The organism is Caenispirillum bisanense (assembly GCF_039523075.1).
Classification (GTDB): Bacteria; Pseudomonadota; Alphaproteobacteria; order Rhodospirillales; family Rhodospirillaceae; genus Caenispirillum; species Caenispirillum bisanense.
In genome coordinates, this window is the sequence record NZ_BAAAEP010000031.1 from 1,489 (window position 1) to 45,860 (window position 44,372).

The following is a 44,372-nucleotide window of genomic DNA, read 5'->3' on the forward strand; positions in this document are numbered from 1 at the left end:
CCCTCCCCGGGCGTCGGGCCGGTCCCGGCGCCGGTCGTCACCTGGGCGGTGCGCGCCTGCGGCACCGCCTGCTTGATCATGGAGTCGATATTGTCGGTGATCTCCTGCCACAGGTCGGCCTCGGCCTCGGTAGTCACCGCGGTGGTGGAGGCGTTGGTGCCGGCGCTGCTGCCCTCGCCCACTGCCGAGAACACGTCGGTGGACGACGAGATGGAACTGGCGGTAGTCCGCCGCAGGGACAGCGCATCCACCCGATAGCTGTCGAGGTAAGGCTCGTCCAGTTCCACCCGCAGACGGTTGTCCTTGAACTCGTAGCGCAGGCCGGCGAGGTCGGCCAGGCGGTCGATGACGTCGGCCACCGGGCGGTCGCGGGCGGTGATGATGACGCCGCCTTCGATGCGCGGGTCCAGTTCCAGGTCGATGTCGGCGCGGCGGGCGATCTCGATCAGCAGGTCGCGCACCGAGGTCGGCTCGGTCGCCTGCACGCTGACGCGGCGGCTGTCGGCCAGCGACGGCGGCTGCGGCGCCGCCAGGATCGGCTGCAGGTCGGGGATCGGCGGTTCTTCCAGCGTGCGCACGTCGGGCGCCGGGCGGCGGGCCTTCAGCGCCTCGTAGTCTTCCTTGGTCAGGCCGCCGGCGCTGTCGTGGGCGCCGCCGCACGACGCCACCACCAGCGTCAGCCCGGCCACCCCCATCAGCACCGACCGTCGCGCGACGGCAGCAAGCACACGCACACCCATACCCATTCCCCTCACCACGGTCGCAGCCGCCGGCCGCGACTCCCGACAAGACCTCTCATTCCCCCAGCGTGCCGAGCGTATTGCCCGGCAGCAGCAGGCACACGAACAGGGCGCCGATCAGCGCCGGACCGAAGGGGAACTCCGCCCCCCGGCCGCTGGCCCGCCACAGCAGGCCGGTGGTCACCCCCGCCACCCCGGCGATGAGCGGAAAGGCCACCCATTGTTCCGGCTGCAGCAGCAGGCCCGCCACCGCCAGGAACTTCACGTCGCCGCGGCCGAGCCCTTCGCGCCCGGTCATCAGCTTGAAGCCGTACAACAGCGCCAGCCCGGCGGCATAGCCCGCCCCCGCCCCCAGCAGCGCCGGCAGCAGGGTCGCGTCCAGCAGCCAGCGATAGGCCAGGGCGAAGGGCGCCACGGCGATGTGCAGCTTGTCCGGCAGGATGCCGAATTCCAGGTCGATGACGGCGGCGGTGATCAGCAACGTCGCCACCACCATCAGCAGCCCCGCCGTCAGCCACGATCCTTCCGCCCAGGCGATGAGCACGAAGGCGGCCGCTGCCGCCACCTCGGTCAGCGGATAGCGCCACGACACGCCGGCGCCGCAATGACGGCAGCGGCCGCGGTTGGCCGCCCAGCTGAGAAGCGGCACCAGGTCCAGCGGCGCCAGCGCCCGGCCGCACTGCGGGCAGGCCGAGCGCGCCGCCACCATGGGCAGGCCGCGCGGCAGGCGATAGGACACGGCGCTGGCGAAGGAGCCGGCGACGAGCCCGAGCAGGGCGGCAAGGGCGAGGTCGATCATTCCCATCGCCAGCTTCCGTCGGGCATGCGGCGGCCGACCAGCGAGCCGTCCTCGCGCCGGGCATTGACCGTCACCACCGCACTGCCGCCGGTCACCGTCTGCGCGACTGGCGGGGCGGGGCTGGCGGCGGATGAGGGCGCCACGGCCACCGGCTTGGGCGTGGGCACCGGCACCGCCGATCCGCTGGCCGGCGGCGCGGCGGCAGGAGCAGGAGCATGCGCAGGAGCAGGTACGACAGCCGGTGCGGGTGCCGGCAGCGACGACGGCACCACCGGCGGCACGGCCGGGGCCGGCTCGGCAGCGGCCTCGATGGCAGGCTCGGCGGCGGCCTCGACGGCAGGCTCGGCCGGGGCCGCCACCGGGGCCACGGCGGCCGGTGCGGCGACGGCGGGAGCAACGGGCTCCGCCGGCGCAGCGGCGGGAGCGGCGACGGCCGGCGCCGCCGGGGCGACAGGAGCGGGAGCCGGGGCGGCGACAGCGGGGGCCGGGGCAGGCTCGGCGGTCAGCAGGTCGAGGGCGCGGCGCGGCAGGTCCGGGTTGAGCACCAGGATGCCGGCCACCACCGCCGCCTCGACGGCGATGCTGGCCCACAGCAGGCGACGCCCCCAGCCTCGGCGGGGGCGGCGCAGCGGCACGTCGCCGACGATGGCGCGGCTGTCGGCCACCGCCTTGGCGACGTGGGCCTCGGTCACCGGCATGGCGTTCTCACCGAAGGCGATCATCAGCGCCTTGTCGGCCAGGATGTTCACCACCCGCGGCACGCCCCGGCTGGCGCGCGCCAGCAGGTCGAGCGCCGGCGGCGTCAGCACCGGGAATTCCACCCCCGGCAGGCGCGAGCAGCGCAGCCGGTGCTGCACGTAGGCGCCGACCTCCGGCTCGCTCAGCGGCTGGGTGTTGAAGGCGAAGACGATGCGCTGGTTGATCTGCCGCAGGTCCGGCCGCGCCAGCAGGGCGTCCAGCTCCGGCTGGCCGAACAGCACGATCTGCAGCAGCTTGGCGGTTTCCGTCTCCAGGTTGGACAGCAGGCGGATGGTCTCCAGCCCGGCCGGGCCGAGGGCCTGGGCCTCGTCCACCACCACCACGCAGGTGCGGCCCTCGGCATGGGCGGCCACCAGGAACTGGTTGAGGCGGTGCATCAGCTCCGCCCGGTTGCCGCCGCCGTCCAGCCCGAACTCGATGCACAGCGCCGCCAGCAGCCATTCCCCGTCGGCCTGCGGGGCGTTGAGGTAGGCGACGCCGCCGCGGGTGTCCGGGTTGTCCATCAACGCCCGCAGCAGCAGCCGGCAGAGCATGGTCTTGCCGGTGCCGACATCGCCGACCACCTTCAGGATGCCGCCGCGCTTGGCGGTCGCGTATTGCAGCGACTGCAGGATGTGGGTGTTGTTGGCGGTGGGGAAATACTGCTCGGTGTTCGGCGTCAGGCCGAAGGGGTGGACCGCCAGGGCGAAGTGGGCGAGGTACGGCATGGTCAGCGCCCCGCCCGCAGGAAGGCCAGCCGCTCCTGGATGGGGCGCGGGTCCATGCCGGCGGCGGCACCGCCGGCGATCAGCCGCAGCACGTGCTCGTAGGCCTGCGCCGCCTCGGCATGGCGGCCGGCGCGGTCGCTGACCACCGCCAGGTTGTAGTGATAGAGCGCGTTGTCCGGCGACAGGGCGATGGCCCGCCGCAGCGCCGCCGCGGCGCGGTCGACGTCGCCCAGGCGGGCGTGCAGCATGCCCAGCTGCGCCGGCACCGGGCTGAAATCGGGCGCCTGCGCCTGCAGCGCCTCCAGCCGACGGATGGCGTCGCGCGGGGAACTGTCGCCGATCAGGGCGATCATGTTGGTCAGCGCCTCGCGGTGATCGGGCTGGCGGGCGAGCACCTGCTCGTAGGCGGCGCGCGCCTCGTCCAGCCGCCGCAGCTTGTGCAGCGCCGCCGCCTGACCGGCCAGGGCGGCCACGTTGTCAGGCTCGCGCGCCGCCACCGCGGCATAGCTTTCCAGCGCCGAGGCATGGTTGCCGCGCACCAGCGCCGTATAGGCCTCGGCAAGGCTCGCCTGGGTTTCCATGGGGATGGTGGCGACGGTGACGCCATCGGCGCCGGTGGAGCCGGCATCGCGACCCACCACCGCCGGAGCGCTCACCTGCAGGCCGTCCACCGCCGCCTGCCGGATGCCGAAGGCGTCTTCCACCGTCACCCGGTCCGGCCGCGCGACCACCACCACCGGCGGCGTCACCGCCGGCACGGCCGGTTCCGCCGAGGCCGGCGCCGCACCGCGGCGGGCGGCCCCCAGCTGCATCAGCAGGGCAATGTCGTCGTCGGGATCGACCGCGTCGGGCTCCTGGGGCGCCTGGGCCACGGCCGGCGGAGCGGCCGCGACCACCGGCGCCGGATCGGCGGCGGGTGCCGCCGCATCGTCCGCAGCAGGCGCCGCGGCAAGGCTGTCGGCAGCGGCAGGCGCGTCGGCAGCGGGAGCCTCGGCAGCGGCAGGGGCCTCGGCCACGGCTTCCGGCACCGCCGGCTGCGGCGCCGGGTCGGCAGGGGCCACGACCGGCGCGACCGGCGTCACCGGGGCGACCGGCGCCACCATGGCATCGGCCAGCATGCGTTCGATGTCGTCGGAATAGAGCACCAGGCCGGCCAGCACCACCGCCGTCGCCGCCAGGAACAGCAGCCCGACGATGCGGACGACGGTGCGGCCGCGACCGCCGGCGGCCGGAGCCGCGGGCATGTCGTCCCACCCTGCCGCCGCGCTCCCCGTGCCGGCGGCCGTATCCTGCGCTGCGGCGTTCTGGCGCGCCGCCTTTTCAAGCGCCTTGAACAGTACGCTCATCCACCACTTCCGACCCGCGGGGCCCGGCAGGCCCCTCTCTTCCCCTCACCCGCCCCCGGCGTGCCGCTGAGACACACCGAAAGCGCCCGATGCCGTCGGCGGACGCAGAGTATCAGCCACAGATGACGATTCGGTAAAGGCACAACCCCGTCTGCCGCCGCCATGGCACCAGCAGGATCAAAACCTTACGCAGCCTATGGGAGGGGCCAAGGGAATGCAACTAGGGCATAAGTCAGAACCAGGGTGTTCTTGCACTGCAACAAACGAGCGCCTGCACAAGCGCGGCTTGAATCAAATGAAACGGGTTTCACTCGAACGAAACACGAGCTTTTCAGTCGCCTTTGGATCGGCTACCATCCGCCCGAAAACAAGGTTTCGACGCGAAATGCCGGCCGCGGGGAGGCTGCGACCGGATCACGCGCCGACGCAAACCGTTTCCTTTTGCCCTTTGAACGGGAGGCATTTGATGAAGAAGCTGTTTACCGCCACTGCCGTTGCCGCTCTGGCCGTGGGTGTTTCCGCCGGCGCCGCCCAGGCCGGCCCGACGTTCGATTCGGTCAAGAGCCGCGGTCAGGTGGTGTGCGGTGTTCACACCGGTCTCGCCGGTTTCGGCGCCCCCGATGCCCAGGGCAAGTTCAAGGGCCTGGACATCGACATCTGCCGCGCCGTGGCCGCCGCCGTGTTCGGCGATTCGGAGAAGGTGAAGTACGTCGCCCTGTCCGCCCAGCAGCGCCTTGCCGCCCTGCAGGCTGGTGAAGTCGACATCCTGTCGCGCAACACCACCTGGACGCTCACCCGCGACACCGCCAACGGCCTGAACTTCGCCGCCGTCAACTATTACGACGGCCAGGGCTTCATGGTTCCGAAGTCGCTCGGCGTGAAATCGGCGAAGGAACTGGACGGCGCCACCGTCTGCGTGCAGACCGGCACCACCACCGAGCTGAACATGGCCGACTACTTCCGCGCCAACGGCATGAAGCTCAACCCGCTGACCATCGAGGCCTTTGAAGAGGTCAACGCCGCCTACGCCTCCGGCCGCTGCGACGCCATCACCTCCGACGCCTCCCAGCTGGCCGCCATCCGCGCCAATGACCTGCCGAACCCCGACGATCACGTCATCCTGCCGGAGCTGATCTCCAAGGAGCCGCTGACCCCGGCCGTGCGCCATGGCGACGACCAGTGGTTCGACGTGGTGAAGTGGGCGTTCTACGCCATGGTCGAGGCCGAGGAACTGGGCATCACCTCCGAGAACGTCGACGAGATGAAGGCCAGCGAAAACCCCAACATCAAGCGCCTGCTGGGCGTGACGCCGGGCATGGGTGACGCCCTCGGCCTGCCCAACGAATGGGCCTACAACGTCATCAAGCAGGTCGGCAACTACGGCCAGTCGTTCGAGCGCAACGTCGGCAAGGACAGCCCCCTGAAGCTGGAGCGCGGCCTGAACGCGCTGTGGACCGACGGCGGCCTGATGTACGCCCCGCCGGCCCGTTAACAAGCCAGTAAAACCGCGGTCGCCGGCACCCCCTCTGCGGATGGGGGCCGGCGATCGCCCTTTGTACGGGTCGTGAAGGTTCATGGCTGAACAGAAATCCTCGCGCGGGACGGGCAGCTCCGCGGGCGGACGCAGTGGGTCGTTCCTCAACGATACGCGCGTCCGGGCCGTGCTGTACCAGGTCCTGACCATCGGCGTGGTGGTCGCGATCGGCGGCTATCTCGTCCACAACACCCTCACCAACCTGTCGGCGCGCGACATCGCCACGGGCTTCGGCTTCCTGGAGCGCGAGGCGGGCTTCGACATCTCGGAATCGGTGATCGAGTATTCGCCCGCCGACACCTACGGCCGGGTCATCCTGGCCGGCCTGATGAACACGCTGAAGGTCAGCGTCATCGGCATCGTGCTGGCGACCGTGCTCGGCACCATCATCGGCATCGCCCGGCTGTCGAACAACTGGCTGCTGGCCAAGCTGGCGAGCATCTACGTCGAGGGCCTGCGCAACATTCCCCTGCTGCTGCAGCTGTTCTTCTGGTACGCGCTGATCCAGACGTCGCTGCCGCATCCGCGTGATGCGCTGGAGCCGATCGAGGGCGTGTTCCTGTCCAACCGCGGCTTCCGCTATCCCTTCCCGGTGTGGGAAACGGGCTGGACGCTGGGCGTGGTGGGCCTCGGGCTCGCCGCCGTGGCGACGTGGTGGCTCAACCGCCGCGCCAACCGCATCCAGGGCGACACCGGCCGCCGCCCCAACGTGCTGCTGCCGGCGCTCGGGCTGTTCATCGCCCTGCCGGTCGCCCTGTGGGCCGTGGGCGGCGCGCCGACCGCCATCGACGTGCCGGAACTGAGCGGCTTCAACTTCCGCGGCGGCGCCCTGCTGACGCCGGAATTCGCCGCCCTGCTGTTTGGCCTGACCCTCTATACCGCCGCCTTCATCGCCGAGATCGTGCGCGGCGGCATCCTGGCGGTGCCCTTCGGCCAGACCGAGGCGGCCGTCGCCATCGGCCTGCGGCGCGGGCTGGTGATGCGCCTCGTGCTGCTGCCGCAGGCGCTGCGGGTGATCATTCCGCCGCTGACCAGCCAGTACCTGAACCTGACCAAGAACAGCTCGCTCGCCATCGCCATCGGCTACCCCGATCTGGTGGCCACCGCCAACACCACCATCAACCAGACCGGCCAGGCGGTTGAAGGCGTGGCGATCATCATGGCGGTGTACCTGACCGTGAGCCTGTCCATCTCCGCCTTCATGAACTGGTACAACGGCCATATCGCCCTGCGGGGAGGACGCAAGTGATGCGCACCGACGACCGCGACATCCGCAACCCCGCCTATACCCACACCGAGGAACCGGACGAGCCCACCGCGGGCCATCCGCCCACCCGGTCGTGGGATCTGCTGGGCTGGAGCCGCAAGCACCTGTTCAGCTCCGTCCCCAACACCATTGCCACGCTGCTGTGCCTCTACCTGCTGTGGCTGATCATCCCGCCGTTCATCGACTGGGCGTTCCTCAGCGCCGTGTGGTCGTCGGACACCTCTGACGCCTGCAAGGTGGAAGGCGCCGGCGCCTGCTGGGCCTTCGTGGAACAGAAGCACCGCTTCATCCTGTTCGGCCTCTACCCGTTCGACGAACAGTGGCGGCCCATGGTGGCGGTGGTGCTGTTCATCGCCCTCATCGCCGCCTCGTGCTGGCCCGGGCTGTGGAACAAGGGCCTGCTGGTCCTGTGGGCCGCCGGCCTGACCGCCTGCGGCATCCTGATGTGGGGCGGGGTGTTCGGCCTGACCTATGTCGACAACACCCAGTGGGGCGGCGTGCCGCTGACGCTGGTGCTGTCGGTGGTGGGCATCGCCGCCGCCTTCCCGCTGGCGGTGCTGCTGGCCCTCGGCCGCCGTTCCGACCTGCCGGCGATCAAGACCGTCTGCGTCACCTTCATCGAGCTGATCCGCGGCGTGCCGCTGATTTCGGTGCTGTTCATGGCCTCCATCATGTTCCCGCTGTTCATGCCGGAGGGAGTGACCATCGACAAGCTGCTGCGCGCCGTTGCCGGCATCACGCTGTTCACGTCGGCCTATCTGGCCGAGGCGATCCGCGGCGGCCTGCAATCGCTGCCGCAGGGACAGTATGAAGCCGCCGACAGCCTCGGCCTCAGCTATTGGCAGAAGACGCGGCTGATCATCCTGCCGCAGGCGCTGCGGATGGTGATTCCGCCCCTGGTCAACCAGTTCATCTCCACCTTCAAGGACACCTCGCTGGTCATCATCATCGGTCTGTACGACCTGCTGACCACCGCGAAGACCTCGCTGGCGGACCCGAACTGGCGCCAGTTCTATGCGGAGAGCTACATCTTCGCCGCCACCCTGTACTTCTGCTTCGCCTTCTTCATGTCGCGCTACAGCCAGTATCTGGAGCGCCGCCTGAACACGGGAACCCGTCGATGACCAACGGCACCGAACCGACCCAAACCGCCGCCTCCGAACCCACCGACACCGCGCGCGCCACGCCCGCCGTCGGCACCGAGGTGGTGATCAAGCTGCAGGGCGTGAACAAGTGGTACGGCCAGTTCCACGTCCTGCGCGACATCAACCTGAACGTCCGCAAGGGCGAGCGGGTGGTGGTCTGCGGCCCCTCGGGCTCCGGCAAGTCCACCATGATCCGCTGCATCAACCGGCTGGAAGAGCACCAGAAGGGCGACATCATCGTCAACGGGGTGACGCTGACCAACGACGTCAAGGCCATCGAGGCCATCCGCAAGGACGTCGGCATGGTGTTCCAGAGCTTCAACCTGTTCCCCCACCTGACGGTGCTGGAGAACCTGATCCTCGGCCCCATCTGGGTGAAGAAGACGCCCCGCAAGGAAGCCATCGACACGGCCATGTACTACCTCGGCCGCGTCAAGATCCCCGAGCAGGCCAACAAGTACCCCGGCCAGCTGTCGGGCGGCCAGCAGCAGCGCGTCGCCATCGCCCGCAGCTTGTGCATGAAGCCGTCGATCATGCTGTTCGACGAACCGACCTCCGCCCTTGACCCCGAGATGATCAAGGAAGTGCTCGACGTCATGACCGAGCTGGCGCAGGAAGGCATGACCATGGTCTGCGTCACCCACGAGATGGGCTTTGCCCGCTCGGTGGCCGATACGGTGGTGTTCATGGCCGACGGCCAGATCGTCGAGATGAACACGCCGAAGGAACTGTTCGCCAACCCGCAGGAAGAGCGGACGCGCCAGTTCCTCAGCCAGATCATCCAGCACCACTGACCGCTGACCGTCGCCCGGCGCACGCCAGACAGGGGCCGCCTCCGCACGGGGGCGGCCCCTTTTCCTTGCCGCCGGGCCGGGGGCGGCGGCGGCGCTTGCCGAACCGGCCGCCGCATGCCATCTATCGAACAGACGAGAGCACGAGGTCTGCCATGGGCGGCAACAAGCGCATGCACCCCAACCCCCGCATGGTCGCCACGCTGGACGCAGCGCGCGATGCCGGCCTGCTCGATGGCGAGAAGGACACCCCGGTCACCGCCCGCCTCTCCCGCGCCCTGGTGGAAGCCGCCCGCGACCACACCCACGCCACCACCGACGAGGAACTGCTGGAATACGCACTGGCGAAGGTGGTGGTGGAGGATGATGATTTCGGCGACTTCCTGATCAGCCAGCGCGGCACCGTTGATCCCGCCGTGGACCTGGAAATCTGACGGGGCGGCGGTGGGAGCCTTCGACGGCGAGCGGACCCTGCGGTGGCTGAAGCCGCACAAGTGGACGGCGACGCTGCAGCGCCGCCCTGACGCCGCCCTCAGCTTCGCGGACGACGCCCCGCCGACCGGGGAGGCGCTGCTGCTCGACACCTGCGTCTACGCCGACATCCTGCAGAACACCGCCCCGCCCTCCCTCGACCGCCACCTGGGCGGCCGGCAGATCCAGCACTCGACCGTCACCCTGGCGGAGCTGACGCATCTTCTCGGGCGCCTGCAACCGGACCATCCGTCCACACCGGAAACCCGGCGCCGGCTGCTGATGCAGATGGAGCACATCCCGGCCCGCCGCCTGCACGCCCCCGATGCCGCCGTCATGGGGGCGGCGGGGGTGCTGGCCGGCATGCTGTTCCGTACCCAGGGCTATGCCAAGGGCCAGGAATACCGGGTGCTGCACGATGCCGTGCTGTTCCTGCAGGCGCGGCAGCAGGGGTGGACGGTGCTGACCCGCAACGTCGGCGACTTCGACCTGCTGCAGCAGATGGTGCCCGACGGCCGGGTGCTGTTCTACCGCCCCACCGCCGCCGCCTGATCAGCCGGCCTCCACCAGATCCTCCAGCAGCGCCGCCGCCAGGCGGTGACCGCTGAGGAACGCCAGTTCGATGCGCGGGCCGAGGCACCAGTCGCCGCACAAGGCCAGCCCGAGGGCCTCGTCATGCAGGAAGGCGGCGCCCGCCGGCTGCTCCACCAGGGCGTACCGCCAGCGGTGGGCGGCCAGATGCACCACCGTCTCGGCCACCCCGGTCAGCCCCAGGAAATGGTCGAGCAGACGCGGCGCCACGCTGTCGGCCGCATCCTCCAGATGACGCCGCGACCACTCGGGCGTCGCGTGCAGCACCCAGCAGTCGGCGCCGTTCGGGCGGCCGGGGCGGCCGCTGGTGCGGGCGGCCATGGCGAGCACCGGGTCGGCCTCCAGGCGGGCGGCGTCGAAGGGCAGCGGCAATGGCTCGGGCCAGGCCACCAGCGCCGCCCAGCAGGGGGCGTAACGCACCGTCGCCAGGGCGGGAAACAGGGCTGCCCGCGGCCCCAGCAGCTCCGCCACCTGCGGGGCCGGTACCGCCAGCACGACGCGCCGGAACGGGCCATGGGCACCGCCGTCGGCGTCGGTCAGCTGCCAGCCGCCGCCGGGTGCCGGCCCCAGGCCGGTGATGCGGGTGCCGGCGCGAACCGTCAGGCCGGCCGCCAGGTCGCGCACCAGCCCGCTCATTCCCGGCGTCCCCACCCAACGCGGTTCGCCGGCGGTGACGCGGGTGACGCCCTCCTCCGCCAGCATGGCCCAGGCCGCCGGCCAGTCGGCGGCATGGCCATGGGCGGCGGCATTGCTGAGGGCGGCAAGGAACTCCGGCGCCCGGGCGGTGGCGTACTGGGCGCCGTGGTCGAAGGCGAGGTCGCCGGTGCGGCGGGTGGCAAGGCGGCCGCCGATGCCGCGGCCCTTGTCGAATACCGCCACCGGCAGGCCCTCGTCCGCCAGCCGGCGGGCACAGGCAAGGCCGGCCATGCCGGCGCCGATGATGGCGATGGAATTGGAAGGGGTCACAGGCGCGGCTCCGGTCAGTGGCGCGACGGCGCAAGCCGCCGCTCACCCTCAGGGTGGGGGCGCCGGCGCCATTGTGCAATGCACAATCGCCTCAGACCATCAGCGGATCACTCGACTCGCAGGCGCGCCGCCAGATCCTTCAGCACGTCCAGGGCCGGCTCCTTGCGCGGCCACACCAGGTCGACGCCATCGTCGGCATGGCGGGGCAGCACGTGGACATGCACATGCGGCACCGTCTGCCAGCCGGCCGGGCGATTGGCCTGCAGCACCGTCACCCCGGCCGGCGAGAACGCCTCCTGCACCGCCTTCGCCACCTTGTGGACGGTGCGGAACAGGGCGGCGGTCTCGTCCTCAGTCATGTCGAGCAGAGTTTCCGCCGGCCGCTTCAGGGCCACCAGCACATGGCCGGGGTTGACCTGTCCGGCGTCCATGAAGGCGAAGGTCAGGTCGTCCTCGTAGACCTTGGCGCAGGGCAGTTCGCCCTCGATCAGGCGGGTGAAGATGGTGCGGGTCATGGCGGCGGATGTCTCCTCGGTCATTGCGGGCGGCGGGCGACGAGGCGGGTGACGCGGGCGCTGCCGCGATGCAGCGGCCCTTCGTCCAGGTCCGTCTCCACCTCGTCAAGGTGCAGGATGTCGGCGCCGCGGAAATCGTCGGCGAGGATGGCGGCGTCGTAGAGCATCTCGCGCACCGGCGGCCCGCCGGAGCCGCGGCCCAGCTGGTCGGGGTGGAACACCTCCATCAGCAGCAGGCCGCCGGGCTTGAGGGCGCCGTACATGGCGTGGTGCATGGACCGCCGCAGATCGGGCCCGAAATGGATGAAGATGGCGGCGACCGCATCGAAGGCGGCCACCGGCCAGACCCAGTCGGTCAGGTCGGCCACCTGGGCGTGGATGGTGACGCGGCGGTCGAGCGCCAGCTTGAGCGCCTTCTGCACCGCCACCGGCGAGCCGTCGACGGTGCTGACGCGCATGCCCTGCTCGGCCAGCCAGACGCCGTTGCGGCCCTCGCCATCGGCCACCGCCAGCACCTCCATCCCCGGCGTCAGGCGATGGCGCTGCGATACCAGGAAGGCGTTGGGCTCGGTGCCGTAGACATAGTCGCGGCCGGCAAACTTGTCGTCCCAGAAGGCGGACATCATACCCTCGTGCGGCGGTAGGTGATGCGGGGGCCACAGCATGGCCCGCGGTGCGGCAGAAGTGCAACAGCCCTGTCATCTTTTTGCGGCGCAGCGAAATCTGGGGTTGATACTGCATAGGTAAATGATTATGAGTCGCCTGCGCCTTTCGAGGTAGCACGGGTGCGGCGGATCCTGACTTTCAACATCGGGTCCGGCCGGCGGACGCAGCGGGGGCTGGCGGCCGGCGGCGCGATCCACAGGTGGTGATCGTCCATGTCTGCCAGTCTGTCCGCCCTTGGGGCTTCCTACGCCAGTCAGGTCTTTACCGTCGCCCGCCTTGCCGCCCGCGCCTTCGAACGCCGGGTCGGCCGTTTCGGCCTGACCGGGGAACAGGCCATGGTGCTGAGCGCGGTGCTGGAACACGCCAGCCTGCTGCCGGATGCCCTGCCCGCCCCGGCCGGATCGCTGCCGCCCGACGCGCGCCTTGCCGCCATCCGCCAGCTGATCGCCGCCGGGCTGGTGGAGCTGACCGCCGCCGGGCACCTGACCGCCGCGCCCGCCGCCGAGCCGCTGCGCCCGGCCCTGGCGGCCGCCATGGACCGCATCGACACCGTCGCCACCGAGGGGCTCGACCCCATGGCGCGGCAGGCCGCCCTTTACCTGCTGACGCGGCTGGCCGACAACCTCGCCCGCGACGTCCAGGCCGACGCCTGCCCCGCCTGAACCGCCCCGCCCGCCCCGCCCCGCACCCCGCCCCGGATGGCGAAAAGTTTAGGTGCAGGCGGGCCGGCGGAGGGATACAGTTCCTCCCCGCGCCGGCCATGCAGATGGACCGGCGGGGCAGCCGCCGCGGCGGCATCGGGGGACGACATCATCATGAGCCATTCGCGGCCCTGGGCGCGGCGCATCCTGCATTGGGGAAGCGTGGCCTTTGCCCTCGGCCTGCTCGCCGCCGCCCTGTCGGTGGTGCACGAGGCCCTGCGCAGCGTCACCCTGGCCGATGTGCTGGCCGCCGCCCACCGGGTGCCTGCCGCTGCCGTGTGGCTCGGCGTCGGCTTCGCCATTGCCAGCCATGCCTGCCTGTGCGTGGTCGACATGATGGCCATGCGCTACGTCGGCGCCCGCCAGCCGTGGCCGCGCATCTTCGCCGCCAGTTTCGTCAGCCAGGCCATCAGCCACAACGTCGGCTTCGGGGCCGTCACCGGCGGCGCCATCCGCTATCGTATGTATTCACATGATGGCGTGGGGGCCGGCGCGGTCGCCCGCATCATGGTGTTCACCGGCGGCAGCTTCGGGCTGGGCGCCCTGCTGTGGATGCTGGTGGCGGTGATCGGCAGCCCACGCCAGGCGGCCACCATCACCGGCCTGCCGGTGGAGATGATGCACCTGCTGGCGCTGGCCGGCATCACCGTGGTCGCCGCTGCCGCCCTGTGGACCTTCGCCGTCCGCCGCAGCCTGCCGCTGCCGGGCCTGCGGCTGGCGCCGCCGCGGCGCTGGATGCTGCCGCTGCAGGGCCTGCTGGCCATGGGCGACATCGCCTGCGCCGGGCTGGTGCTCTACACCTTCCTGCCGGACCACAGCGGGCTCAACCTCGGCCTCTACCTCGGGCTTTACACCACCGCGCTGATGGCCGGCATCGCCAGCCACGTGCCGGGCGGCCTCGGCGTGTTCGAGGGCGCCATCCTGGTCATGTTGCCGGGCGTGGCGCCGGAGTCGGTGATCGGCGCCGCCCTGCTCTACCGCCTGACATACAATCTGGTGCCGCTGGCGCTGGCCGGGCTGATGATGGCGGCGTTCGAGCTGCACCATCGTCACCGCCAGCGCCGTCGCCCGCCGAGCCCGGCCGCCGCCACCACCGCCACCGCCGCCGGGCGGGAAATGGCCGAAGACCTCGCCGCCTGAGGCGGGCCCCGGCCGGCGCCGTCAGTTCAGTTCGGCGCCGCCCATTTCGGTGCGCAGCTTCTGGCGCAGCACGTCGATGGCCACCATCTGGTCGCCGGCCTTGAAGTGCCAGAAGGTCCAGCCGTTGCACGACGGCGCGTTCTGCACGGCGGCGCCGACCTTGTGGATGGAGCCCTTGTGGTCCTCGGCGATGATGGTGCCGTCGGCCTTCACCCGCGCCACCGCCCGCCCGCGCGGGTCATAGAGCACGTCGCCGGCCTTCAGCAGGCCGCGTTCCACGATGTTGCCGAACGGCACCCGCGGCTCGCTGCGCTTGGAGGGGGTGGCGAGCAGCGACAGGTCCTTAACTTCCTCCACCGCCGCGATGCGGACGCGGGCGGCGTCGATATAGGTCTTGTCACGCTCGATGCCGATCCACTTGCGGCCCAGCTTCTTGGCCACGGCGCCGGTGGTGCCGGTGCCGAAGAAGGGGTCGAGCACCACGTCGCCCGGCTTGGTCGACGACAGCAGCACGCGGTAGAGCAGCGCCTCCGGCTTCTGGGTCGGGTGGACCTTCTGGCCGTCGCCGTCCTTCAGCCGCTCCGACCCCGTGCACAGCGGCAGGGTCCAGTCGGAGCGCATCTGCAGGCCCTCGTTCAGTTCCTTCAGGGCGTCGTAGTTGAAGGTGTACTTGCTGTCTTCGTGCTTGGAGACCCACAGCAGCGTCTCGTGCGCATTGGTGAAGCGACGGCCGCGGAAGTTGGGCATGGGGTTGGTCTTGCGCCACACCACGTCGTTCAGCATCCAGAAGCCCATGTCCTGCAGCATGGCGCCGACGCGATAGATGTTGTGGTAGCTGCCGATGACCCACAGCGTGCCGTCGTCCTTCAGCACCCGCCGCGCCGCCGTCAGCCAGCGGCGGCTGAACTCGTCATAGGCCTGAAAGCTGGCGAACTTGTCCCAGTCGTTGTCGACGCCGTCGACGCGGGAGTTGTCCGGCCGGTGCAGGTCGCCGCCGAGCTGAAGGTTGTACGGCGGGTCGGCGAAGATCATGTCCACCGACTTTTCCGGCAGGCTTTCCAGGATGGCGATGCAGTCGCCTTCGTAGATGCGGTTGGTCTTCAGGGTGCTGGTCATGGCTGTCGTGTCCTCTGTGCTGACACGACTGTTCGCGCAAGCTGCGACTCGGGTCAAGAATCGCCTTGACTCAGCACCTTAGCCGGAGTCGCGAAGATGGTGGTTGAAGTGCGACTCGGCAGCAGGCTTGCCACATCATCTTGTGATGGCGGGAGTCGCCGGACTCCACGATCTTGGGAATGTGTCAGTTCTGCCACAGTGTGTGCAAATCGCACTGGGCGACCAGATCGCGCACCGGCGCGAACGACCGGCGGTGGTGCGGAGTCACCCCGAACTCGCGCATCGCGGCACGGTGCTCGGCGGTACCGTAGCCGGCGTTGCGCTCCCAGCCGTAGTGCGGAAACTCCGCCGCCAGGGCCCGCATCAGGCGGTCGCGCGTCACCTTGGCGACGATGGAGGCGGCGGCGATGGACAGGCTGAGGCCGTCGCCGCCCACCACCGTGCGCACGGCGCAGCCGAGGCTGAGGCGCGGCGGCTGGTTGCCGTCCACCAGCGCCACGTCGACGGCACAGCCGAGCGCGGAGCAGGCGCGATCCATGGCCATGTGGGTGGCGCGCAGGATGTTGTGGGTGTCGATCTCCGCCACCGAGGCCTCGCCGACACCGATGCGGGCGGCGCCGTCGCAGTCGTGCAGCAGGGCGAACAGGGCCTCGCGGCGCTTGTCGGTCAGCTGCTTGCTGTCGTTCAGCCCCTCGGTCAGGGCGGCCGGCAGGCGGTCACGGTCGAGGATGACGGCGGCCGCCACCACCGGCCCGGCCAGCGGCCCCCGCCCGGCTTCGTCGATGCCGCAGACGACCCCGGTCTCGGCCCATTCGAGCATCCAGTCAGGCATCGCGGGTCGGCTTGTCCTCGGGCACGGGGGTGGAGGGATCGCCGTCGTCGTAGTCGCTCGACGCCTCCGATGCAAGCTGTTCCGCCGCCAGCGGCTCGCCGTCGGCGTGGTCGATGTCGGCATCGGGCTCGGGCGCCGCCGGCGCCACCACCGGCCGGGCCGGCGGCGGCAGCGGCGGCGCTTCGCCGCGCAGGCGGGACAGGGCGAAGCGCGATGCCCACCGCACCTGCCGCGCCTCGTGCCCGTAGAGCGTGTCGAGCAGGTCGCCAAGGCCGCTGAACCGGCTGCGGCCGACCGTGCCCAGGCGCCGCATGGTCGCCAGCCACAGCGGCGAGAACATGAGGCTGAGCACCGTCACCGCCACCACGAACTGCTCCTCCTGCCGGTCGAGCATGCCGAGCGACCGGCCCTGGCTGGCCAGCAGGAAGGAGAACTCGCCGATCTGCGCCAGCGCCACGCCGGCCAGGAAGGCCTGCGGCCAGGGCGTGCGCAGCAGCCGCAGGGCGGCGAGGTTCAGCGCCGTCTTGAACACCGTCACCCACAGCAGCACCACCAGCACGGCGCCCAGGTTGTCCCACACGAAGCTGAGGTCGAGCAGCAGGCCGACCGACAGGAAGAACACCATCAGCAGCAGCGCCTGGATGGGCTGCGCCGCATGTTCCATGCGGTCACGGATGGACGAGTTGCCGAGCACCAGCCCGGCCAGGAAGGCGCCGTAGCCGGCCGACAGGCCGATCAGGCCGCTCGCCGCCGCGCCGCCGAAGCACAGGGCGAAGGCGGCCAGCGGCGCCAGGTCGGAATGGGCGGCGATGGTATCGGCGAAGGGCAGCTTCACCTCGCGCCGCAGCAGCAGCCAGATGAGGCCGACCAGGATCAGCACGGCGGCGGCGATGCGGGCGCCGTCCATCACCGTCACCTGCTCCGGCCGGTTGAGCATGGACAGCGCCAGCATCATGGGCACCACCGCCATGTCCTGGGCGATGAGGATGCCGACGGTCAGGCGGCCGGCGGGAGTTTCCATCTCGCCGGTCTGCTGCAGCAGCTTGATGACCACCGCCGTCGACGACAGCGCCACCGCAAACCCCAGCAGCACCGAGGTGCCGAGGCTCCAGCCCGCCAGTTCGTGCATCACCAGCATGACGCCGACGCTGCCGCCCACCTGCAGCAGGGTGGTGACCAGGGCCGGCTTCCACACCGCCATGAACTTCCGCACCGAAAGCTCAAGGCCGATGATGAACAGCAGCATCAGCACGCCCAGCTCGGCCAGCAGGGCGATGTTGTCGCGGTCGCGCACCAGCCCCAGCACCGACGGCCCGAGGATCACGCCGGCGACGATGTAGCCGACGATGGCCGGTTGCCGCAGCCGGTGCAGAATGAGGCCGCAGCCCATGGCGATCAGGGCGGTGATGGCGATGGCGGTGACGTCGGTGTGGGCGTGGGCAGCGTCCATGGGCGGGCCGGCGGCTGATCGAAAGGGGTGGCCGGGGTCGGCCGGGGCAGGAGTGTGCTCCCGCCGTCGCCGGCCTGTCCAGCACCGACCGGCGCCGCCACGGAATGGTCGCAGGCCTGCCTTGTTTCGATCACCTTCGCGGGTAGAATGACCGCGTGTTCACAGAGGATTGATGCCATGCGACGCGCGATAGCGGCGATGTTCCTGGTGACCGGCCTCGGCGCCTGCACCACCCTCGGCGCCCTCACCGGTGGCGGCGGCAGCGAGTCGGCAGCCAGCGCGACGGCCGCCACGGCCGCCGCCGCGGCGCCGGTGGAGCCCTCCGCCGCCGCCCAGACCAGCCACTACGTGCTGCCGGAGACCGAGCGCCTGCGCATCGTCCGCCTGGAGGCGGCAGCCCTGCCCGACGGCCGCACGGTGGAGCAGATCGACCTCGGCCGCGGCTTCATGGTGATCGAAAGCCTGCCCGGCGACGCCGCCTTCAAGCCGTTCCCGCACGACGCCTTCCTGCCCGCCGCCGATGCGGTCATCGCCCGCAACAGCGACGGCTCCCTCCACCGCAGCAGCGACGGCTATGCCGACGGCATCAACTGGGCGCTCTACCAGGGCACCAGCGTCTGCCTGTTCGCCCAGGGCGCCTTCGGCCCCGACACCCCCAACGGCAAGCAGCACGCCTTCCGCCTGCTGCTGTGCGACGCCTACGACGCCAACCCCGGCTTCGTGCGGGATGAGGGGCTGACCTTCCTGCGCGGCGTGCAGCCGCGATAAGACCTTACTAAGATTAAGGTCTAATAGACAGCCCCCCGCCCGGCATGCACAGTCTGTCCCCCGTGTCGCATGCCGGGAACAGGGGGATAGGGGATGCCGGTGCGGTGGGGGAAGGACGAGGGACTGACCGCCTTGCGCGAGCCGACGGCGGCGCCGCCGCGGCAGCCGCTGGCTCGCTTTCTGGAGGACTGCCACCGGCGGTTCGGCCGCGACACCTCCGGGCGGGTGGCGGACTACATCCCGGAACTGTCCAAGGCTGATCCGGCCCGCTTCGGCATCGCCCTCGCCACCATCGACGGCCACGTGCACGAGGTCGGCGACACCGGCGTGCCGTTCACCATCCAGTCGGTCTCCAAGGCCTTCGTCTTCGCGCTGGCGCTCGAACTGGGTGGGCCGGAGCTGGTGGAGGCGACCATCGGCGTCGAGCCCTCGGGCGAGGCCTTCAATTCCATCCGCCTGCGGGCGGACAACCGCCCCTTCAACCCCATGGTCAACGCCGGCGCCATGGCCTGCTCCGGCCTTGTGCATCGGCTTGATCCCGACGGCGCGTTCGAGCGCATCCGCGACCTGCTCGGCCGCTTCGCCGGGCGGCGGCTGGAGGTCGATGACACCGTGTTCCGGTCGGAACGCGACACCGGCGACCGCAACCGGGCCATCGCCTGGCTGCTGCGCAACCACGGCATCCTGAAAGGCGACGTGGACGCGGCGCTCGACGTCTACTTCCGCCAGTGCGCCCTGCTGGTCACCGCGCGCGACCTTGCCGTGATGGGTGCCACCCTGGCCGCCAACGGCGTCAACCCGGTCACCGGCGAGGCGGTGGTCGCACCGGCTACGGTCGCCCGCACCCTGTCGGTGATGGTCAGCGCCGGCATGTACGACTACGCCGGCGAATGGATCTACCGGGTCGGCCTGCCCGCCAAGAGCGGCGTCGGCGGCGGCATCGTCGCCACCCTGCCGGCCCAGTTCGGCCTCGGCACCTTCTCGCCGCCCCTGGATGCCCAAGGCAACAGCGTGCGCGGCCTGAAGGTGTGCGAGCACCTGTCGGCCCACTTCGGCCTTCACCTGCTGCAGCGCACCGGCGACGTGACCAGCAGCATCGCCGCCGACTACGACCTGCGGCAGGTGGCGTCCCGCCGCAACCGCCACCAGACCGAACGCGACATCCTCGACCGCCACGGCGGCGTGGTGCGGGTGATGGAACTGGCCGGCGCCCTCAATTTCGCCGCCTGCGACTACATCGCCCGCAGCGTCGCGGCCGGCGGCCCGCGCGAGCTGGTGGTGTTCGACCTGCGCCGGGTCGGCCGCCTGGGCGCCGGTGCGCCTGCACTGCTGGCGGCGCTGTTCCGCGACCTCACCGCCGCCGGCACGCGGGTGGTTCTGTCCGGCCTCGACGCCGAAGGCCAGCCGGCCGCCACCCTGGCCGCCGCTCTCACCGGCGACGCCGATACCGCCTCCGCCCTGCGCCGCCACGCCACCCTGGATGAGGCGGTGGAATGGGCGGAAGATCAGGTGGTGTTCCTTTACGGCGGCTTCGGCCGGGTGATGGAAAGCGTGCCGCTCGCCGACCAGAGCCTGATGCAGGGCCTGTCCGCCGACGATCTCGCCCGGATCGCCAGGCTGGTGCAGCCGCACGCCATCCGCACCGGCGAGCGCATCATCGCAGCCGGCGAGCCCGCCGACAGCGTGTTCTTCCTGCAGACCGGCATGGTCAGCATCCGCCTGCCGGACGGCCCGCGTCTGGCGACCCTGGGTGCCGGCACCTGCTTCGGGGAATTGGCGCTGCTGACACCGGGCAGTCCGCGCACCGCCGACGTGTGGGCCGACACGCCGGTGACCTGCCTGCGTCTCGACCTCGCCGACTACGACCGGCTGCGCCGCGACCGTCCCACGGCCGGCGAAACCATCCTGCGCAACCTTGCCGCCCTGCTCGCCGACCGCCTGCGGCAGGCCAACGCCAAGATCGCCGCCCTGTCCGACCGCTGAGGCCTACAGCAGCGCCAGCTGGTCGCCGGCGCGCGGCGGCGGGCGGAACTGGGTGCAGTCCAGCGCCAGGTCGCGCGGCTCCATGCCGAAGCGGCGGGCGGCGATGCGGAAGCGGGCGCCGATCATCTCGGCGATGGGGCCGCTGCCGGTCATGCGCTTGCCCCACGCCGACTGGTAGAGCACGCCGTCGCGCGCCTGGCGGATCAGCGACAGCACCCGCTCCGCCCGGTCGGGCCGGTGGGTGCGCAGCCATTCCTCGAACAGGTCGCGGATCTCCAGCGGCAGGCGCAGGAAGATCCACCCCGCCGCATCGGCGCCGGCCAGGGCCGCCTGCTCCAGGATGCGCTCCAGCTCGTGGTCGGTCAGGGCGGGGATCACCGGCGCCACCATCACCGCCGTCGGGATGCCGGCATCGACCAGCGCCTTCATGGCGGTCAGCCGCGCCCCCGGCGTCGCCGCCCGCGGCTCCAGCACCTTCTGCAGACCGCGATCCAGGGTGGTGACCGATATCGCCACCCGCACCAGCCGCTTCGCCGCCATGGGCGCCAGGATGTCGATGTCGCGCGCCACCAGGGCCGACTTGGTGACGATGGTGACCGGGTGGTTGTAGTCGCGCAGCACCTCCAGCACGCCGCGCATGATGCGCCGCTCGCGCTCGATGGGCTGGTAGGGGTCGGTGTTGGTGCCGATGGCGATGGGGGCGCAGCGGTAGGACTTGCGCCGCAGCTCCGCCTCCAGCAGGGCCGGGGCGTCGGGCTTTTCGAACAGCCGGCTCTCGAAGTCGAGCCCCGGCGACAGGCCCAGGTAGGCGTGGGAGGGCCGGGCGAAGCAGTAGACGCAGCCGTGCTCGCAGCCGCGATAGGGATTGATGGAGCGGTCGAAGGGAATGTCGGGCGAGGTGTTGCGTGCCAGGATGGAGCGGCTGGCGTCGCGCTGCACGGTGGTGCGCAGGGGCGGCAGGTCGTCCCAGTCGTCCAGGTCCTCCGACTCCGCCCCCTCGGCCCGCTCGGGCGGGGCCTGTTCCCAGCCGTCGGGCTCGCGCTCGCGGGTGAAGCGCTCGTAGCGGCCGACGGCATTGGTCACGGCACCGCGGCGGGGCGTCGGCTGGTCCGGGGTGGTGGTCATGGCAGGGCTCTCGGCTGGCTGCGGAAGACGCCCATTGTGCCGTGAAATGAGAACAAAACAAGATCATTTCATATGACGGGGGACACCCTGCAAGGGGTGTGGATAATCCTTCCTGCAACAAAGGAGGGAGATCCCACCATGACCGTTCGTTTGTTCCGGGCAGCGGCACCGCTGCTCGCCCTGGTGCTGGCCGCCTGTGCGGCGGCGCCGCAGGCCCAGGCCCCGGCCGCCGTCGCCTCCCCCGCCCCGCTGGTCGGCCTGACCCCGGCGGAGCGCTGGCAGGCCGCCATCCAGGATGCCGCCGTTCCCACCGACGCCAAGCGCGCCAACGACCTCATCGCCCTGCTGCCGGCGACGCCCGGCCTCAGCTGGCGCAACCAGAACACCGAGGTCAAGATGGTCGCCTGGATGTCGCAGGCGACCTACGACAACTACTACTCCGGCGATCCCAACAAGACCACGCCGCCGGGCAGCCCGGTGGTGTGGGTGACCGCCGCGCCCCAGGTGCAGCAGTTCTGCCAGAACCTGCCGCAGCAGGGGCGCAGCCAGCGCATCAAGGAACACCTGGGCCTGTCCATCGACCGCGCCTACGACGTGTTCGTCGAGATGTGGGTGCCGGTGGCCGGGCTCATCCGCCCCTGCCCCGACCAGGAGGTGACCGATACCAGCTGCGATGTCGGCCCCGGCCCCACCGTCACCGATGCCCCGTGGTGGGCCAACCTCTACCGCACCTCCTACCTGGTGGCGGGCGCCCCGTGGACGCGACTTGGCTATACCTACGACTGGGCGGAGGGCGTCGCCAGCCGCAAGGGGGCCAGCGAGTTCATGATCAAGCCCTCGACCGCCTACGAAATCGCCGGCCACTACACCACCGACGTCTACTGCACCGCCGCCCAGTGACGGCGGCGCTGGCGGCGGCGGGCGGCGGCGGGTTAGGCTGAGGCCGACCCGCCGCCGCAGCCCGTCCGCCATGACCGCGCCCCGCCTGTCCATCGTCATCCCCACCCTGAACGCCGCCGCCACCCTGCCCGATACCCTGGCGGCGCTGGCCGAGGCCGGCGCGGCGGCGGAGATCATCGTGGCCGACGGCGGCTCCACCGATGCCACCCCGGCGCTGGCGCCGCGACTGGTGACCGCGCCGCGCGGGCGCGGGCCGCAGTTGCAGGCGGGGGCTGCCGCTGCCAAAGGCGACTGGCTGCTTATCCTGCACGCCGACAGCGTCCCCGCCCCCGGCTGGTGGGCGGCGGCGCAGCGGCACATGGCGGAGCATCCCGACAGCGCCGCCGCCTTCACCCTGCGCTTCGCCAGCCCCGACCGCCGCGCCCGCCGGATCGAGCGGCTGGTGGCGTGGCGCTGCCGGCTGCTCGCCCTGCCCTATGGCGACCAGGGCCTGCTGCTGCCGCGGGCGCTGTACGACCGCCTCGGCGGCTACCGCCCGCTGCCGTTGATGGAGGACGTCGATCTGGTGCGCCGCATCGCCCGCCGCCGGCTGCGGCTGCTCGATACGGTCGTCACCACCTCGGCGGTGCGTTACGAGCGCGACGGCTGGCTGCGGCGGCCGCTGCGCAACCTCGCCTGCCTGGGGCTGTGGATGCTGGGCGTGCCGGCGGCGCGGCTGGTGCGCTTCTACGGCGGGAGGCGGCCATGAGCCGGCGGCGGCCGACCGTCATCGTCATGGCCAAGCAGCCGGTGCTCGGGCGGGTGAAGACGCGGCTGGCGGCGGGCATCGGCCCGGTGGCGGCCACCGCCTTCTACCGCACCACCCTGGCGCGGACGCTGCGGGTGCTGGGCGCCGACCGGCGCTGGCGGCTGGTGGTGGCGGTGACGCCCGACCGCTGGCGGCCGCAGCCGCCCCACGGCCGTGCCGCCCTGCCCCAGGGCCGGGGCGACCTCGGCAGCCGCATGCGGCGCTGCCTCCATGCCGCCCTGCCCGGCCCCGCGGTGCTGATCGGCGCCGACATTCCCGAGGTGCGCCCGGCCCACATCGCCGCCGCCCTGACGGCGCTGCGGCGGGCGCCGTGGGTGCTGGGACCGGCCACCGATGGCGGCTACTGGCTGATCGGCGCCCGCCGGCCGCTGCCACCGCTGGCGCCGGTGCGATGGTCGACGCCGCACGCGCTGGCCGACACCCTGGCGCTGCTGCCGGCGGCGGCGCTCGGCCCGGTGCTGCGGGACGTGGATGATGCCGCCGACTACTCTGCAGCGTCCTCGGCGGCGGTGAGGGAGTCGTAGTCGGCGGCGGTCATGCCGGGGGTGGCGGCGACGTAGGCGGTCAGCGCCCACAGCGCGTCCTCGGGCAGAACCTCCCGCCACGCCGGCATGCCGGTCGCCTTGAAGCCGTGGGCGATGATCCAGTGGATCTGGTGCGGCGCCCAGAAGCGGGCGGCGTGGTCCATGGCGGGCGGCGCCGGCTGCATACGGCGGGCCCACTCCGGCGGCTCGGCGCCGGGGGTGCCGTGGCAGGCGGCGCAGCGCTCGGCATAGAGACGGGCACCGGCGGCGATGCGCTCCGGCGCCTCCAGGTCGGCCAGCACCGCCGCCGCCTCCGCCCGCGCCTGCACCGAGTTCACCCGCGCCGTCGCCAGCAGCCAGCGCACCGGCGCCGTATGGGGATCATCGGCCGCCACGTTGTAGGCGCCGGTGAAGATGACCGCCGCCGCCCCTGCGGCCAGCAGCACGACAACCACGATCAGGGTCAGCAGGAACCGCATGGCAGCGACCTCCGGCACGGGCGGCGGGATGCGTCGTCAACGCCCGCCGCCGCCGCGCTGTTGCCGCCGGCATCGAAACAAGACACCGCCGCCGCACCCACAGGGCACGGCGGCGGCGATGGCGCGTCACGGGAGGCAGGGGAGGATCAGCTGATGTCGCGGAACTTGCGGCGCAGCTGGAAGTCCTCCGACAGGATCGCCGCTTCCAGCCGGTTCAGCCGGTCTTCCACGTCCCGCATGCGGGCACGGGCCTCGCGCAGGGCGTCCTTCGGCCCGAGGTGGACTGAGCGGCGCACCGCCTGTTCCTCGTCGGAGGCAAACAGGTGATCGGGCCGCGGCGGCACCACCAGCACCATGATGACGTAGGCGATGAGCGCCGGCAGGGTGAAGAACACCAGCCCCAGCACCCAGGCCACCCGCACCAGGCGGACGTCGGCCCCCAGGTAGTCGGCCATGCCGGCGGCGACACCGGCGATCCAGCCACGGGAGCGGTTGCGATAGAGGCGGTAGCGCGCCTCGCGCTGGCCATGGTTGGTCATGGTTCGGTCCTCCAGCCCGGCACCTCGGCGTCGAGGATGCGCTCCAGGTTGGCCACCCGCTCGCGCAGGCGGTCGGCGGTGCTGACCAGCTCGGCCATGGTGCGTTCCTCCTCGGCCGAGAGGGTCCGGATGGCTCGCCAGCGGACGATGGTGTGCCCGATGATGGCTATGGGCGCCACCACCGCCAACGCCAGGAAGCCCAGGACGAAGACGACGAAGGCCATGTTACGCCCCCGTCGCGCCGCCGGTGCTGCCGCCCTTCACGCGCGCCTTCAGGCGGGCCAGTTCATCCTCGACCGCGGCATCGGTCTCCAGATCGGCGAACTCCTCACCCAGCGAGCGGCGGCGGCCGAGGTCGTAGCTTTCCACCTTGCCTTCCAGCTCGTCCAGGCTGCGTTCCATCTGGTCGAAGCGGGCAAACGCGCCGGTCAGCCGCTCGTCGTGCAGGTGGCCGCGCATCTTCAGGCGGTTGGAGGCGACGCTGTGACGGGTCGCCAGCGCCTTCTCGCGCGCCTTGGCGTCGGCCAGCTTGGCCTGCAGCTGGGCGAGGTCTTCGTTCTGCTTGGCGAGCGCCTCGTCGAGCGCCGCCACTTCCTCGTTCAGCACCTTCAGGGTGTCGACGGCCCGCGCCTTGGCGGCCAGGGCACCACGGGCGAGGTCTTCGCGGTCCTTCTCCAGCGCCAGTTCGGCCTTGCGCTGCCATTCGTCGCGCTCGGCTTCCAGGCGGCCGATGCGGCGCTCCAGATCCTTCTTGTCGGCGATCAGGCGGACGGCGCCGGAGCGCACCTCGACCAGGGTGTCTTCCATCTCCTGGATGATCAGGCGGATGATCTTTTCGGGGTCCTTCGCCCGCTCCAGCATGGAGTTGATGTTGGAATTGATGATGTCGGACAGGCGGGAAAAGATGCTCATGACGGCTCTCCGAACGGGAGGGGATCAGGGTTTTGCCGGCAGTATTGCGAAGGCCGTGCCAACCGCCGCAAGGGCGGATTTCCGCCAGTGCGGCCCCTTGCCGGGTGGCGATGGCCGCCATATAATGGCGGCATGAGCGACACCATCTCAAATTCCGCCATCCCCGCCCCGCCGCCGCTTTTGGGGGAGTCGCCGGCGTTCCAGGCCATGCTGGCGGAGGTGTCGGCGCTGGCGCCGGTGCCACGGCCACTGCTGGTGATGGGGGAGCGCGGCACCGGCAAGGAGCTGATCGCCGCCCGCCTGCACTACCTGTCGCCGCGCTGGGACCGGCCGTTCGTCAAGGTCAACTGCGCCGCCCTCAGCGAAACCCTGCTTGATGCCGAGCTGTTCGGGCACGAGGCCGGCGCCTTCACCGGCGCCACCCGGCGGCGGCTGGGGCGGTTCGAGGCGGCCGACGGCGGCACCCTGTTCCTGGACGAGATCGGCACCATGGCGCCCGCCGTGCAGGAAAAGGTGCTGCGGGCGGTGGAATACGGCGAGTTCGAGCGCCTGGGCTCCAGCGCCACCGTGCGCGTCGACGTGCGGGTGATCGGCGCGACCAATGCCGACCTGCCGGCCATGGCGGCGGCGGGGGAGTTCCGCGCCGACCTGCTCGACCGCCTGGCCTTCGCCGTCATCGCCCTGCCGCCCCTGCGCCGCCGGCGGGAGGATATTCCCCTGCTGGCCGACCACTTCGCCCGCGGCATGACCCGCGACCTCGGCCGTCCCTTCTTCGCCGGCTTCACCGATGCCGCCCTCGCCCGGCTGTGCGACCACCCCTGGCCCGGCAACGTGCGCGAGCTGAAGAACGCCGTGGAACGGGCGGTGGCCCTGGCCGACGACCCGGAGGCACCGGTCGCCGACCTCAGCCTCGACCCCTTCGCCACCCTCAGCCCGCCGCCCGCCGCTCCGACCCGCCGGCCGGAAACGGAACCGCCGGCCCCCAAGGCGGAGGCCGGCGAGTTCGATGTGGCGGAAGCCGGCGGGTTCGATGCGGCGGTGGATGCCTACGCCCGCCGGCTGCTCGACCGCGCCCTGGCGGCGGCCCGCTTCAACCAGCGGGAGGCGGCGCGGCGGCTCGGCATGGATTACCACCGCTTCCGCCGCCTGCTGCGCAAGCACGGCGCCGGCTGAGCCCGGCCGCCGTCACCTCACGGCTTGTCCCGGGTGGCGAGGTCGGGCTCCGGTCCGCCGCCCAGGGCCGGGGCAACGGTGGCGGCCACCACCAGCGGCTCGCCGGCCAGCGGCGTCGCCACGCCGGTGGGGATGGAGGCTTCCGCCGGGGTCATGGGGCGGCCGGTGACCCAGCTGCGGATCAGCTGCGCATTCTTGTAGAACGGCCAGTACAGCTGCGCGATGTAGGCTCGCACCAGTTCCAGCGGGTTGGCGCTACGCTCCACCGCCCACCGCTCGATGCCGTATACGCCGGTGCGCGGGTAGCAGTTGAAGTCCTTCACCATGGTGCCGAACAGCCAGTCCCACAGGATCAGGCGCTCGCCGTAGTTCCTGTCGAAGTGCTCCGGCTCCACCGAGTGGTGGACGCGGTGGAACTGCGGCGACACCAGGATGTACTTCAGCGGCCCCAGGTTGGTGCGCACGTTGGAATGGATGAAGTAGCCCCAGAAGTTGTTCAGCACCAGGTACAGGGCGAACGACGGCAGGGTACCGCCCAGGATCAGGTACGGCAGGGTCTTGATGATGTCCGACGCCACGCCGTCGAAGTAATGACCGCGATAGGTGGTCATCGCGTTCAGGTGTTCCTGGCTGTGGTGGATGGCGTGGAAGTACCACAGGAAGCGCACCTTATGGCGCGTCATGTGCGAGAACCAGAACAGGAAGTCATTGATCAGGAAGAAGATCGCCACCTGCAGCCACATGGGCAGGTCGTTCAGCAGGCCGAGGTTGGCGAAGCCGAGGTATTCCTGCTGCAGGTAGGTGCCGGCCGCCACCACCCCGACCGCCACCGTCATCTTCACCGGGATCTTGAACACCGGGTAGAGCGCGTCCATCAGCAGGTAGGGCGACAGCACCTTCTGGTCGCTCCGGGCCTTCAGCCAGATTTCCAGCAGCAGACACGGCAACAGCCCGAGCAGCCACACCCGGTAGTCGAACACGTAGTCGCGCAGGAAATCCCAGATGTAGGCAAGGCCGTTGTCGTAGAAGACCGCCTTCAGCCCGTCCTTCTCCACCCCGAGGATCGAGAAGGCAAAGGCAATGATGCTGTCGTAGATGGCTTCCATGCCGTCCTCCCGTTGGCGGCAGGATCTCGAACCGTCACGAGACCGCGCGCGGAAACCCTCACCCTTCCCCAGGTGTCCTGTGGCTTCTTGTGCCATGCAGCGGGCGGGAGCGGCAAACGCGCAGAAGACGGGCGGCGCGTACCGCCTCGGTGTTACCAGCATGGAGGGCCTTGCAAGGCGTCGCCGCGGCGCCCCTCGACATCCCGCCGCCGACACCCCACAGTGATGCGGTGCCGCAGAGGACGAGGACCGCATGGACGCCATCGAAACCGTCACCCCCGCCGCATCCCCCGTCGACGGCGAGGACAAGGATCTGCCGCTGCGGGAAGACATCCGCCTGCTCGGCCGCATCCTCGGCGACACCGTGCGCGACCAGGAGGGCGAAGAGGTGTTCGACCTGGTGGAGAGCATCCGCCAGACCTCCGTCCGCTTCCACCGCCAGGAAGACGTCACCGCCCGCCACGAGCTGGAAGCCATGCTGGCCGGCATGTCGCCGGCCGACACCATCCGCATCGTGCGCGCCTACAGCTACTTCTCCCACTTCGCCAACATCGCCGAGGACCAGCACCACATCCGCCGCAACCGCGCCCATGCCATCGCCGGCTCCGCCCCGCGCGAGGGCACGGTGGCCCATGCGCTGGCCCGCGCCCGGGCGGCCGGACTGACGGCGGAGGCGTTGCGCGACTTCTTCGCCACCGCCCTGGCGGTGCCGGTGCTGACCGCCCACCCGACCGAGGTGCAGCGCAAGAGCACCCTCAACCGCGAGATGGACCTCGCCCGCCTGCTGGCCTGCCGCGACCGCTGGCAGCTGACGCCGGAGGAACAGGCGGAAACCGAGAACGCCCTCGCCACCACCGTGCTGGCGCTGTGGCAGACCAGCATCCTGCGGCGCACCCGCCTCAAGGTCATCGACGAGGTGGCCAACGGCATCTCCTACTACGACCACACCTTCCTGACCGAGCTGCCGCGCCTGTATGCCGCCCTGGAAGACGCCCTGCGCCGCGACGTTCCCGGCTGGCAGGGGCCGCTGCCGCCGTTCCTGCGCACCGGCAGCTGGATCGGCGGCGACCGCGACGGCAACCCCTTCGTCACCGCCGAGGTGCTGGGCCAGGCGCTGCACATGCAGAGCAGCCGGGCCCTCGCCTTCCACCTGTCGGAACTGCACCAGCTGGGCGCCGAACTGTCGCTGGACGGCCGTCAGGTGCGGGTGACCGAGGCGCTGGCCGCCCTGTCGGCGCAGTCGCCCGATGCCTCGCCGCACCGGCAGGAAGAGCCGTACCGCCGCGCCATCGCCGGCATCTATGCCCGCCTGCACGCCACCGCGCGGGCGCTGGGCGTCACCATCGCCACGCCGGCCGACCGCGAGCCGCTGCCGGGCGAGCCCTACGGCGATGCCGCCGCGCTGCTGGCCGACCTGGACGTCATCGACGCCAGCCTGCGGCAGAACGGCGCCGCCGGCTTGGCCGACGGCCGCCTGCGCAGCCTGCGGCGGGCGGTGGAGGTGTTCGGCTTCCACCTTGCCACCATCGACCTGCGGCAGAACTCCGACGTGCACGAGCGGGTGGTGGCCGAGTTGCTGGCCGCCGCCGCCCCGGCCGGCACCACGCCGCCCGCCTACGCCGACCTGGACGAGGAGGCCCGCATCGACTGCCTGCTGGCCCAGCTGGCCGACCCGCGCCCCCTCACCGCCCCCTACGCCGCCCATGGCGAGGAAACCGAGTCGGAACTCGCCATCCTGCGCACGGCGGCGGAGGCGCGCCGGCGTTACGGGCCGGAGGCGGTGCGCAACACCATCATCTCCAAGACCGAAAGCGTCTCCGACATCCTGGAAGTGGCGGTGCTGCTGAAGGAGGCCGGCCTGATGCGGCCGCGCCGGCAGCAGCTGGACCTGACCATCGTGCCGCTGTTCGAAACCATCGACGACCTGCGGCGCTGCCCGGAGATCATGGACCGGCTGCTGTCACTGCCGCTGTACCGGGCGCTGGTGGACAGCCTGGGCGGCGTGCAGGAAGTGATGCTCGGCTATTCCGACAGCAACAAGGACGGCGGCTTCCTGACCAGCGGCTGGGAACTCTACAAGGCGCAGACGGCGCTGGTGGAGGTGTTCCGCCGCCACGGCGTCGCCCTGCGGCTGTTCCACGGCCGCGGCGGATCGGTCGGGCGCGGCGGCGGGCCGAGCCATCAGGCCATCCTGTCGCAGCCGGCCGGCGCCGTGCAGGGCCGCATCCGCATCACCGAGCAGGGCGAGGTGATCGCCGCCAAGTACGGCAATCCCGATGTCGGCCGCCGCAACCTGGAAATCCTCGCCGCCGCCACCCTGGAAGCCACCCTGCTGCCGCCCGAAGGCGCCGGACCGGACGACGCCTGGCTGGCGGTCATGGAGGAGCTGTCGCAGCACGCCCTGCGCGCCTACCGCGGGCTGGTCTACGAGACGGAGGGCTTCGAGCGCTACTTCTGGAGCGCGACGGTGATCGGCGAGATCGCCAACCTGAACATCGGCAGCCGCCCGGCCTCGCGCACCAAATCCACCCGCATCGCCGACCTGCGGGCCATTCCCTGGGTGTTCAGCTGGGCCCAGTGCCGCCTGATGCTGCCCGGCTGGTACGGCTTCGGCAGCGCCGTGCAGGCCTTCCTGGCCGCCCGCCCCGACGACGGCATGGACACCCTGCGCGCCATGTATGGCGGCTGGCCGTTCTTCCGCATGCTGCTGTCGAACATGGACATGGTGCTGGCGAAAAGCGACATCGCCATCGCCTCGCGCTACGCCGCGCTGGTGGAGGACGAGGCCCTGCGGGAAGAGGTGTTCGGCCGCATCCGGGCGGAGTGGGAAGCGACCATCGAAACCCTGCTGGCAATCATGGGGCAGGAGGAACTGCTGGAGGGCAACCCGCTGCTCGCCCGCTCCATCCGCAACCGCTTCCCCTACCTGGACCCGCTCAACCACATCCAGGTGGAACTGCTGCGCCGCCACCGCCAGGGCGAAACCGACGACATCATCCGCGACGGCATCCACCTGACCATCAACGGCATCGCCGCCGGCCTGCGCAACAGCGGCTGACAGGGGCGGGCGGCGGTTTCCCGCCGCCCGCCGCCCCGTCACGCATCGGGCCAGCTGAACATCAGCGACCGTTCCAGCACGCGCCCCGTCTCGGCATCGCGTACCAGCAGGATGGTCTCCGGCGGGCGGGTCTCGGCCAGCGGCGCCTGGACGAACAGCCGCAGCGAGGCGATGCCGTCAGGGCCCACTTCCACCGTGCCGAAATCCTCGGTCGCCGTGCCGTCGCTGCCGAGCATGCTGAGCGACATGCCGGGCAGCGCATCGGCCAGGGTGAGTTCCAGGCGGCGCGGCTCGCGCTCCTTGTTGTGGACCTTCAGGGTGTAGGTGTTGCGGATGGTGCCGTCGGCCAGGGTGACGAACAGCGGCGACCGTTCCTTCAGCGCCGTCACCGCCAGCGTCGTGCGGCTCAGGTAGACGCCCGACAGACCCACCGCCAGCACCGCCAGCACCGCCATATACACCATGGAGCGCGGCCGCATCAGGCGGGTCGGCTCCGGCCGGCTTTCAGTGCGGGCGCGGGCATTGGCGAAGCTGTCGAAGCGGATCAGCCGCTGCGGCCGGCCGACGGTGGTCATGATGGAGTCGCAGGCGTCGATGCACAGGCCGCAGTTGATGCAGTCGGCGTTGACGCCGTCGCGGATGTCGATGCCGATGGGGCAGGCCTGCACGCACTGGCCGCAGTCGATGCAGTCGCCCAGGCCGGCGGCGCGGCGCTCCTCCCAGGTCTGCGACTTGCGCTTGGCGCCACGCCCGTCGCCCCGCCAGTCCTGATAGGTGACCACCAGGCTGTTGTCGTCCAGCATGGCCGACTGGATGCGCGGCCACGGGCACATGTAGTTGCAGAACTGCTCCCGCGCGAAGCCGGCCAGCAGGTAGGTGGTGCCGGCGAAGGTGAGCGCGAAGCCGGCCAGCCACAGCGGCGCATCCAGCGTCAGGTAGCCCATCAGCGTGGTCGGGGCGTCGGCCATGTAGAAGCTGACGGTGGCCCCGAAGGCAAGGCTGATGAGCAGCCACACCGCATGCTTGCCGCTGCGCCGGGCCAGCTTGTTCAGGCTCATGGGCGCCTTGTCGAGGCGGATGCGGGCTGCCCGCTCGCCCTCGAACAGGCGCTCGACGCGGATGAACAGGTCGGTGAACACCGTCTGCGGGCAGGAAAAGCCGCACCACACCCGCCCGGCCAGCGACGCGGTCATGAACAGCGCCAGCACGCCGATGATCAGCACGCCGGCGAGGTAATAGACCTCCTGCGGCCAGATCTCCAGGCCGAAGAACCAGCCGCGCTGGCCGATGGGGTCGAGCATGATCGCCTGGTCGGGCGCCGCGCCGGGGCGGTCCCAGCGCAGCCACGGGGCCAGGAAGAACACCGCCGCCAGCACGCCGCCGATCACGTCCTTGGCGCGGCGGAACGGGCCGCTCACGGTCTTCGGATGGATCTTCACGCGGCTGGCGTAGAGGCTGCCGCCTCCCTGGTTCAGCGTCTCGCTCATGCGGTCCCCGCGGATAAAGATGCAAACACGGCGCATCATATAGAGGAAACGGCGCCGGCGGGAAAGGGCCGGCGGTCAGCGTTTCCGCACAATGGCGTGATCGGCCGCCCGGCAACTTGACGCCGGTCAAGTCCGGCCCGGATCGGCGCCCCGCCCTTGACCGGAATCAACCCCGCCCGGCGGCCGGTGCGGCACCATGCGGCCTTCCCGACCTACCCCTTGTCTGCGGAGAGACCGACCCGTGTCCGACCTCGTCATCGACGTCACCGCCATCGCCCCGTGGGACCGCCACCACCACATCTTCGACAGTTACGGCCGCCTGCCGGTGGGGCAGGCCCTGCGGCTGGACGTGGACCACGACCCCCTGCCCCTGCGCCGCCAGTTCGAGGCGCTGCACGGCACGGCCTTCGACTGGACCTACCTCGCCAGCGGCCCCGACCAGTGGCAGGTCCGCATCGAGAAGCGGCGGGAGAAGGATCACTGCTGCGGCGGTTGCGGCGGCTGAACGCCTAAGCGGGCGGGATTGCGGGCATGCGTAGCATCATCCGCAATTCCGCCATCTTGGCCGGCGAGGCTGTGGCATCCTGACCTTCCGCCACGCCCTTCGGGGAGTCCGCCGCGCCATGCCCTCCTTCCGCTCCGTCGTCGTTGCCTGCGCCACCGCGCTGCTGTCCGGCTGCATGACGATCACCACCGCCGGCGCCCTCGACCCCCGCTTCGACGGCCCCGGTGCGGGCGCCGGCTGGGGCTGGAGCGACCCCGACGATCCCCGCACCGGCCGCGGCACCGGCCCCCGCCTGCTGGTCGACCAGTTCGGCCGCCCGGTGGTCGACCGCTACGGCAAGCCCGTCTACGTCGACGCCTGGGGCCGCCAGGTCGGCAATACCTACGGCTACGGCGGTGGCGGCGGCCAGCAGGTGTTCCCCGGCATGCCGGGCGGCCTGTTCGGCGGCGGCGGGGGTGGCTACGGCTACGACGACGACGACCCGCGCTCGCGCCTCAGCAAGGGCCAGGCGGCGGCGCTCGATCAGGGCTGCGTGTCGCGCTACGAAGGCAACCCGAAGAAGCTGCGCCGCTGCCTCAACGGCGACCCGCGCCTGTTCGAGGACGCCCTGGAAGACGGCTGCCACATCCGCTACCAGAACAACGCCAAGAAGCTCGGCCGCTGCCTGAAGGAAGCCCGCGGCGGCGGCTTCCCCTGGTAAGGCGGGGGCGACGGGCGGCGGTTTAACCACCAAGACACCAAGACACCAAGAGGCCGGCGCGGGATTGCCGCCGCCGTCGCCTCATCCTCCAGATGGAGGGAGCGCGAGGGAGGGCCTCCCCTCCCTCGCACCATCTTAGTGTCTTGGTGACTTGGTGGTTCGCCGAAGCAGGTAGCCCGGGAGGGCGCAGGCGCCGGTCGGCAGTCTAGCCACCAAAACCCCAAGAGGCCGGCGCGGGACTGCCGCCGCCGTCGCCTCATCATCCAGATGGAGGGAGCGCGAGGGAGGGCCTCCCCTCCCTCGCACCATCTTCTTGGTGTCTTGGTGTCTTGGTGGTTCAAACACTTAAAACAAACGGGGCGCCCTTCGCAGGGCGCCCCGTCGTCTTGTCTGAACCGGAGACCGGATCAGGCGGCGCTCATCCCGCCGCCGCGGCGCGGGCCGCCACCGCCGACCTTGCGGCCGCCCTTGCCGCCCTGCTTGGCGCCGTGCGGCGCCGGGCGGCGGTCGTGACGCTCCGCCCGCTGGTCGTTGGCGGCGTGGGGCGAGCGGTTGCCGCCGTTGCCCTGCGGGCGCTGGCCCTGGGGACCGGCGCCGTGCGGGCGCTGGCCGGGCGCACCCTGCGGACGCGGGGCGCGGTTCTGCTGCTGGCGGGCCGGCGGCTTCGGCGGGCGGGTGCGCAGGGCCGCCACTTCCGGCGCGTGCCAGTCGTGGGCTTCGTCGGACGGCACCGGCTGGCGGATGGCCCGCTCGATGTCGCGCAGGTAGGACAGTTCGTCGGTGTCGCAGAACGAGAAGGCGATGCCTTCCGCCCCGGCGCGCGCGGTGCGGCCGATGCGGTGGACGTAGCTTTCCGGCTCGTTCGGCAGTTCGTAGTTGATGACGTGGGTCAGGCCGTCGATGTCGATGCCGCGGGCGGCGATATCGGTGGCCACCAGCGCCTTGACGCGGCCGTTCTTGAAGTCCTTCAGGGCCGCCTGGCGGGCGTTCTGGGACTTGTTGCCGTGGATGGCGGCGGCGTCGACGCCGTCCAGCTCCAGCTGACGGACCAGACGGTCGGCGCCGTGCTTGGTGCGGGTGAACACCAGCACCCGCTCGATGGAATGGCTGTCCATCAGGTGGGTGAGCAGGTGGCGCTTGTCGTCGCGGCGGACGAACATCACGCGCTGCTCGATGCGCTCGGCGGTGGTGGCCGGCGGCGTCACTTCCACCTTCACCGGCTCGCGCAGCAGGCCGTCGGCCAGTTCGCGCACGCCGCTCGGCATGGTGGCGGAGAACAGCAGCGTCGACCGATCGGTCGGCAGGCGGTCGACCACCTTCCGCACGTCGCGCACGAAGCCCATGTCGAGCATGCGGTCGGCTTCATCCAGGATGAAGGCTTCGACGGAGTCGAAGCGGACAAAGCCCTGGTTCATCAGGTCGATCAGGCGGCCCGGGGTGGCGATCAGGATGTCGACACCGCCCGACAGGGCGCGGATCTGCGGGTTCATGCCGACGCCGCCGAAGATGCAGGCGGCGCGGAAGCGCATGTAGCGGCCGTAGGACTTGATGCTCTCGTTGATCTGCACCGCCAGTTCGCGGGTCGGCGTCAGGATCAGGGCGCGGCAGCCCTTGGGGCCGGCGCGGCGCTTGCTGGCTTCCAGCCGCTGCAGCAGCGGCAGGGAGAAGGCGGCCGTCTTGCCGGTGCCGGTCTGGGCGATGCCCAGCACGTCGCGGCCCTGCAGCAGCAGGGGAATGGCCTGGGCCTGGATCGGGGTCGGCGTCTCATAGCCGTCGTCGGCGAGCGCCTTCAGCAGGGGCTCGGCGAGGCCCAGGTCGGTAAACGTCGTCATATGGGGGAATGTCTTTCGAAAATTGGGGCGGCGCGCCGCACCAGGAGGGTGCGCACGGGAGCCGGCCGCGTTTGGGCGACCGTCTCGACCAGTGTCGATGCAGCCGCGAAGACCCCCATGTAGTCCGTTACCCGCCCCTTGTCAAAGCCGAAAACGAAAAACCCCGGCGGAAAGGCTCCGCCGGGGTCGTCGCAACAGGCCGTTTCCGGCGCCCGATCAGTGGCTGGAGGCCGTTTCGGCACCCAGGCCGGTCTGGCTGCGCACGTACTGGGCCGGGAAGCGGGCCTTCTCCTCTTCCGCCCGCTGGCTGCGGTCGGTGATCGAGAAGAACCAGATGGCGATGAACGCCGTCGGGATCGAGAAGATCGCCGGATGCTCGTAGGGGAAGATGGCGGTCTGGAAGCCGAGGATCTTGACCCAGATGGTCGGGCCGAGGATCACCAGCGCCAGCGCCGTCACCAGCCCGATGAAGCCGCCGATGAGGGCGCCGCGGGTGGTGGTGCCGCGCCACATCATGGACAGGATCAGCACCGGGAAGTTGGCGCTGCCGGCGATGGCGAAGGCCAGGCCGACCATGAAGGCGATGTTCTGGTTCTCGAACGCGATGCCGAGGACGACGGCCAGCACGCCCATGAACAGGGTGGCGATCTTCGACACGCGCATTTCGGTGCGCTCGTCCGCCTTGCCCTTCTTGATCACCGAGGCATAGAGGTCATGCGACACCGCCGAGGCGCCGGCCAGCGCAAGGCCCGCCACCACCGCCAGGATGGTCGCGAAGGCGACGGCGGAGATGAAGCCGAGGAACAGGTCGCCGCCGACCGCCTTGGCCAGGTGCATGACGGCCATGTTGGTGCCGCCCAGCAGCTTGCCGTCGGGGCCGAAGAACTCGGGGTGCTGCGAGATGATGACGATGGCCGACAGGCCGAGGATGCCCACCACCAGGAAGAAGTAGCCGATGAAGCCGGTGGCATAGACCACGGACTTGCGGGCTTCCTGGGCGTCGGACACGGTGAAGAAGCGCATCAGGATGTGCGGCAGACCGGCGGTGCCGAACATCAGCGCCATGCCGAGCGACACGGCCGACACCGGATCGGCCAGGAAGCTGCCCGGGCCCATGATCTTGTCGCCGAGGCTGTGGATGGCGACGGCCTGCTCGGCCACGGTGTTCAGGTTGAAGCCGAACTGCGACAGCGCCATCAGCGCCATGAAGGTGCCGGCCGACAGCAGCAGCACGGCCTTGATGATCTGCACCCAGGTGGTGGCGATCATGCCGCCGAAGGTGACGTAGGCGATCATCAGCACGCCCACCAGCGCCACGGCGATGGCGTAGTCGAGGCCGAACAGCAGCTGGATCAGCTTGCCGGCGCCGACCATCTGGGCGATCAGGTACAGCGCCACCACCGACAGCGAACCGCAGGCCGACAGGGTGCGGATCTGGGTGCGGCCAAGGCGGTAGGCAGTGATGTCGGCGAAGGTGAACTTGCCGAGGTTGCGCAGGCGCTCCGCCATCAGGAACAGGATGATCGGCCAGCCGACCAGGAAGCTGATGGAATAGACGAAGCCGTCATAGCCGGTGGCGAACACCATGCCGGTCAGGCCGAGCAGGGTGGCGGCCGACATGTAGTCGCCGGCGATGGCAAGGCCGTTCTGGAAGCCGGTGATGCCGCCGCCGGCGGTGTAGAAGTCCTTGGCCGACTTGGTGCGGCGGGCCGCCCAGTAGGTGATGCCGAGGGTGACGGCGACGAAGACCAGGAACATGGCGATGGCCGTCATGTTCACCGACTGCTTCTCCACGTCGCCGTCCAGCGCGCCGGCGGCCCACGCCGGCAGGGAGGCGAACAGGAACGCAGAGCCCGCCGCGACGGCAGGCAGAAGGCGGGCGCTCATCGCGTCAGCTCCTCAAGGACTTCACGGTTCAGCCGCTCGAACTCGCCGTTGGCGCGCACGACGTAGGCCCAGGTCAGCAGGAACGACAGCACGATGATGCCGGCCCCAACCGGCACGCCCACCGTCAGCGTCCAGCCTTCGCCCAGCGGCACGGCAAGGATCTGCGGGTTGAAAGCGACCACCAGGATGAAGCCGTAGAAGACCACCAGAATGATCGCCGAGAGCGTCCAGGCGAACCGGCTGCGCTTGGCCACCAGTTCCTGGAACCGCGGATTCGCGAGAATCCGATCAACAGACTCCTGTCCCATTCTTGTTTTTCCCCTCTCTCTAGACGGTGCGCTGCAAATGGGATGTTGCAGCGCGGCACGGTATAGAGGGGTTTCCAAGCAACATCCACAAAAATCATCGGCGCCCGGCGGCAAGGAAGTTGCAGAAAACCGCCCTTTCGGCCGCCTTCGATTCAAACGATCGTTTGGCCGAGTGGTGCAGCCGCCGGGGGCGGCGCGGCAAGTCCTTGACCGTGAAGGCGAGCTGTCGCGCCGTGCAGGGCAGCCATGAACCGAACCCGTCGGTCGGTTGTTGTCATTCCTGCGCCGCAGCGTGACCATGGACGGGACCAGGACAGGCAGCGGCGCCTGCATCATGTCACCGGCAGGGAGGGTCAGGCGTGCCCGCACGGCTCGGCATCGGAGTGGTCACCGGCACCCAGGCCGATGCGGCGCTGGCGCGGGCGCTCGGGCTGCGCGTTGCCTCCTGCGGCGGCATCGCCGGGCGGGCGGAGGATCTGGCCGAGGAACTGGTGGACGAGCAGGGCGTGGTGGCGCTGGTCAGCTTCGGGCTGGCCGCCGGCCTGTCGCCGGCGCTGCCGGCGGCGGCGGTGCTGGTGGCGTCGGGCGTCATGCCGGAACAGGGCGGCCGGCCGCTGGTCACCGACGATGTCTGGCGCACCAACCTGCTGCGCAGCCTGCCGCAGGCCCTGACCGGACTGGTGCTGGGGGTGGAGCGGCCGCTGCTGTCGGCGGCCGAGAAGGGGGAGCTGTTCGCCGCCACCACCGCCGTCGCCGCCGATGCCGAAAGCCTGGGCGTGGCCGAGGTGGCGGCCCGGCGCGCCCTGCCCTGCGTGGTGCTGCGCGCCATCTGCGACCCGGCCGACGCCGACATGCCGCCCGCCGCCTTCGCCGCCCTGCTGCGCCAGGGGGAGCCTTCGCTCACCGCCGCCCTGCGACGGCCGCGCGACCTGCCGGCGCTGATGCGCACGGTGCGGCAGGTGCGCCAGGCCCGGGCCGCCCTGGCGGCGGCGCTGCCGGTGCTGGCCGACTGCCTGCCCCACCGGGCGGTGCGCGCCGCGCCGCCGTGAGGGTGAGTGCGCGCCGGCCTGCCGCCGCGCTATAGTCTGCTCCTCGACGCCCCAGCCCCGGAGCCGCCCATGCCGCCCTTCCTGCGTTCCGCCGTCTGCCTGCTGCTCGCCAGCGCCGCCGCCGTGCCGCTCGCCGCCTGCACCGGGGCCAAGGTGGTGGGCAAGAGCCCCGACGCCATCCTGCTGCGGGTGGCCGACGAAGGCGCCGTGGCCGGCAGCCGCTCCACCGCCGACAGCCACTGCGCCCGCCGCGGCCAGCAGGCGGTGCTGGTGTCGAGCCAGCCGCTCGGCGAGGACGTCATCGCCCGCTGGGAATGCCGGTAAGCCGAAAGAACCCGCGACGGCGGCTGTAGAAGAAGCGTTGCTGCAGCACGGAACACCCTGGTGCAGGAGCGATCATGAGCCGCCGTCCCCCGCTTCCCCTGCTGCTTTCCCTCGCCGCCGCCGCGGCCCTGCTGACGGCCTGCGGCGGCCCCGAGGTGGCCTCCCGCCAGCCGGACAGCCTGACCCTGGTGGTCGGCGGCGCCGATGAACTGGCCAGCGCCGGCGAAGACGCCGCCTACTACTGCGGCCAGATGGGCCAGGGCGCCGATCTGGTGGAAACCCGCCAGCTCGACGACGGCGTCATCGCCCGCTTCGTCTGCCAGTAACCGGCGCAGCCACCGCCCGAACACGAAAAAGCCCGGCGCCGTCGACCGGCACCGGGCTTTTCCTTCCTCACGTCACCGAAGGCACCGGCTTACGCCGCCGCCGTCTCCGCGCGGGTGACGCCGATCTTCACCGTCTGGCCCTGCATGTCGTGCTCCGACACATGGCCGGCGGCCGACAGGTCGTCGGTCAGGCGCAGGTCGACGGCCAGCGTCTCCTTCTTCACCGTCTCGCCGAACTGCTCCAGCGCCGGGCGCAGGCCCTCGGGCGCCGCCACCGTCAGGACGATGCGGTCGGAGATGTGCAGGTCGGCGTCCTTGCGGGTCATCTGCACGAGGCGGATGAGGTCGCGGGCCTGACCCTCGCGCTCCAGGTCGTCGGTGACCGTCACGTCCAGGATCACCACGCCGTGGCCGCGGGCGACGGTCGCCGAGTGGACGCCCTCCGCCGTCAGCACGCGCAAGCTGAAGTCATCGCCCGCCAGCACCTGACCAGCGATCTCCACCGTGCCAGCGTCGGTGAGCGTCCACTCGCCCGCCTTGCCGGCCGCCATGACGTCGCGCATGGCCTTGCCGATGCGGGCGCCGATCTTGGGGTTCACGTGCAGCGACTGGGTGCCGTAGGCGTGCGGGTTGTCCGACAGGGTGATCGCCTTGACGTTCACCTCGTCACGAATGACATCCTCGAACGCCCGCAGACGCTCCACCTTCGGCACCGCCACCGTCAGTTCCGGCAGCGGCAGGCGAACGCGCTTGTTGGCGGTTTCGCGCAAGGCCAGCGTCGCCGAGGCGATCTCGCGCACCAGATCCATGGTGTCGAGCAGATCCGTCTCGGCCGGCAGGGCCTCGGCCTCCGGCCAGTCGGCCAGATGCACGCTCTCCTCGCCGGTCAGGCCCTTGTAGATGGCTTCGGTCAGGAAGGGCAGCAGCGGCGCCGCCGCCTTGCACACCGTCACCAGCACCGTATAGAGGGTGTCGAAGGCCGCCTGGTCCACCTTGCCGCCTTCGGCCCAGAAGCGCGGGCGGGAGCGGCGGATGTACCAGTTGTTCAGCGTGTCGATGAACGGCGGCAGCGCGGCGCAGGCGCCGGGGATGTCGTAGACGTCGAGCGCCTTCTGCACGTCGGTCACGAAGCGGCGCGTCTTGCCGAGGATGTAGCGGTCGAGCACGTTGTCCGAGCCCGTGGCGATCTTCGCCTTCACCCCTTCCGCATTGGCGTAGAGCGTGAAGAAGTAATAGGCGTTCCACAGCGGGATCACCACCTGCCGCTGGGTCTGGGCGATGTCGCGGCCGTCCTTGGCCAGCGCCAGATCGCCGCCGGTCAGCAGCGGCGAGCCCATCATGTAGAAGCGCAGCGCATCGGACCCGTAGGTGTTGAACATGTCCACCGGGTCCGGGTAGTTCTTCAGCCGCTTGGACAGCTTCTGGCGGTTTTCGTCCAGCACGACGCCGTGGCACATGCAGCTGCGGAACGGCGCCTTGCCGAACAGCGCCGTCGACAGCACCACCAGAGTGTAGAACCAGCCGCGCGTCTGGGCGACGTATTCCACGATGAAGTCGCCGGGGAAGTGGCCTTCGAACCACTCCTTGTTCTCGAACGGGTAGTGCACCTGGGCGAAGGGCATGGAGCCCGACTCGAACCAGCAGTCGAACACGTCCTCGATGCGGCGCATCATCGACTTGCCGGTCGGGTCGTCGGGGTTCGGCCGCACCAGCTCGTCGATGAAAGGGCGGTGCAGGTTGTCGGGCCGCACGCCGAAGTCGCGCTCGATCTCGTCCAGGCTGCCGTAGACGTCGACGCGCGGATAGCGCGGATCGTCCGACTTCCAGATGGGCAGCGGCGTGCCCCAGAAGCGGGCGCGGCTGATGTTCCAGTCGCGCGCGTTCTCCAGCCAGTTGCCGAACAGGCCGTCGCGGACGTGCGAGGGCGTCCAGTTGATGCCCTTGTTGACCTCGACCATCTTGTCCTTGAAGGCCGAAACCTTCACGTACCAGCTGTTGATGGCCTTGTAGATCAGCGGCGTGTCGGTGCGCCAGCAGTGCGGGTAGTTGTGGCGGTACTGCTCGTGCTTGACGACGCGCCCTTGCGCCTTCAGTTCCTGGATGATCGGCTTGTTGGCGTCGAACACCAGCATGCCGTGGTAGTCCGGCACCTCGGCGGTGAACTTGCCCTCGCTGTCCACCGGCACCACCAGCGGGATGCCTTCCTTCTCGCAGACGAGCAAGTCGTCCTCGCCGAAGCCCGGCGCGAGGTGGACGGTGCCCGAACCCTCGGAGACGTCGACGAAGTCGGCGGTGATGACGCGGAAGGCGTTGGCGGTCTTGGCGAACCACGGGAACAGCGGCTGGTAGGACCGGCCGGCCAGATCACGGCCGGTGACCGTGCCGACGCGCGGCAGGTCGCCCAGTTCCTTCTTGTAGCGGCCAAGCGTCTGGGCGCCGATGATCAGGTGCTCGCCGTCCTTCTCCAGCACGGCGTATTCGATGTCGGCGCCGACCGCCAGGGCGAGGTTGGACGGCAGGGTCCAGGGCGTCGTCGTCCAGGCCAGCAGCTTCAGCGGCGCGGCGTCGCCCTCGCGCGGCACCAGGGTGAAGCCGACGGTGATCGCCGGGTCCTCGCGCTCGCGGTAGGAGTTGTCGAGGCGGGTCTCGAAGTTGGACAGCGGCGACTGCACGGCCCAGCTGTAGGGCACGACGCGGTGGCCTTCGTAGACCAGGCCCTTCTCCCACAGGGTCTTGAACGCCCACAGCACCGACTCCATGAAGTCGATGTTCATGGTCTTGTAGTCGTTCTCGAAGTCGACCCAGCGGCCCTGGCGGGTGACGTAGTATTCCCAGTCGCTGGTGAACTGCAGGACGGAGGTCTGGCAGGCGGCGTTGAACTTCTCGATGCCGTAATCCAGGATCGCCTGACGGCCGGAAACCCCGATCTCCTTCTCCGTCGTCAGCTCGGCGGGCAGGCCGTGGCAGTCCCAGCCGAAGCGGCGGTCGACCTTGTGGCCGCGCATGGTCTGGTAGCGCGGCACGGTGTCCTTCACGTAGCCGGTGACCAGATGGCCATAGTGCGGCAGGCCGTTGGCGAACGGCGGGCCGTCGTAGAACACGAACTCGCTGCCGCCGTCTCGGCTCGACACCGACCGCTCGAAAATCTTTTCCCGCTTCCAGAATTCGAGGGTCTGTTCCTCAAGCTTGGGGAAGCTCGGGCTGGACTGGATTTCGGGGTACTGTTTGGTCATCGGTGTTCCGGCATCCTGAGGGCGGCCCGGCGTCCGCGCAAAACCACGGCGCCCGCGTCCGCGAAGCGACACGGTGAGATGGGGAGCGGATAATACGAAAGCCACCCCGCGCCTGTCGAGCGCGGGGTTGACCTCAGCCGCCGCCCTCCCCCTCCGGCAGGTTCAGGCACAGGAACAGCCGGGTCACGCCGCTGCCGGCCACCGGCGGCGAGCGGTGGACCACCGGCGCCACCGTTGCCGGCCGCCACGTCTCGCCCTTGAACAGCGCCACCTGATGGCGGCGCAGCGGCGTTGCCCGGTCGGGGCGGCGGGGGTCGGCGATCAGGGTGCCGGGGCCGCGATAGGTGGCGACAAGGCGCAGCGGCACCCAGTCCACATGCCACTTCCAGCAGGCGTCGGTGTCGATGGCCTCCAGCCGCAGGTCGACCTCCGCCACCCCGGCCACATCGGCAAAGCGGCGCACCAGCAGGGCGATGTCGGCCAGCAGCTGGCGGCGGAAGGCGCCCGGCGGCAGGCCGCTGCGGTCGAACACCGGCGCCAGCGCCTGCATCACCCGCACCGGCGCCACCGTCAGCCGCACCGTCGGCAGCGCCTCGGCCGGCAGCCCGTCCAGCCAGCGGTCGAAGGCGGCGGACAGCGGCCGCTCGATCAGGCAGAGGGCGATGTCGGGATCCCGGATGCGGTCCAGCGCCGCCAGACTGTGCGCCTCCACCACCCGCCCCGGCGGCAGGCCGACGGCGGCGTCGGAAATGACGGTGGCGGGCGGCGGCACCTCGACCGGCGGCACCAGCAGAAGGGAAGCAGGCATGGGCAAGGACCAACAGGACGGCGGCAGTGTATGTTTTGTTATATCATAACATACCTCACCCGCAAGACGCCGCTCGGCCAACCAGCCCCTCACCGCGCCCCGGCCTTGGCCTCCCCCTCATCGCCATCCCCCGCCTCCTGCGGCCGCCCGCGACTGCGGCGGCAGCGGTCGGAGCACCAGACCACCTCCGCCCACACCCGCGCCCACTTGCGCCGCCAGGCGAAGGGACGGCCGCAGCCGCGGCAGAGCTTCGTCGGCAGGTGGGGCTTGCGATGGGCCATGGCATGGCACGGACCGGACGGGCTGGAGAGCCAGGAGGGGGCTGACACGGTCCGGCGCCTTCCGGCCGGCGGCGCGGTCACCCGGGGAAAAGCCCCGCGCCGCCGATCACCCGGAAAGACGGCGGCCGGAACCGTGTCAGTGGAGGATACGACGGCGCCGCCGGGGCGGATCACCCCCCGGCCCGGAGGCCGCACAAATGCCCCAATCACCGCCTTCAAGCCGCCTCACTTCTACGTGTATAGTCGGGACACGAACACACCCGTTCGTGGCGCGCCGGTGGGGCGCGTGAACCTGTCATTGGGGGAATAACTCTATGCGGACCTTCATTGCCGCCGCCCTGGCGGCGGCTGTCGTCGTGGGCTCGGCGCTGCCGGCCGCCGCCGGCAGCTGGACCTTCGGCCTCCTCAACCAGACCAACGAGGTCATCACCGGATTCCGCACCCAGGAAGGGGGAGCCTGGAGCGGCAACTGGCTGAAGCAGCAGGTGAAGCCGGGCGACGAATTCGAAATGGACTTCGGCACCGCCGAGGGCGAGTGCGTGGTCCGCAGCCAGGTCACCTTCGCCGACGGCAGCTACTTCGACTATGACGTCGACTACTGCCAGGTGAACAACCTGTACGTCTACGCCGACGAGATCCGTTGGGACTGACCCTGACGTCACCTCCGTCCGCCCCCCCCCCCCCCCCCCCGGCGCGGGCGGCGGACTGGTTGAGGTCGATC

At 70.6% G+C, this 44,372-nt stretch carries 44 protein-coding genes; 21 read left to right on the plus strand and 23 right to left on the minus strand.

The window, feature by feature from the left end:
- The 4 genes from ABD056_RS14200 to ABD056_RS14215 all read right to left on the minus strand — a co-directional run.
- Positions 1-740: secretin N-terminal domain-containing protein (locus ABD056_RS14200; RefSeq protein ID WP_343867608.1), on the minus strand; the 740-nt coding region annotated here is incomplete at its 3' end.
- A gap of 55 nt (positions 741-795) precedes the next feature.
- Entirely contained in the window at positions 796-1,539 is a 744-nt protein-coding gene (locus ABD056_RS14205) for a prepilin peptidase (protein ID WP_343867610.1), read from the minus strand.
- Positions 1,536-3,005, minus strand: a complete 1,470-nt coding sequence (locus ABD056_RS14210) for an ExeA family protein (protein ID WP_343867612.1) — start codon at positions 3,003-3,005, stop codon at positions 1,536-1,538. The genes ABD056_RS14205 and ABD056_RS14210 overlap by 4 nt, the downstream gene beginning before the upstream one ends.
- Positions 3,006-3,007: 2 nt before the next feature.
- A complete protein-coding gene (locus ABD056_RS14215) occupies positions 3,008-4,351 on the minus strand; it encodes a tetratricopeptide repeat protein (protein ID WP_343867614.1) in 1,344 nt (447 codons plus the stop codon).
- Between the two features lie 466 nt (positions 4,352-4,817).
- On the opposite strand from ABD056_RS14215, the gene ABD056_RS14220 reads away from it, so the two are divergent.
- From ABD056_RS14220 to ABD056_RS14245, 6 genes are all read left to right on the plus strand, one after another.
- On the plus strand, positions 4,818-5,843 hold the full coding sequence (locus tag ABD056_RS14220) for an amino acid ABC transporter substrate-binding protein (RefSeq protein WP_343867616.1): 1,026 nt from the start codon (positions 4,818-4,820) through the stop codon (positions 5,841-5,843).
- 82 nt (positions 5,844-5,925) lie between these two features.
- Entirely contained in the window at positions 5,926-7,134 is a 1,209-nt protein-coding gene (locus tag ABD056_RS14225) for an amino acid ABC transporter permease (RefSeq protein WP_343867618.1), read from the plus strand.
- Positions 7,134-8,276: an amino acid ABC transporter permease gene (locus ABD056_RS14230; RefSeq protein WP_343867620.1), complete on the plus strand. Its 1,143-nt coding sequence runs from the start codon at positions 7,134-7,136 to the stop codon at positions 8,274-8,276. Before ABD056_RS14225 ends, ABD056_RS14230 begins: the two co-directional genes overlap by 1 nt.
- Complete coding sequence (locus ABD056_RS14235; protein ID WP_343867622.1) at positions 8,273-9,091, plus strand: amino acid ABC transporter ATP-binding protein; 819 nt, start codon at positions 8,273-8,275, stop codon at positions 9,089-9,091. The genes ABD056_RS14230 and ABD056_RS14235 overlap by 4 nt, the downstream gene beginning before the upstream one ends.
- A 152-nt stretch (positions 9,092-9,243) precedes the next feature.
- On the plus strand, positions 9,244-9,522 hold the full coding sequence (locus ABD056_RS14240; protein WP_343867624.1) for a hypothetical protein: 279 nt from the start codon (positions 9,244-9,246) through the stop codon (positions 9,520-9,522).
- A 10-nt stretch (positions 9,523-9,532) separates the two neighbouring features.
- The gene (locus tag ABD056_RS14245; RefSeq protein ID WP_343867626.1) at positions 9,533-10,111 is read left to right on the plus strand and encodes a type II toxin-antitoxin system VapC family toxin; all 579 of its coding nucleotides are present in this window, start codon (positions 9,533-9,535) and stop codon (positions 10,109-10,111) included.
- Here the strand turns inward: ABD056_RS14245 and ABD056_RS14250 are convergent, their stop codons facing one another.
- From ABD056_RS14250 to ABD056_RS14260, 3 genes are all read right to left on the minus strand, one after another.
- Positions 10,112-11,116: an NAD(P)/FAD-dependent oxidoreductase gene (locus tag ABD056_RS14250; RefSeq protein ID WP_343867628.1), complete on the minus strand. Its 1,005-nt coding sequence runs from the start codon at positions 11,114-11,116 to the stop codon at positions 10,112-10,114.
- A gap of 107 nt (positions 11,117-11,223) precedes the next feature.
- Positions 11,224-11,631: an HIT family protein gene (locus tag ABD056_RS14255; protein ID WP_343867630.1), complete on the minus strand. Its 408-nt coding sequence runs from the start codon at positions 11,629-11,631 to the stop codon at positions 11,224-11,226.
- A 20-nt stretch (positions 11,632-11,651) separates the two neighbouring features.
- Positions 11,652-12,257, minus strand: coding sequence for an SAM-dependent methyltransferase (locus ABD056_RS14260; protein WP_343867632.1), 606 nt, complete (start codon positions 12,255-12,257; stop codon positions 11,652-11,654).
- 252 nt (positions 12,258-12,509) lie between these two features.
- On the opposite strand from ABD056_RS14260, the gene ABD056_RS14265 reads away from it, so the two are divergent.
- Positions 12,510-12,959 (plus strand): hypothetical protein, encoded by a 450-nt coding sequence (locus ABD056_RS14265; RefSeq protein WP_343867633.1) that lies wholly within the window; start codon positions 12,510-12,512, stop codon positions 12,957-12,959.
- A 153-nt stretch (positions 12,960-13,112) separates the two neighbouring features.
- Positions 13,113-14,138, plus strand: a complete 1,026-nt coding sequence (locus ABD056_RS14270; RefSeq protein WP_343867634.1) for a lysylphosphatidylglycerol synthase domain-containing protein — start codon at positions 13,113-13,115, stop codon at positions 14,136-14,138.
- Between the two features lie 21 nt (positions 14,139-14,159).
- On the opposite strand, the gene ABD056_RS14275 is transcribed toward ABD056_RS14270, so the two are convergent.
- From ABD056_RS14275 to ABD056_RS14285, 3 genes are all read right to left on the minus strand, one after another.
- Positions 14,160-15,254: a site-specific DNA-methyltransferase gene (locus tag ABD056_RS14275; protein WP_343867636.1), complete on the minus strand. Its 1,095-nt coding sequence runs from the start codon at positions 15,252-15,254 to the stop codon at positions 14,160-14,162.
- A gap of 184 nt (positions 15,255-15,438) precedes the next feature.
- On the minus strand, positions 15,439-16,086 hold the full coding sequence (locus ABD056_RS14280) for a ribonuclease HII (protein WP_343867638.1): 648 nt from the start codon (positions 16,084-16,086) through the stop codon (positions 15,439-15,441).
- Entirely contained in the window at positions 16,079-17,536 is a 1,458-nt protein-coding gene (locus tag ABD056_RS14285) for a cation:proton antiporter (protein WP_343867640.1), read from the minus strand. The genes ABD056_RS14280 and ABD056_RS14285 overlap by 8 nt, the downstream gene beginning before the upstream one ends.
- A gap of 177 nt (positions 17,537-17,713) precedes the next feature.
- On the opposite strand from ABD056_RS14285, the gene ABD056_RS14290 reads away from it, so the two are divergent.
- Positions 17,714-18,304 (plus strand): hypothetical protein, encoded by a 591-nt coding sequence (locus ABD056_RS14290; protein WP_343867642.1) that lies wholly within the window; start codon positions 17,714-17,716, stop codon positions 18,302-18,304.
- Between the two features lie 93 nt (positions 18,305-18,397).
- Positions 18,398-20,287 carry a glutaminase A gene (gene glsA / locus ABD056_RS14295; RefSeq protein WP_343867643.1) on the plus strand — a complete coding sequence of 630 codons (1,890 nt, stop codon included), beginning with the start codon at positions 18,398-18,400 and terminating at the stop codon, positions 20,285-20,287.
- A 3-nt stretch (positions 20,288-20,290) separates the two neighbouring features.
- Here glsA and ABD056_RS14300 read toward each other — a convergent pair whose 3' ends face one another.
- A complete protein-coding gene (locus tag ABD056_RS14300; RefSeq protein WP_343867645.1) occupies positions 20,291-21,412 on the minus strand; it encodes a PA0069 family radical SAM protein in 1,122 nt (373 codons plus the stop codon).
- A 138-nt stretch (positions 21,413-21,550) separates the two neighbouring features.
- On the opposite strand from ABD056_RS14300, the gene ABD056_RS14305 reads away from it, so the two are divergent.
- The 3 genes from ABD056_RS14305 (at position 21,551) to ABD056_RS14315 (ending at position 23,644) form a co-directional block, all read left to right on the plus strand.
- Positions 21,551-22,312, plus strand: coding sequence for a hypothetical protein (locus ABD056_RS14305; protein WP_343867647.1), 762 nt, complete (start codon positions 21,551-21,553; stop codon positions 22,310-22,312).
- A 70-nt stretch (positions 22,313-22,382) separates the two neighbouring features.
- Entirely contained in the window at positions 22,383-23,060 is a 678-nt protein-coding gene (locus ABD056_RS14310; RefSeq protein ID WP_343867649.1) for a TIGR04283 family arsenosugar biosynthesis glycosyltransferase, read from the plus strand.
- On the plus strand, positions 23,057-23,644 hold the full coding sequence (locus ABD056_RS14315; protein ID WP_343867651.1) for a TIGR04282 family arsenosugar biosynthesis glycosyltransferase: 588 nt from the start codon (positions 23,057-23,059) through the stop codon (positions 23,642-23,644). Before ABD056_RS14310 ends, ABD056_RS14315 begins: the two co-directional genes overlap by 4 nt.
- On the opposite strand, the gene ABD056_RS14320 is transcribed toward ABD056_RS14315, so the two are convergent.
- From ABD056_RS14320 to pspA, 4 genes are all read right to left on the minus strand, one after another.
- The gene (locus tag ABD056_RS14320; RefSeq protein WP_343867653.1) at positions 23,605-24,123 is read right to left on the minus strand and encodes a c-type cytochrome; all 519 of its coding nucleotides are present in this window, start codon (positions 24,121-24,123) and stop codon (positions 23,605-23,607) included. The two genes, ABD056_RS14315 and ABD056_RS14320, sit on opposite strands and share 40 nt — an antisense overlap.
- Positions 24,124-24,269: 146 nt before the next feature.
- A complete protein-coding gene (locus tag ABD056_RS14325) occupies positions 24,270-24,662 on the minus strand; it encodes a PspC domain-containing protein (protein ID WP_343867654.1) in 393 nt (130 codons plus the stop codon).
- Entirely contained in the window at positions 24,659-24,886 is a 228-nt protein-coding gene (gene pspB, locus ABD056_RS14330) for an envelope stress response membrane protein PspB (RefSeq protein WP_343867656.1), read from the minus strand. Before pspB ends, ABD056_RS14325 begins: the two co-directional genes overlap by 4 nt.
- 1 nt (position 24,887) lies before the next feature.
- The gene (gene pspA / locus ABD056_RS14335; protein WP_343867658.1) at positions 24,888-25,574 is read right to left on the minus strand and encodes a phage shock protein PspA; all 687 of its coding nucleotides are present in this window, start codon (positions 25,572-25,574) and stop codon (positions 24,888-24,890) included.
- A gap of 132 nt (positions 25,575-25,706) precedes the next feature.
- Here pspA and pspF point away from each other — a divergent pair, with 132 nt between their 5' ends.
- Entirely contained in the window at positions 25,707-26,747 is a 1,041-nt protein-coding gene (pspF, locus tag ABD056_RS14340; protein WP_343867660.1) for a phage shock protein operon transcriptional activator, read from the plus strand.
- 17 nt (positions 26,748-26,764) lie between these two features.
- Here pspF and ABD056_RS14345 read toward each other — a convergent pair whose 3' ends face one another.
- Positions 26,765-27,853 (minus strand): sterol desaturase family protein, encoded by a 1,089-nt coding sequence (locus ABD056_RS14345; RefSeq protein ID WP_343867662.1) that lies wholly within the window; start codon positions 27,851-27,853, stop codon positions 26,765-26,767.
- A gap of 253 nt (positions 27,854-28,106) precedes the next feature.
- Between ABD056_RS14345 and ppc the strand changes: the two genes are divergently transcribed.
- Positions 28,107-30,911 (plus strand): phosphoenolpyruvate carboxylase, encoded by a 2,805-nt coding sequence (ppc, locus tag ABD056_RS14350; protein ID WP_343867663.1) that lies wholly within the window; start codon positions 28,107-28,109, stop codon positions 30,909-30,911.
- A 38-nt stretch (positions 30,912-30,949) separates the two neighbouring features.
- Here the strand turns inward: ppc and ccoG are convergent, their stop codons facing one another.
- The gene (gene ccoG, locus ABD056_RS14355; protein WP_343867664.1) at positions 30,950-32,398 is read right to left on the minus strand and encodes a cytochrome c oxidase accessory protein CcoG; all 1,449 of its coding nucleotides are present in this window, start codon (positions 32,396-32,398) and stop codon (positions 30,950-30,952) included.
- 241 nt (positions 32,399-32,639) lie between these two features.
- On the opposite strand from ccoG, the gene ABD056_RS14360 reads away from it, so the two are divergent.
- Both ABD056_RS14360 and ABD056_RS14365 read left to right on the plus strand, forming a co-directional pair.
- On the plus strand, positions 32,640-32,903 hold the full coding sequence (locus ABD056_RS14360; RefSeq protein ID WP_343867666.1) for a DUF2249 domain-containing protein: 264 nt from the start codon (positions 32,640-32,642) through the stop codon (positions 32,901-32,903).
- 118 nt (positions 32,904-33,021) lie between these two features.
- Positions 33,022-33,603 (plus strand): hypothetical protein, encoded by a 582-nt coding sequence (locus tag ABD056_RS14365; protein ID WP_343867668.1) that lies wholly within the window; start codon positions 33,022-33,024, stop codon positions 33,601-33,603.
- Positions 33,604-34,010: 407 nt separating this feature from the next.
- On the opposite strand, the gene ABD056_RS14370 is transcribed toward ABD056_RS14365, so the two are convergent.
- The 3 genes from ABD056_RS14370 to ABD056_RS14380 form a co-directional block, all read right to left on the minus strand.
- On the minus strand, positions 34,011-35,435 hold the full coding sequence (locus tag ABD056_RS14370; RefSeq protein WP_343867670.1) for a DEAD/DEAH box helicase: 1,425 nt from the start codon (positions 35,433-35,435) through the stop codon (positions 34,011-34,013).
- 216 nt (positions 35,436-35,651) lie between these two features.
- Positions 35,652-37,322, minus strand: a complete 1,671-nt coding sequence (locus ABD056_RS14375; RefSeq protein WP_343867671.1) for a cation acetate symporter — start codon at positions 37,320-37,322, stop codon at positions 35,652-35,654.
- Positions 37,319-37,630 (minus strand): DUF485 domain-containing protein, encoded by a 312-nt coding sequence (locus ABD056_RS14380; RefSeq protein WP_343867672.1) that lies wholly within the window; start codon positions 37,628-37,630, stop codon positions 37,319-37,321. Before ABD056_RS14380 ends, ABD056_RS14375 begins: the two co-directional genes overlap by 4 nt.
- Positions 37,631-37,989: 359 nt before the next feature.
- Between ABD056_RS14380 and ABD056_RS14385 the strand changes: the two genes are divergently transcribed.
- The 3 genes from ABD056_RS14385 (at position 37,990) to ABD056_RS14395 (ending at position 39,329) form a co-directional block, all read left to right on the plus strand.
- Positions 37,990-38,679, plus strand: coding sequence for a phosphorylase family protein (locus ABD056_RS14385; RefSeq protein WP_343867674.1), 690 nt, complete (start codon positions 37,990-37,992; stop codon positions 38,677-38,679).
- A gap of 69 nt (positions 38,680-38,748) precedes the next feature.
- Positions 38,749-39,003, plus strand: coding sequence for a hypothetical protein (locus ABD056_RS14390; protein WP_343867676.1), 255 nt, complete (start codon positions 38,749-38,751; stop codon positions 39,001-39,003).
- Positions 39,004-39,077: 74 nt separating this feature from the next.
- Positions 39,078-39,329 (plus strand): hypothetical protein, encoded by a 252-nt coding sequence (locus ABD056_RS14395; protein WP_343867677.1) that lies wholly within the window; start codon positions 39,078-39,080, stop codon positions 39,327-39,329.
- Between the two features lie 89 nt (positions 39,330-39,418).
- Here the strand turns inward: ABD056_RS14395 and ileS are convergent, their stop codons facing one another.
- The 3 genes from ileS to ABD056_RS14410 form a co-directional block, all read right to left on the minus strand.
- Positions 39,419-42,562, minus strand: a complete 3,144-nt coding sequence (ileS, locus tag ABD056_RS14400) for an isoleucine--tRNA ligase (RefSeq protein ID WP_343867679.1) — start codon at positions 42,560-42,562, stop codon at positions 39,419-39,421.
- A gap of 133 nt (positions 42,563-42,695) precedes the next feature.
- Positions 42,696-43,370, minus strand: a complete 675-nt coding sequence (locus tag ABD056_RS14405) for a DUF1826 domain-containing protein (protein ID WP_343867681.1) — start codon at positions 43,368-43,370, stop codon at positions 42,696-42,698.
- Positions 43,371-43,459: 89 nt separating this feature from the next.
- Positions 43,460-43,699 (minus strand): DUF2256 domain-containing protein, encoded by a 240-nt coding sequence (locus ABD056_RS14410; protein WP_343867682.1) that lies wholly within the window; start codon positions 43,697-43,699, stop codon positions 43,460-43,462.
- A gap of 266 nt (positions 43,700-43,965) precedes the next feature.
- On the opposite strand from ABD056_RS14410, the gene ABD056_RS14415 reads away from it, so the two are divergent.
- A complete protein-coding gene (locus ABD056_RS14415) occupies positions 43,966-44,301 on the plus strand; it encodes a hypothetical protein (protein ID WP_343867683.1) in 336 nt (111 codons plus the stop codon).
- The last annotated feature ends 71 nt before the right edge of the window (positions 44,302-44,372 follow it).

Coding starts and splice junctions, on each gene's coding strand:
- ABD056_RS14325 (WP_343867654.1), bottom strand. CDS start 24,662: ATGACCAACCATGGCCAGCGCGAGGCGCGCTACCGCCTCTATCGCAAC.
- ABD056_RS14265 (WP_343867633.1), top strand. CDS start 12,510: ATGTCTGCCAGTCTGTCCGCCCTTGGGGCTTCCTACGCCAGTCAGGTC.
- ABD056_RS14260 (WP_343867632.1), bottom strand. CDS start 12,257: ATGATGTCCGCCTTCTGGGACGACAAGTTTGCCGGCCGCGACTATGTC.
- ABD056_RS14380 (WP_343867672.1), bottom strand. CDS start 37,630: ATGGGACAGGAGTCTGTTGATCGGATTCTCGCGAATCCGCGGTTCCAG.
- ABD056_RS14375 (WP_343867671.1), bottom strand. CDS start 37,322: ATGAGCGCCCGCCTTCTGCCTGCCGTCGCGGCGGGCTCTGCGTTCCTG.
- ABD056_RS14365 (WP_343867668.1), top strand. CDS start 33,022: ATGCCCTCCTTCCGCTCCGTCGTCGTTGCCTGCGCCACCGCGCTGCTG.
- ABD056_RS14305 (WP_343867647.1), top strand. CDS start 21,551: ATGACCGTTCGTTTGTTCCGGGCAGCGGCACCGCTGCTCGCCCTGGTG.
- ABD056_RS14255 (WP_343867630.1), bottom strand. CDS start 11,631: ATGACCCGCACCATCTTCACCCGCCTGATCGAGGGCGAACTGCCCTGC.
- ABD056_RS14320 (WP_343867653.1), bottom strand. CDS start 24,123: ATGCGGTTCCTGCTGACCCTGATCGTGGTTGTCGTGCTGCTGGCCGCA.
- ABD056_RS14275 (WP_343867636.1), bottom strand. CDS start 15,254: ATGACCAGCACCCTGAAGACCAACCGCATCTACGAAGGCGACTGCATC.
- ABD056_RS14415 (WP_343867683.1), top strand. CDS start 43,966: ATGCGGACCTTCATTGCCGCCGCCCTGGCGGCGGCTGTCGTCGTGGGC.
- ABD056_RS14310 (WP_343867649.1), top strand. CDS start 22,383: ATGACCGCGCCCCGCCTGTCCATCGTCATCCCCACCCTGAACGCCGCC.
- ABD056_RS14215 (WP_343867614.1), bottom strand. CDS start 4,351: ATGAGCGTACTGTTCAAGGCGCTTGAAAAGGCGGCGCGCCAGAACGCC.
- ABD056_RS14230 (WP_343867620.1), top strand. CDS start 7,134: ATGCGCACCGACGACCGCGACATCCGCAACCCCGCCTATACCCACACC.
- ABD056_RS14345 (WP_343867662.1), bottom strand. CDS start 27,853: ATGGAAGCCATCTACGACAGCATCATTGCCTTTGCCTTCTCGATCCTC.
- ABD056_RS14315 (WP_343867651.1), top strand. CDS start 23,057: ATGAGCCGGCGGCGGCCGACCGTCATCGTCATGGCCAAGCAGCCGGTG.
- ABD056_RS14290 (WP_343867642.1), top strand. CDS start 17,714: ATGCGACGCGCGATAGCGGCGATGTTCCTGGTGACCGGCCTCGGCGCC.
- ABD056_RS14370 (WP_343867670.1), bottom strand. CDS start 35,435: ATGACGACGTTTACCGACCTGGGCCTCGCCGAGCCCCTGCTGAAGGCG.
- ABD056_RS14225 (WP_343867618.1), top strand. CDS start 5,926: ATGGCTGAACAGAAATCCTCGCGCGGGACGGGCAGCTCCGCGGGCGGA.
- glsA (WP_343867643.1), top strand. CDS start 18,398: ATGCCGGTGCGGTGGGGGAAGGACGAGGGACTGACCGCCTTGCGCGAG.
- pspB (WP_343867656.1), bottom strand. CDS start 24,886: ATGGCCTTCGTCGTCTTCGTCCTGGGCTTCCTGGCGTTGGCGGTGGTG.
- ppc (WP_343867663.1), top strand. CDS start 28,107: ATGGACGCCATCGAAACCGTCACCCCCGCCGCATCCCCCGTCGACGGC.
- pspA (WP_343867658.1), bottom strand. CDS start 25,574: ATGAGCATCTTTTCCCGCCTGTCCGACATCATCAATTCCAACATCAAC.
- ABD056_RS14300 (WP_343867645.1), bottom strand. CDS start 21,412: ATGACCACCACCCCGGACCAGCCGACGCCCCGCCGCGGTGCCGTGACC.
- ABD056_RS14235 (WP_343867622.1), top strand. CDS start 8,273: ATGACCAACGGCACCGAACCGACCCAAACCGCCGCCTCCGAACCCACC.
- ABD056_RS14395 (WP_343867677.1), top strand. CDS start 39,078: ATGAGCCGCCGTCCCCCGCTTCCCCTGCTGCTTTCCCTCGCCGCCGCC.
- ABD056_RS14280 (WP_343867638.1), bottom strand. CDS start 16,086: ATGCCTGACTGGATGCTCGAATGGGCCGAGACCGGGGTCGTCTGCGGC.
- ABD056_RS14285 (WP_343867640.1), bottom strand. CDS start 17,536: ATGGACGCTGCCCACGCCCACACCGACGTCACCGCCATCGCCATCACC.
- ABD056_RS14210 (WP_343867612.1), bottom strand. CDS start 3,005: ATGCCGTACCTCGCCCACTTCGCCCTGGCGGTCCACCCCTTCGGCCTG.
- ABD056_RS14405 (WP_343867681.1), bottom strand. CDS start 43,370: ATGCCTGCTTCCCTTCTGCTGGTGCCGCCGGTCGAGGTGCCGCCGCCC.
- ABD056_RS14270 (WP_343867634.1), top strand. CDS start 13,113: ATGAGCCATTCGCGGCCCTGGGCGCGGCGCATCCTGCATTGGGGAAGC.
- ileS (WP_343867679.1), bottom strand. CDS start 42,562: ATGACCAAACAGTACCCCGAAATCCAGTCCAGCCCGAGCTTCCCCAAG.
- ABD056_RS14390 (WP_343867676.1), top strand. CDS start 38,749: ATGCCGCCCTTCCTGCGTTCCGCCGTCTGCCTGCTGCTCGCCAGCGCC.
- ccoG (WP_343867664.1), bottom strand. CDS start 32,398: ATGAGCGAGACGCTGAACCAGGGAGGCGGCAGCCTCTACGCCAGCCGC.
- pspF (WP_343867660.1), top strand. CDS start 25,707: ATGAGCGACACCATCTCAAATTCCGCCATCCCCGCCCCGCCGCCGCTT.
- ABD056_RS14205 (WP_343867610.1), bottom strand. CDS start 1,539: ATGATCGACCTCGCCCTTGCCGCCCTGCTCGGGCTCGTCGCCGGCTCC.
- ABD056_RS14220 (WP_343867616.1), top strand. CDS start 4,818: ATGAAGAAGCTGTTTACCGCCACTGCCGTTGCCGCTCTGGCCGTGGGT.
- ABD056_RS14240 (WP_343867624.1), top strand. CDS start 9,244: ATGGGCGGCAACAAGCGCATGCACCCCAACCCCCGCATGGTCGCCACG.